Source organism: Streptacidiphilus albus JL83 (assembly GCF_000744705.1).
Lineage (GTDB): Bacteria > Actinomycetota > Actinomycetes > Streptomycetales > Streptomycetaceae > Streptacidiphilus > Streptacidiphilus albus.
Map to the genome: position 1 here is coordinate 3898679 of NZ_JQML01000001.1, position 56305 is coordinate 3954983.

The window sequence follows — 56305 nt, forward strand, 5'->3', positions numbered from 1 at the left end:
TGCGGGTCCTGGACGACTGGCTGCGCCCCTGCCCGGTGGGGGTGACCGGGGAGCTCTATGTCGGCGGCGGCAGCCTCGCCCACGGCTACTGGGGCCGACCGGGCCTGACCGCGGGGCGGTTCGTGGCCGATCCCTTCGGGTCCGGACCCGGCGGCCGGCTGTACCGGACCGGCGACCTGGCCCGGCGGCTGCCGGACGGCGCACTGGAGTACCTGGGCCGGGCGGACCACCAGGTGAAGCTCCGTGGGTTCCGGATCGAGCTCGGCGAGATCGAGAGCGCGCTCGGCGCGCATCCGCAGGTGGAGGCCTGCGTGGTGACCGTCCACGAGGACCGGCTGGTCGCCTATGTGACCGGCCGCGCCCCCGAGGACATGCGGGAGTTCCTGGAGCCCTCGCTGCCCGGCTACATGATCCCGGCCAGTGTCACCGTGCTGGAGTCGCTGCCGGTCACCGTCAACGGCAAGACCGACCGGGCCGCGCTGCCGGCGCCGGCGCCGCAGCAGCGGCGGGCGGACGACCGGGTGGTGGCCCCGCGCACCGCCGTCGAACAGGCCCTGGCCGCAGGCTTCTCCCAGGTCCTGGGGGTGCCCGGGATCGGGGTCGGCGACAACTTCTTCCACCTCGGCGGTGACTCGATCCGGGCCGTGCAACTGGTCGCGGCGCTGCGGGACGAGGGCTGGACGGTGTCGCTGCGGGACGTCTTCAACGCCCCCACCGTCGCCGGCCTGGCCGCCCTGGCCCAGCCGCTGCGGCCGGGGGCCGGCCCGGGGCAGGAGCTCGCCGCGCAGGCCTTCTCACTGCTGGAGGCCGAGGACCGGGCCGCCCTGCCGCCCGGCGTCGAGGACGCCTACCCGATGGCGTCCATGCAGCTCAGCATGGTGTTCCATATGGAGATCGCCGGGGTGACCTCCAGCTACCACAACGTCAACAGCTACCGGATCGACGCCCGCCTGGACCAGGAGGCCTTCACCCGGGCCGTCGCCGAGGCCGTCCGACGGCACCCGGTGCTGCGGACCGGACTGGACATCTCCGGCTTCAGCGAACCCCTGCAACTGGTGTACGCCGAGGTTCCGGCGCCGGTCGAGTTCGAGGACCTCAGCCGGCACGACGCCGAGGGCCAGGACGACGCGGTGCGGGCGGTCTTCGAACGCCATCGCCGTTCGCCGTTCGACCTGCTGGAGCCGCCGCTGTTCCGGATCACCGTGCAGCGGCTGGACCAGGAGGCCTTCCAGCTGACCGTCTCGGAGCACCACGCCATCCTCGACGGCTGGAGCTTCACCTCGCTGCTGTCCGAACTGCTGGACCGGCACGCCGAGCTCTCGGCGGACCCGGCCGGCGGTGCGGCCCCGGCGCCGGAGTCCACCTTCCGGGAGTTCGTGGCGGCCGAGCGGGAGGCGGCGGCCGACCTGGAGTCCCTGGCCTACTGGCGGGACCGGCTGGCCGGGGTACGCGGAGGGCTGTGGTCGGGCTCCGGTGACCCGCACGACGTGCCGGTCACCCATGACCGGGTGCTCCCGGAGGCGCCGGAGCAGCTGCGGCTGGTCGCCGCCGCCGCGGGCGTGCCGGTCAAGGCGGTGGCACTGGCCGCGCACGTCCGGGCCCTGCGACAGGTCACCGGCAGTCCCCGGATCACCACCGGTCTGGCCACCAACGGCCGGCTGGAACGGCGCGGCGGGGCCGAGGTCTACGGGCTGTTCGTCAACTCGGTCCCGCTGACCGCCGAACCGGACGGCTGCTCCCCACTGGACCTGGCGCGCCGGGTGCACCGGGCCGAGCTGGACATGATGCCGCACCGCAGGGTGCCGATCGCCCTGCTGGCACAGCTGATGGACGGCACCCGGCTCGACAGCCAGTTCGGCTATCTGAGCTTCCACGCGCTGGGTCGACTGAGCTCGGCACGGATCGTGGACGGAAAGATCGGCTGCGAGCCCACGCTGCGGCACGAGCCGAACAGCTTCCCCTTCACCGCCGCGCTGATCCAGGACTCGGCATCGCAGCGGGTGCTGCTGGCCGTGGACCACCAGCGCTCGCTGGTGCCCGACACGGTCGCCCTCGACTACATCACCGCCTACACCGCCGCCCTGGACGAGATGGCTGCGTCCGCAGGACACGGCAACACCGACGAAGAAAGGCTCCTCCCCTGATGGACGCGACATACGCCCCCCTGGCGACCGCCCCCGCGGCCGGACCGGACGACGGCACCACCCTGGACGAACTGGTCGCCCAGACCTGGTGCAAGGTCCTGGGGCTGGAGACGGTCGAGCCGCACCACGACTTCCACAGCTGCGGCGGCCACTCGCTGCACGCGCTGCGGATCGTGCATGTGCTCCGCCGCCGACTGGACGTCGAGATCGAGCTGCTGACCCTGCTCAACGCCCGTGACCTGGCCGACTTCACCGAGACCGTCCGGGCGAGCCTGGGCAGCGCCGCACCGAGTCGGCCCGCGCTGGTACGCAGCCCGGGCGGTGCCCGGTGACCGGGATCCGGCCCGGGACCGCCGGGGACTGGCTGCTGATCCCGGCTCCGCAGCGGGGCCCGGCGTTCCAGCTGTTCTGCTTCCCGCACGCCGGGGGCGACGCCACGGCCTACACCCCGCTGGCCCATGCCCTGGCCCCGCTGGCCGAGGTCCGGGCGCTGCGGATGCCGGCCCGCGGCGGACGGCACCTGGACCCCATGCCGAGCAGCTTCGACGCCCTGGTACGGACCGTCGCGGCCGAGGTGCGCAGGTACCGTGGCGGACGCTTCGGCTTCTACGGGCAGAGCCTGGGGGCGCTGCTGGCCTTCGAGGTGGCCCGGGCACTGCCGCCGGGGGAGCGCCCGGAGCTGGTGGTCGTGGCCGCGTCCGAACCGCCCCAGCTGTGGGCCGGCGGGATCCCCGAGGAGCGCGACGCGGACTCGCTGCTCCGCCACGCCGGCCTGGGCGAACTGATCGCCGCGGAACCGGAGTTGCGGCAACTGGCGCTGGCCGCCGTGCAGAGGGACCTGGACCTGCGCCGCACCTACCGCTACCGCTCCCGGCCGCCGGTCGAGTGCGACCTGTACGCGGTGGCCGGGGACGCCGACCCGATGGTCGGCGCGGCGCAGCTGGACGGCTGGGCCGAGCTGACCACCGGCCGCTTCGGCCGGTCCATCGTCCCCGGCGGCCATCTGCTGGCCACCGTGGCCCAGCCGGGTCCGGTGGAGCTGCTCGCATCCGTCATCGGGCGTGCCCCCGAACCACTCGTCAGGGAGCTCCAGTGCTCAACGCCGTGACCGATCTCAGCGATCCCGCCCTGTGGGCCCGCCCGGACCTGCCGGAGATCATCGACGATCTGCGCGGCGAGGGCCCGGTCCAGCTCACCTCGACGGCCGAGGACGGCCCGGTCTGGTCGGTGATCTCCTACCGGGAAGCCGTCCAGGTGCTCCGGAGCCCGGTGGTCTTCAGCTCGGAGCAGGGCTCGCTGCTGGGCAGCGGGGAGGGGCTGACCCCCGCCGGGGTGGGCAAGATGATGGCCCTGTGCGACCCGCCCCGCCACCGCGAACTGCGGGCCCCGGCCACCGCGGCCTTCTCGCCGGGCCGGTCCCGCGCGGCCGCCCCGGGCATCCTGGAGATGGCCCGCGGGCTCTTCGACCGGGCGCTGACCGAAGCACGGGTCGATCTGGTGGACGTGGTCTCGGCACTGCCGCTGGCGGTGATGTGCGACCTGCTCGACGTTCCCGAAGCGGACCGCGACATGGTGGTCCGGGTCTGCGACCAGGCCTTCCTGGGCGACACCGCGGAGCAGCGCCGGGCCGGGCACCAGCAGCTGATCCCTTATCTGCTGCACCAGGTGATGCGGCGGCGGCTCGACCCGGGTGACGACCTGATCAGCACCATGGCCACGCACCGGATCGGCGGGCGGCTGCTGCCGATCGAGGACGTGGTGCTCAACCTCGACAACATCGTGGTCGGCGGGGTGCAGACGGTCCGGCACGCCTCGGCGATGGGACTGCTGACGCTGGCCCAGCGGCCCGACCTGTGGCGGCTGGTGCAGAGCGGATCGGTCGACATGGACAGCGTGGTCGACGAACTGCTGCGGTGGACCTCGGTCGGGCTGCACACCCTGCGTACCGCCACCGAGGACGTGGAGCTCGGCGGCCGCACCATCCGGCGCGGAGAACGAGTCGTCGTCTGGACCTGGCCGGCCAATCACGACCCCGAGGCGTTCACGCAGCCGCACGAGATCATCTTCGACCGGTCGCCGAACCGGCACCTCGCACTGGGTCTCGGGGCGCACTACTGCATAGGGGCGCCGCTGGCCAAGGCCGAACTCGGCGCCGTCTTCTCGGCCGCCGTCGAACGGCTGGCCTCGATCGAGCCGATCGGCGCCCCCCAGTACAACCGCTCGCTGATCAACTTCGGCCTGGAGCGCCTCCCGGCGCTGCTGACCGCCCGCTGAACAGAGCCCGTCCCGCTTCGTCCCACTCCCGCTCGCCACCGGAAAGGCCCCACCACCATGACGAACCCGTTCGAGGACGAGAACGCCGAGTACCAGGTCCTGGTCAACGAGGAGAACCAGCACTCGCTCTGGCCCACCTGGATCGAGGCCCCGACCGGATGGTCCGCCGCCTTCGGCACCGCCGGCCGCCAGGACTGCCTCGACTACATCGAGGCCAACTGGACCGACATCAGGCCGGCCAGCCTGCTCGGCGCCCTCGCCCGGTAGCCGGAGCAACGACCCGGAGTTCCCGCGGTGTCCCGCGCGCCGCGCGGAAACCCCCATGACGTTGGATGAAGGAAGACTCGTGATCCCGGTTTCGTTTGCACAGCAACGCCTCTGGCTGGTCGACCAGATCGAGGGCCCCAGCCCGCTCTACAACCTCCCTGTCGCCCTGCGACTGCACGGCTCGCTGGACCTGCCCGCCCTGCGCACCGCTCTGGCGGACGTCATGGGCCGGCACGAGGCCCTGCGCACGGTCTTCCCCGAACTTGCCGGGGTGCCGGTGCAGCAGGTGCTCCCGGTGGCGGAGGCGCCGCTGCGCTTCGAGGCGGTCCACTGCGGTCCGGGAGAGTACCCGGCGCTGCGCGACGCCGCCGCAGCCAGCCCGTTCGACCTGCGGCGCGAGCCGCCGATGCGGGCGACCGTGTTCCTGCTGGGCCCGGACGAGGCCGTGCTGCTGGTGGTGCTGCACCACATCGCCGGCGACGGCTGGTCGCTGGCACCGCTGCTGCGGGACCTGGGGACCGCCTATACGGCGCGCACCGCGGGCGGGGCCCCCGATTGGGAGCCGCTGCCGGTCCAGTACGCGGACTATGCGCTCTGGCAGCGCCGGATGCTCGGCGGCGAAGAGGATCCGCAGAGCCTTCACCACCGTCAACTCTCCTACTGGAAGCAGAAGTTGGCTGGTCTGCCGGAGGAGCTGGAACTGCCCTTCGACCGCCCCAGGCACTCGGCCTCCGGCGACGGCGCGGAAGCCCGTGACTTCCGCCTGGACGCCGAGTTGCACGCACGGCTCCGCAGCTTCGCGGTCCAGCACCGGGTCACCATGTTCACCGTGCTCCAGGCCGGGCTCGCGGCACTGCTGTCCCGGCTCGGGGCCGGCACGGACATCCCGCTGGGGACGGGGGTGGCCGGCCGGACCGACGAGGCCTTGGACGACCTGGTCGGGTTCTTCGTCAACACGCTGGTGCTGCGCACCGACACCTCCGGCGACCCGTCGTTCGCGGAGCTGGTCGGACGGGTCCGCAGGACCCATCTGGAGGCCCTGTCCCATCAGGACATCCCCTTCGACCGGCTGGTGGAGGAGGTCAATCCGGCGCGTTCGCTGGCACGGCACCCGCTGTTCCAGGTGATGCTGGTGATGCAGAACAACGACGGCGCCGAGTTGGAGCTCCCCGGTCTGGTCTGCTCGGCCGAGCCGATCGGCCTGCGAGTGGCCAAGTTCGACCTGACCATGGGTCTCCAGGAGTCCTTCGGGGCCGACGGCGAGCCGGCCGGGATCGAGGGCTCGGTCGAGTACGCGACCGCCCTGTTCGACAACGCCACCGTCGACCTGCTCACCGAGCGGCTGGTGCGGCTGCTGTCCGCCGCGGTCGCCGATCCCCAGGCCCCCATCGGACGGCTGGACGTGCTCGGCGCGGACGAGCGGCACCAGGCGCTGTACGGCTGGAACGACACCACGGCCCCGGTCACCAACGGCTCGCTGCCGCAGCTGTTCGAGCGGCAGGTGGCGCTGACCCCGGACGCGGTGGCGCTGGCCTCCGACGAGGAGCAGCTCAGCTACGCGGAGCTGGACGTCCGGGTGAACGCGCTGGCGCAGCACCTGCTCCGGCTCGGCGTCGGCCCGGAGACCCCGGTGGCGATGCTGATGGACCGCTCGGTCGACCTGGTGGTGGCCACCCTGGCGATCATCAGGGCCGGGGGGTTCTATGTGCCGCTGCACACCAGCTTCCCACCGGACCGGATGGCCTGGGTGATCGCCGACACCCGCGCCGCCGTGATCATCACCGACCGGGCCGAGGTCGGCTTCCCGCACGACGCCCGCGTGGTCCGGGTGGCGGACGCCGAGACGGAGCAGACGGGCGCCCCCTCGGACCCGGCCACCGTCGACCCGGCCCCCTTCGCCCCGGCCCCCTTCGCTCCGGTCCACCCGGACCAGCTGGCCTATGTGATGTTCACCTCGGGCTCCACCGGGGTGCCCAAGGGCGTGGCCGTCCGGCACCGCGACGTGGTCGACCTGACCGCCGACCGGCAGTGGCGCGGCGGGGCGCACGAACGGGTGCTGCTGCACTCGCCGCACGCCTTCGACGCCTCCACCTACGAGCTGTGGGTACCGCTGCTGTCCGGCGGGACGGTCGTGGTGGCGGCCCCGGGCGGACTGGACGACTGGACGCTGACCAAGGCGATCGAGCGGCACCAGGTCACCGCCCTGTTCATCACCAAGGCGCTGTTCGACCTGTTCGCGGAGGAGAATCCGGAGGTCTTCGCGGGGCTGCGCCAGGTGTGCACCGGCGGTGAGGCCGCCTCGGCGGCGATGATGCGCCGGGTACTCGACGCGGTCCCCGGCCTCAGGCTGGCGCACGTCTACGGCCCGACCGAGGCGACCACCTTCGCGACGCTCCAGGAGCTGTCCCAGGACGACCTCGCCGGGGTGCGGGTGCCGATCGGCAGTCCACTGGACAACATGCAGACCTATGTCCTGGACGGCAACCTGCTCCCGGTCCCGCCCGGGGTTCCCGGGGAGCTCTACATCGCCGGCGCGGGCCTGGCCCGCGGGTACTGGAACCGGCCCGGGCTGACCGCCGAGCGGTTCGTGGCCTGCCCGTACGCCGCCGGCGGCCGCATGTACCGGACCGGCGACCTGGTGCGCCGACGCGCGGACGGCGCGCTGGAGTTCGTCGGCCGGGTCGACGCCCAGGTGAAGCTGCGCGGCTTCCGGATCGAACTCGGCGAGATCGAGGCGGTGCTCGCCCAGCACGAGGGCGTCGGACAGGTGGTCGTGCTGGCCCGGGAGGACCAGCCCGGGGACATGCGGCTGGTCGCCTACTGCACTCCCGCCGCCGCGGCCCCCGACCTGGCGGCGGAGCTCAGTGCCTTCGCGACGCGGTCGCTGCCCGGCTACATGGTGCCCTCGGCCGTGGTGGTCCTGGACACGCTGCCGATGAACGCCAACGGCAAGATCGACCGCAAGGCGCTGCCCGCCCCGGTCTACGGGGCCCGTACCCCGAGCGTCCCGAGCACCCCGCAGCAGACCCGGCTGTGCGAACTCTTCGCCGACGTACTCGGGTTGGACTCGGTCGGGATCCACGACAACTTCTTCACCCTGGGCGGCCACTCGCTGCTGGCCACCAGGCTGATCAGCGCGGTCCGCACCGAGCTCGGCCACGAGTTGGGCATCAGGACGCTGTTCGACCTGCCCACCGTCGCCGAGTTGGCGCAGCACATCGAGCAGGAGCGGACACAGGCACGCGACGCCCTGGTCCCGGTACCGCGGGGCGAGCGGCTGCCGCTGTCCTTCGCCCAGCGGCGGCTCTGGTTCCTCAGCCGGCTGAACGGCCCGAGCAGCACCTACAACGCCCCCCTGGTGCTGCGGCTGAACGGCCTGCTGGACCACGACGCCCTCCAGCTGGCCGTCCAGGACCTGGTCACGCGACACGAGAGCCTGCGCACGCTGTTCCCCTCGGTCGAGGGCGAGCCGGTCCAGCGGATCCTGGAGCCGGCCGCGGCCGAACCCAGCTTCGTCCGGCACCAGGTCCAGCAGGCCGAGTTGGACGAGCTGGTCGCCCGCGCGTGCGGATACGCCTTCGACCTCGCGGTCGACCTCCCGCTGCGGGTTTCGGTCCTGTCCACCGGCGCCGACCAGCACGTCCTGGTGCTGCTGCTGCACCACATCGTCTGCGACGGCTGGTCGATGGCCCCGCTGCGCCGCGACCTGGCCACGGCCTACGCCGCCCGGATGGCCGGAGCCGCCCCGGACTGGGCGGAGCTTCCGGTCCAGTACGCGGACTACGCCGTCTGGCAGCGGGAGCAGCTGGGCACCGAGGACGACCCGTCCAGCGTCATCGCCCAGCAGTCGCGCTACTGGCGCGCGGCGCTGTCCGGCCTCCCCGACGAGCTGGCCCTTCCGCACGACCGCTCCCGCGCCGAGCCGGCCGGGCAGGGCGGCGAGACCCTGGGCTTCAGCATCGGTGCGGACGTCCACGCGCGGGTGTCCGCCCTCGGCCGCCGGACCGGCACCACCGCCTTCATGGTGCTGCAGGCCGCCTTGGCCGCGCTGCTCACCCGGCTGGGCGCGGGCGAGGACATCCCCATCGGCGCCCCGGTCGCCGGGCGCACCGACGACTCCCTGAACGACCTGGTCGGCTTCTTCGTCAACACCCTCGTGCTGCGGACCGACACCTCGGGCAACCCCACGTTCCGGACCCTGCTCGACCGGGTGCGCGAGACCGACCTGGCCGCCTACCAGCACCAGGACCTGCCGTTCGAGCGGCTGGTGGAGTTGGTCAACCCGGCCCGCTCGACCACCCGTCACCCGCTGTTCCAGGTCATGCTGGTGCTGCAGAACGCCGCGGACTCGCAACAGCCGCTGCCCGGCCTCCAGGTCGGCGAGTTCGAGGGGCTGCGCACGCAGACCGCCAAGTTCGACCTGTCCTTCGCGCTGCGCGAGCTGCTCGGCCCGGACGGGCAGCCGGCCGGAATGGAAGGCGAACTCCAGTTCGCCACCGACCTGTTCGACCCGGAGACGGCCGAACTGCTCACGATGCGCTTCCAGCGGCTGCTCGCGGTCGTCACCGAGCAGCCCGACCTGCCGGTCACCGGCGTCGACGTGCTCACCGAGGCGGAGCAGTGGCAGCTGCTGGCCTGGAACGACACCGGGCGGGCCGTCCCCCCGGCCACCCTGACCGCCATGGTCCAGGCGCAGGCGCTGCGCACCCCGGAGGCCACCGCGGCGCTCTTCGAAGGCGCCACCCTCAGCTACGCCGAACTGGACGCCGCCGCCGACCGGCTGGCCCGGCGGCTGGTGCGGCTGGGCGCGGAGCCGGAGCGGGCCGTGGCCGTGGCGCTGCCGCGTGGCCTGAACACCGCAGTGGCCTTCCTGGCGGTGCTCAAGTCCGGCGCGACGTACTTCCCGATCGACCCGGCCTACCCCGAGGATCGGCTCGGCTACCTGCTCGCGGACGCCCAGCCGGTGCTGCTGCTGACCGAGCGCTCGGTGGCGGCGGCCCTGCCGCAGTCGGCCTCCCGGCCGGTGCTGCTGCTCGATGATCCGGCGCCGGAGGAGGACCCGCGGCCGCTCCCGGCTGCCGCGCCGGCCCGCCCCGAGCATCCGGCGTACCTCATCTACACCTCGGGCTCCACCGGGCGGCCCAAGGGGGTCGTGGTCACCCACACCGGAGCGGCCGCCCTGCTGGGGGTGACCGTCGAGCGCTTCGAGGTCGAGCCCGGGGACCGGTTCCTCCAGTTCGCCTCGACCGGCTTCGACGCCTCCATCTGGGAGATGGCCATCTCGCTGGTGTCCGGCGCCACCCTGGTGCTGGCGCCCGCCGAACGGCTCGCCCCGGCGCGCCGCTGGCCGAACTGCTCGCCGAGACCCGGGTCAGCCATGTGCACCTGCCGCCCGCCGCCCTGGCCGTGCTGCCCGAGGGCGGGCTGCCGGACCTGAGAGTGGTCACCGTCGGCGGATCGCCCTGCTCGCCGGCGCTGGTCCGGGACTGGTCCGCCGGCCGGCTGATGATCAACGCGTACGGTCCCACCGAGTCCACCGTGTGCGCCACCCTCACCGGACCGCTGTCCGGGAGCACCACCCCGACCATCGGCAGTCCGGTCCGGGACACTCAGGTCCATGTCCTGGACTCCGGGCTGCGGCCAGTGCCGCCGGGCGTGACCGGAGAGCTGTACCTGGCCGGCGCGGGTCTGGCCCGCGGCTACCACAACCGCCCCGCGCTGACCGCGGAACGGTTCGTGGCGAACCCCTTCGGCGGTCCCGGCGCGCGGATGTACCGGACCGGCGACCTGGCCCGCCGGGGCAAGGACGGCGGTCTGACCTTCCAGGGACGCGCCGACAGCCAGGTGAAGATCCGCGGTTTCCGGGTGGAACCCGGCGAGATCGAGGCCGCGTTGACCGAGCTGCCGCAGGTCGCGCAGGCCGCCGTGGTGGTCCGGGAGGACACGCCGGGGGATCGGCGGCTGGTCGGCTACGTCGTTCCGGCCGGGAGCGCCGGCAGCGCCGGGAGCGCCGAAATGGAGGCGGCAGCGCTGCGCTCGGCACTGGCCGCCACCCTGCCCGGCCATATGGTGCCCGCGGCCTTCGTGCTGCTGGACGCGCTCCCGCTCACCATCAACGGCAAGCTCGACCTGCGGGCCCTGCCCGCGCCGGAGTACGGCCGGTCGGCCGGCCGGCAGCCGCGGTCGCCGCGCGAGCAACTGCTCTGCGAGGTGTTCGCCGAGGTCCTGGGCCTGGCCCGGGTCGGCATCGACGAAAGCTTCTTCACCCTCGGCGGACACTCGCTGCTGGCCCCGCAGCTGGTGTGGCTGATCAACCAGCGCCTCGGCGTCTCGCTGCCGCTGAGCGTCGTCTTCGACCGCGACACCGTGGCAGCGCTCGACCCCATGCTGGACGCCTTCGCGGGCGTCGAGGCGGCACCTGTCGGCGCCGACGACTTCGCCGCGGACGCGGTACTCGACCGGGCGATCACCGCCGAGGGCCGCCCGGCGCCGGCCCTGGGCGCCGAAACGGGCGGACCCACCGGGATCCTGCTCACCGGAGCCACCGGCTTCCTGGGCTCCTTCCTCCTGCGGGAACTGCTGGACCGCACCACCGCCGAGGTGTTCTGCCTGGTCAGGGCCTCCGGGCTGGAGGCGGCCGAGCAGCGGATCCAGCAGAGCCTGGACGGCTACGGCCTGTGGGAGGAGCGGCTGCGCGACCGGATCCGGCCGGTGCCCGGCGACCTGGCCCAGCCGCTGCTCGGGCTCACCCCCGACCGCTTCGACCGGCTCGCCAAGCAGGTCCAGGTGATCTACCACAACGGCGCCAGGGTCAACATCATGGAGTCCTACGCCCAGTTGCGGGCCGCCAACGCGGTCGGCGTCCAGGAGGTGCTCCGGCTGGCGGTGCTGCACCAGCTGAAGCCGGTGCACTACGTCTCCACCCTGAGCACGGTCGTGGCCGGACCGGAGGACCCCGAGCTGCTCCCGGAGGAGTGGGAGAGCGACCCGCAGCTGCTGGGCGCCAGCGGCTACGTCCGCAGCAAGTGGGTCGCCGAAAGGATCATCCGGCTCGCCCACGAGCGCGGGATCCCCACCGCGATCTACCGGACCGCGCGGATCAGCGGGGACTCCCGCACCGGGGCGGTGGCCGACCGGGACGCCTTCTGGCACTACGTCAGGGCCTGCGTCGAGATCGGGGCGCGCCCGCTCCCGGACCATCCGGACGACGACCTCCAGGAGAACCTGGTCCCGGTCGACTTCGTCGCCGGCGCCCTGGTCCGGCTGGCCGGCTCCCGGCCCGCCGACGGCCGGACGGTCAACCTGGCCGCCGCCGCCCCGGTCCGCCTGGGCGCCGTCCTGGAGCACGCCAGGACCCTCGGCTACCAGGTGGAGGACCTGCCCTACGAGCAGTGGCACCACCGGCTGGAGGCGGCGGCGCGGGCGGCAGGGGTCCCGCAGGACAGCTCGCTGCGGGCGGTGGCCCTGATGAACAGCGCCACCGCCGCCACCGGCCGGGGACGCCAGCCGCGCGACTTCGACCGCCGCAACCTGCTGCAGGGACTCGACGGCTCCGGGATCGAGGCCCCCGAGGTCGGCCCCGAGCTGCTGGACCGCTACTTCGCCTACTTCGTCGCCTCCGGGCAGCTCCCCCGGATCCCGATCGGCTCCGCCCCGCGGGCCGGCCGTGAAGGCCCCCGCCCGCAGCCGGCCGCCCCGGCACCAGAGCGCACCCCGACCCGGCAGGGAGACCCACAACCCCATGAACCCCGCAACGCCCGCCCGTAGCGCGCAACGCCAGCGCTACCTGATGTGCCGTCCCACCCACTTCGAGGTGACCTACTCGATCAACCCCTGGATGGATCCGGCGAAGCCGGTCGACCGCGACCTCGCCGTCACCCAGTGGGAGCAGCTCGCGGACCTCTACCGGCAGCTGGGACACCAGGTGGAGGAGATCACGCCGCTCCCCGGATACCCGGACATGGTCTACGCGGCGAACGGCGCCACCGTGGCCGACGGCAGGGTGCTCGGGGCCCGCTTCCGCAACCAGGAGCGGGCCGCCGAGGGGCCGGCCTACCTGGAGTGGTTCCGCGCCAACGGGTACACCGAGACCCACGACCCGGTCCAGGTGAACGAGGGCGAGGGCGACCTGCTGGTGGTCGGGGACCGGATCCTGGCCGGCACCGGATTCCGGAGCAGCCCCGAGAGCCACGCCGAGGCCCAGGAGTTCCTGGGCCGACCGGTGGTGGGGCTGCGGCTGGTGGACCCGTTCTTCTACCACCTCGACACCGCGCTGACCGTGCTGACCGACGACGAGGTCATGTACTACCCGGGGGCCTTCTCGCCCGGCAGCCGGGCGGTGCTGGAGCGGCTCTACCCGGACGCGATCCAGGTCTCCCGCGCCGACGCCGAGGTCTTCGGGCTGAACGCGGTCAGCGACGGCCTGCACGTGGTCCTGCCCGAGGCCGCCACCGCGGTGGCGACCAGGCTGCGGGAGCGGGGCTTCACCCCCATCGGCGTCGACCTGTCCGAACTCTTCAAGGGCGGCGGCAGCGTGAAGTGCTGCACCCTCCGGCTGCGGGACTAGCAGCCCCCAGTTCTTGGCATTGGCCCCCGTACCTGACGACCTCCGAACTCTGATGACCAGGGAGTACCACCATGTTGTTGAACCGCAATCAGCTTGAGAGCTACCGCAGGGACGGATTCCTGCTGGTGGAGTCGTTGTTGGAGCAGACCGAGGTGGACGCGCTGTGCTCGGCCTTCGTACGGGACTGCGCGGTGCCCGGTCCGCAGCGGATCGCCGAGGACGACGGCGCCGCGGTGCGCGCCGTCTACGCGTCGCACCAGCGCCAGCCGGAGTTCGCGGACCTGATCCGCGATCCGCGCCTGCTGCTGCCGGTGGAGCAACTGCTCGGCGCGGACAGCTACGTCTACCAGTTCAAGATCAACGCCAAGCCGGCCTTCGGCGGCGAGAAGTGGTCCTGGCACCAGGACTACACGGCCTGGCAGATCGCGGACAACCTGCCGGCGCCGCTCCAGGTGAACATCGGGGTCTTCCTCGACGACGTCACCGAGTTCAACGGACCCGTCATCTACCTGCCCGGATCGCACCGCGGCGGCCTGCTGAACGACCGGCGCGCCGAGCGGGCGAAGTCGGAGCAGCACCTGGACCCGGACGACATCGCGCTCACGCCGGAGCAGCTGGCCAGTCATGTCGCCCGGCGCGGCATGGTGAGCCCCAAGGGCCCCGCGGGATCGGTGGTCTTCTTCTCCTCCGAGGTCGTGCACGGCTCGGCCCCCAACATGTCCCCGATGGCCCGGCGGCTGCTCATCGCCACCTACAACGACGTCTCCAACCTGCCCAGTTGGCAGGGGGAGCCGCGCCCCGACTACGTGGTGTGCCGGGACACCGAGCCGCTGAGCCCGCTCGACGGCACCTTCCTGCGGCAGCGCGAGCTGGTGGGGGTCTGACCGGCGCGGATGCGGCAGCGGTCGGACCGAGGGCAGAGGGAAGAAGGGAATGAGGACATGGACCGGTCGGATCCGCACAGCGGCCACGACAACGGCAACGGCAGCGGCAACGGCACTCGGATGATCCGGTACGGCCTCCGCGGCCAGGCGGAGCGCCTCGACGAGGGGAGGCGGCAGGTGCCGGCGGCGGGACAGGTGGACCTGTGGCTGCTCCGCCAGCCGGACGCCCGGCGCGTCGGGGAGGAACTGGACCTGGCGCTGCTGGACGGAAAGGAGCGGCAGCGGGCGGGGGCCTGCCGGCGTCCGGAGGACGGGCGGCTCTATGCGATCGCGCACATCGCCCTGCGGCGGGTGCTCGGCTCCTACCTCGGGATCCATCCCGGCAGCATCGACTTCGTCCGCGAGCCCTGCCCCTGTTGCGACGGGCCGCACGGCCGCCCGGCGGTTGCGGCCGACCCGCCCGGGGTGCACTTCTCGCTGTCCCACGGGCGGGGAATGGTGCTGGTCGGCGTGGCACCCGTCCCGATCGGGGCCGATGTGGAGGCGGTGCCCGACCCGGAGACGGTCGAGACCTGCTCGGCGGCGCTGCACCCGCGGGAGCAGGAGGAGCTCCAGGCCCTGCCACCAGGTGCGCGCAGCGCGGCGTTCGCCCGGATCTGGACCCGCAAGGAGGCCTATCTGAAGGGCATCGGCACCGGGCTGGCCCGGGACCCGGCCGCCGACTTCCTGGGGGCCGACCCGGCGGCTCGGCCGCCCGGCTGGACGGTGCTGGACATCAGCTGCGGTCCGCGGCATGCCGCCGCCGCGGCGGTGCTGGGCGGCCCACCGTCGTCCGTCTCGGTCCGGTGGCTTTCGGCGGACGTGCTGCGGGCGCAGCCCGGTGTGCCCGCACTGCGCCCGCGGGGGCCCGGGAGTCACGCCATGCTGCTTACCGGCTCCGGAGCGCCGGCCTCGGAGCTGCTGTCGGCTTCGGCCTGCTGACGCTGCTCCGGGCGGGTCACCAGGTAGCCGGCGGCCAGGGCGAGCAGGACGGCGGCGCCGTACGCGAGGTCGCGGTAGGGCAGGAAGGCGATCAGCGCGGATCCGCTGGCGATGCCCACCGACTGCCCCAGGGTGATCAGGAAACCGTCGGCTCCGGCAACCCGGCCCATCAGCTCACCAGGGGTGTTCAGCTGGACCGCGGTCATCGAGCCGACGATCAGGAAGGGCAGCCCGAGTCCGAACACCAGGGCCGCCGCCACCACCACGACGTCGGAGGGGACCGCCATCGCCACCGCCGAGACGCTCAGCAGCGCCATGCCCATGGCGGTCAGCCGACCCGGCCCGAGCCGGTTGATGGCCGGGCCGGCCAGCAGCCCGCCGAGAATGCCGGTGACTCCCATGGCGGTGACGATCACCCCGGCCCAGGTCGGCGCGTGGTGCAGGCCGACGGTGGCGACGGCCAGCCCGAGGGTCTCGAAGAGCCCCATCACGAACAGGCCCAGCACCAGGGCGGTGGTCAACTGGCGCAGCACCGGGGTCCTGGCCAGGAAGCGGAACCCGGCGGTGGTCTCCGCGCGCCAGCTCTGCTCGGTGCGGGCCGGCTTCGGATCGTCGACCTTGATCAGGGCCCAGCAGACCAGCCCGGCCGCGAAGCTGGCGGCGTCCAGCACGGCCACCGCGCCACCGCCGTAGGCGGCCAGCAGGCCGAGCCCGATGGCCGGGGTGATCAGCCGCTGCCCCTGGGTCAGCGACTGGGACAGCCCGTTGGCCGAGCCGAGCTGCTCCTCCGGGACCATGGTGGGCAGCAGGGCGGACATGGCCGAGCTGGTGATGTCGCTGGAGAGGCCGTAGAGGAACATCACCGTGTAGATCAGCCAGACCTGCCCGGCGTGGTGGACCTGGGTGAGCGACAGCACCAGCAGGCAGGTGGCCGCGTTGGTCGCCATCAGCAGCGGTTTGCGGCGGACCCGGTCGACGACCACCCCGGTCAACGGGGAGAGCAGGGTTCCGGCGATCAGGCAGAGCATGCACAGGCCGGCTCTGGAGGTCGAACCCGTCAGCTCCTTGACCCAGACACCGGCGGCCAGCCAGAGCGCGTAGTCGCCGATGGTGCTGAGGGTGTTGCCGAGGAAGTACAGGCGCATCCGCGGTTGCGCGAGTAGGTCACCCATGGTTTGTCCTTCCAGGTCAGGGGCGAGGGGACGGTAGTCGAAGCGGCTGGGACGGGTCAGGACGGGTCGGGCAGGTGCAGGGTGGCCGTCGGGTGCAGGACGGCCGTCCAGCCGGCCAGTTCGGCCGTGGTGGCGATCGCCCGCTCGCAGACGGCCAGGCAGCCCAGGCGGGCCTGGTCGACGTCCGGTGCGATCAGGAACATCACACCGCGGGCACCGGCCCGGGACGTGTGGACCCGAATGTGCTCCAGTCCCTCCTGCTCCTCCCCGGACCGGGTGAGCGCAGAGGTGAGGATCCTCCGAGCCTCCTCTGACGTCCCATCAGAACAGCTCATGGAGAATGAGATTGCGTGCATGAATCGACTGTCGCGCATCACCGGGGGCCCAGTGAAGGCAATCCGGAGTCACTTAAATGACATGGCTCATACGTGCCAGCGGAGCCGGTCGAACGGATCCGGATCTTGACGGGTGATCGCCAGGACGGTAGGGAGGACGCCGGACGCCCGCAGCCGGCCGAGCAGTCGCCGAACGGCCGGGCAGGACGACGAGAGCAAGGGGGGAACGCTGAAATGCTGGGTGCACTTGGGCTGACCGACGAGGGTGAGGCCGTCTACCGGCTCATGATTGCCCAGCCCGACTGGACGGTCGCCCAGCTCGCCGAGGAACTGCACTGGGGCGTCGACTCGGTGCGGGCAGCCCTGGACCAACTGGCCGACCTGGAACTGCTCAGACCGTCCTGGACGGCAGACGGTCTGCCGCGCATGGCCAACCCCCAGGTGGCCTTCGAGGTCCTGCTGGCGCGCCGCCAGGCGGACCTGACCCGCCAGCTCCAGGAAGTGGAGGTCAGCCGGGCGGTCATCGCCGCGCTGACGGAGGAGTACGCCGCGTCGGACCTGGGCACCGAACGGGACGGCATCCAGCGGCTGCACAGCATGGAGGACATCAGAATCCTGTTCCAGGAGCTGGGCAGACAGACCCAGGAGGAGACGCTCTCGTTCGCCCCGGGGGGACCGCAGACCCCGGAGAACCGCGCCGCCAGCCGTCCGGTGACCGAGGCCCTGCTCGCGCGCGGGGTCAAGGTCAGGACCATCTACCTCAGCAGCGTCCGCAACGACCCGGGCAGCATCACCCATGCCGACTGGCTGGCCGAACAGGGAGCCCAGACCCGGACCAGACCGGCGCTCCCGATGCGGATGCAGATCGTGGACCGGAAAGTGGCCGTCGTCCCGCTCGATCCGGACGACAGCTCGAAGGGCGCGGCCGTGATCAGGGAGCAGGGGGTGCTCGCAGGGCTGTGCGCGTTGTTCGAGTACGTGTGGGAGGCGGCGGAGCCGTTCGGGGAGATCTCCTCCACGCCCAAGGGCGAGATCAGCAACCAGCAACGGGAACTGCTCAGGCTGCTGTCGAAGGGACTCACCGACGAGGCGGCGGCGCGCCAGCTCGGAGTGTCGCTGCGGACCGAGCGGCGCATGATCACCGATCTGATGGAGCAACTGGGTGCGCAGAGCAGGTTCCAGCTCGGCCAGCGGGTGATGGAGACAGGGGTGCTCTAGCCTTCTCCATCATTTCTCATCCTCATACGGCCGAAATCCGGGCCACCGCCACTGCTTCCTCACCGGCGCGCAGCCTCCCGCGGAGGCGTCCGGCCAGCCTGAAGGCGAGCCCGACCACGGCCTGGTGGTAACGGCCAGCAGTGGGTCGGTGAGCAGTTGCCGTACTTGCCGCTGACCGCCTTTGCAACAGCAGCCTCCTCCTCGCGGACCGGCCGCGCTGGGCTGCGCCGGGGAGAGGAGCGGGCGTGGGCGGATGCCGGCGGGTCAGCCGGCAGCCCGCTGCCACGCGTCGTCGTACATTTCCTGGGCGTTTGCCTCGTTGTAGTGCCCGAAGGCGTCTATCCCGCCGGGGCCGGTGAAGCCGATCAGCACGCCGACCACCGCCCACTGGTGATCGGGACCCACTTGCTGGAAGAGCGGCGAGCCGCTCGCACCAGCCCTGATGTCGCAGTTGTTCATCTGCCAGGTCTGTGCGGCGTAGCGGTAGTTCTGGATGGTTCGGTTGGCACACGTGGCCTGACGGTTCTGCGGCGTGTAGTAGCCGAGGGTCGCGACGCCGGAGATCGAGGTGAGGTTGAGAATGGGGAAAAATTTGTACACGCCGACGCTGGCCAGCGACCGCCCGGTACTGCCGCGTCCGACCACGGCGAAGGCGTAGTCCCATTGATGCCCTGGACGTGATGCTGTTGAGAAGTAGTACGTGTCCAGGACCTGGAAGCGACCGTTGGGGGCCCTTCCGCCGTCGTAGCCCGGGTAGTAGTAGATGCTGCCGCGGTCCGCGTCCTCGACGCAGTGCCGGGCGGTCTCGATGATTCCGAACCTGGCATTGGGGCTGGCCAGGGAGACCGCGGCGCAGTTCTTGTCCTGGCACCCCTGGGTGAAGTACAGCTTTCCGTAGCCGTCGTTTCCGGCGACTTGGGGTTCGGGCGCGGACGTCTGCACGGCGTCCGACTCGGCGGCGTGTCCGGCGGTCGATGTCGCCGGCGACCGCGCGTCCGAGGCGGCAGACGCCTTGCAGGCGCCAGGCGCGGCCTGGCCGGCCGAGGCGGCGTAGGCCGGGCCGCCGACGCACACTCCGGCGATCAGCAGCGCGGCGGCCAGCACCGGACAGGCAAGTCGTCGAACCCGTGCCGGCCTGACCCCGGCCTTGGCGCGGCCGAAGCGCGCCCTCCCGATGCCGGTGCCGAGGAGCGCGGTGAGGAAGGTACTCCTGGCCAGGGCGGCCAGGAAGCGGTACTGGACGGGCGAGCTGCGCATGTGCATGGGAAATCCCTCTCCCGTTGAGTGAAAAACCGTCAGTTGCTCCGGAATGGCAGGTACATCAGCCTGAGGTGCCCCCGTGATCTTGGATACTCGTCCTTGCACGGCGAGGGTGTGTCCTTGTCGGGTCTCGTGTGGGGTGAGGTAGCCCAAGGTGGGGTGTTTGCGTAGCCGGCGGCGGTTGCCGAAGGTCTCGATCACCCTGTTGCCCAATTCGGGTACAGCTCGCCTGATGGCGAAGGGTGTGGCGTCTGCAGCTGCTCACAGTCCTTCCCCGTCCGGAGCGCGCAGGCGTCCCCGTGCCACGAGGCGGTCGAGTCGTCGCTGCTCTGCGGCCGCCCAGCGGTCCACCCGTTCCGGGTCGAGGGGTGCGCCGTGTCCGACGTGGATCTTCGTGGGACGCAGGGCCAGCATCTCGCGCAGGCTGGCCAGATTGCCGAGGCGGTCGTCGTGGAAGGGCGGGTTGGCGGGTCGCCCCTTGACCAGGCCCAGGAGCGGGGTGGCCACGAGGTCTCCGGCCACCAGGTCGCCGTCGTCGGTCAGGACGGAGACGGAGCCGGGCGTGTGGCCCGGGGTGGGCATGATGCGTGCCTCGACGCCGAAGTCCGCCAGGTGCGTCTCGCCTCGGATGAGCACGTTCGGGTCGAACGGTTCGGTGGTTTCGCGCACCCGGGAGGTGCGGGCGAAGAGGTGCCCGAACAGCCCGATGGGCAGGTAGGGCTCGCTCACCCGGCCCGCTCGGTAGATGCCCAGGTCGGCGACGTGGCCGGCGATCGGTGCGCCGGTGAGTCGGCTGAGCTCCGCGGCGGAGCCGAAGTGGTCGACGTGGCCGTGGGTGACGACGATCAGGCTGACGTCCTTGGGGTCCACGCCGTGGGCGGCGACCTGGTCGTGGATCAGTCGGCCGCTGCCGGGCGTTCCGGCGTCGACGATGACCGGTCGTTTGCCGAGCAGCAGATAGGCGTTGACGACGTGGCGGCCGAGCACCGGTATGGCAATGACCTTGGTCGGTGGCATGGAGGGCTCCTTGACGGGTGCGGGATGGGCGCCGGCCAACGGGCGCCCCGGGCCGCCCGCCCGGCCGGGCACCGAGGAATCCCGGTGGTGGGGATCGCCGTGGCGGTGCCCGGGGCGGGTGCGGCGCGGTTCGAGCGCGAGGTCTACAGCTCGGTGCGGCCCGGGCCGCCTGCGTTGGCGCGGTTGCCGAGGAGGATCCCGACGTACCGGGAGAGATCGTTCCACGAGTGGAGGACGAGGTTGGTCGAGTGACCGTCGCTGTCGGCGGCACCGGCTCCGACGATCGTCACGGGCCGGGTCGTACTGTTGTTGCTGACGGACACCCCGTAGCCGGACATGGCCTCCCAGTTGTTTTCGAGGTTCTGCTCCTGCGTCGGGAGACCGCCCCGCGAGTCGGGCGTGCCCAGGGCCTGCGACATGATCCCGTAGACATTGCTGAACCGCGCTGCTTCCGACGTCACCTGGATCAGGAGCATGAGGGAGCGGGCGGCGGACTGTGCACTGGTGGCGAGGTTGCCGGATGTCGTGGTGGCGAGGCTGGCGACGGACGAGTAGATGTCGTTCATGGAGATCGGCATCGCACCACGGCCGCGTCCGGCTGCCGCGCTGAGGCCGTCGTAGTTGCTGGCGAACGGGAGCCTCTGGAACCCCCCGTGGAAGCCCTGGGCAAGAGCGCCGCCGGTGACCAGGTCGACGGCGGTGGGACTCAGGTCGTTGAAGTAGAGGGTCTGGTTGTTCGCGTTCGTGAAGGCGAGCACGTAGAGGTTCTGCGGATCGATCCACAGCGTCATGGGGAGGGGATGGGTGCTGCCGGTCGCATTGATATCGGCCCGGATGATGCCGCCTGCGTTGCTCTGGGCGATGTACGTGCCGCCGCGGAAAGCATGGCCGGCGGCACGGCGCAGGCTGTTGATGAAGGCGCTGTAGCCGGCGGCGGCGCTGTTGCCCGGCCTGTTGTCGAGCTCCATGTAGATGTGGGCGACCTGCCCGGGGCCGACATCCGCTGCGGCTGGTCCGGCCGTTCCGACCATGGTGGCCAGAAGCACTGCGAAGGAAATGACGACCACCTTCGCGGACCTGAGTCCGAAGAGTCTCACTGCTGTTCTCCCTCTTGCTCGGGGGCTTCGATTTCGGAGGGTCGTCGGGCCGGATTCGCCCGGGCTACGCCTCAAGGGACTTCGCGGCTTCGCGGATCACGTCGAGGACGAAGTCCGGGTGCGAGAGCATGGGGACGTGGCTGCTGTCGACGTCGTAGGTCTTCGCACCCATGCGCTCGGCGGCGAAGCGTTCCAGGTCGGGGTTGACGGTGCGGTCGTCGTTGGCGACGATGTACCAGCTCGGCTTGGTCTTCCAGGCGGTGCCGGGGACCTGCTGGTTGAACAGGTCCGCGTCCGGCACGGCCCCGGTCGCCAGAACGAGTTTCTGCTCCGCTTCGGGCAGGTCGCCGGCGAAGTCCTGAATGCCTGATGCCTTGAGCCACAGGCGCCCGTCGGCGACCTCGATGTGTTCGAAGACGGGTGTGGCGGGGAACTGTTCCTGCTGCTGCTGGGAGGTCTCGGTCTCGTCCGGGCTGAGCGCGGCGATGTAGACCAGTGCGCCGACACGGTCGTGGGTGCCCGCCTTGGTGATCAGGGTCCCGCCGTAGGAGTGCCCGACGAGCACGATCGGGCCCGGCACGTGGTTGAGCGTGAAGGTGACGCACGCTACGTCGCTCTCCAGCGAGTTGAGGCCGTGCTGCGAGGCGAACACCTCGTGCCCCTCAGCCTGGAGCGCGGGAATGAGCTTGTTGAAGCACGAGCCGTCGGCCCAGAGCCCGTGGACGAAGACGATGCTGGCCTTGCCTGCCATGAGATGCGCTCCTTTGTGGACAGTCAGTGGATGGGTTGCCCGCCGTACCACTGCGTACGGTGGGGAGGGAGGGCGGTCGATTCCGCTCGGGCGGCCTTCCGCCGAACGGCGCGACCACGTTGCGGTGGTTGCGAATCACGTGCGGGTGTGACCGGGGCCGGCGGCGTGAATCGACCGGCCGCGCTGTCTACGCCGCGGTTATCGCGGCGACGAACGAGCTGATGTGCGCGGCGACCTGGTCGGGTACCTCCAGCGGGGAGAGGTGGCCGGTGTCGTGCAGCTCGGTGAGGGTGGCGGTGGGGATCAGCGGCAGCAGGTGCTCCCGCAGGACCTGCGGCGGGTCGACCTGGTCGTGGCTGCCGGCCAGGACCAGCACGGGAACGCCGATGGTGCCGACGACGCCGGAGAAGTCCTCGACCAGGCCCTGGCGCGGCCAGGCCAGTCGGGCGCCCTCGGCCGGGCGCAGGCTGTCCTCGACGACCTGCTGCCGCAGCTCCTCGGGCAGAGCGCTGACGGTCAGCACCTGGTCGATGCTCTGTTCCACGCTCTCAGCGGTGTCGTAGGCATGCGACAGGACGTCCTGGAAGTGGCCGGTGATGCCCACCGGTGCGGGCGGCGCGGGTGCGACGAGCACGACGCCGCGCAGGCCGGAGGGCTGACGCGAGGCCAGGACCTGGGCTGTCTTGCCGCCCATGGAGTGGCCCACCACGACGTACTCGCTGCAGCCGAGCGCGTCGATGACGCTTTGCGCGTCGTCGGCGAGCTGCTCGATCCCGTAGGGGCCGGGGACCGCGGTGGACCGGCCCCACCCCCGGTGGTCGGTCGAGGCGAACGCCTGCCCGACATGTAGGTGTTCGATCACGGGCCGCCAGGTGCGGTGTGAGCCGCCCCAGTAGTGCAGGAAGACCAGGGCCGGTCCGCTGCCCTCACGTACGTGCCCGTACAGCCGACCGCCCTGGACCTCGAAGTAGCGCCCTATCGGCGTGTAACCAGTCATGTCGTTCTCCCGTCGGAATCCTGCGGCGGCGATTCGACGTCGCCACCGCGTCACGGCCCGCGTTCCGCCCGTCTCGGCCACGCCCCATCCTGCTGGGGTCCTCGTTGATCAACCACTGTCCCGATTGCCACCCTCCATAATTTTCGGGACAGCTTTCCCTCAAGCCGCACCATGCCTTGCGCCGACCGCACGGCCCTGGGCCAGCAAGGCGGAACGGCACCGGATGTGCGCCGATGCGGGAGCGTCGGATGGCTGGAGTACTACGGACGTAGGATTCCCGCCATGGCACCTCATCGCGTCGCGGTCCTGGCACTGCCCGCCGTGCTGCCCATCGACCTGGGCATCCCCACGCAGATCTTCAACCCCCGGCCCGGGACTCCCTACGAGATGACCGTCTGCGGCGCCACGCGCGGCAACGTGGTCACCAGCACCGGCTTCACCGTGGGTGTGAGCGCCGGACTGCCCGCGCTGGCGCGAGCGGACACCATCATCGTGCCGGGGTACTGGGACTACCGCCGTCCGCCCGCCCCCGAGGTCCTCGCGGCCCTCAAACTCGCCTACCGCCGCGGGGCGCGGATCGCCTCGATCTGCACGGGCGCGTTCACCCTGGCCGCCGCAGGACTTCTCAACGGCCGTACCGTGACGACGCACTGGGCCAGCGCCGACGACCTGGAGGACCTCCACCCGCAGGTGAGCGTGGACCGCAACGTCCTCTACATCGACGACGGACAGATACTGACCTCCGCCGGCGTGACCGCCGGGATCGACCTGTGCCTGTACCTCGTACGCAAGGACCTGGGCGCGGCAGCCGCCAACGAGATCGCCCGCGAACTGGTCGCCGCACCACACCGCGACGGCGGCCAGGCGCAGTACATCGCCCGGTCGCTGCCAGAGCCCACCGCGCACACCCTCTCGGCCACCCGCGACTGGGCCCTGCAGCATCTCGACGAGCCGCTCACCCTGGACATCCTCGCCCGTCACGCCCGCATCTCCACTCGCACGCTCGTGCGGATGTGGCGTCAGGAGACCGGCGCCACCCCGCACCAGTGGGTGCTGACCGCCCGCATCGACCACGCCCGTGAACTGCTCGAAGCCACCCCCCTGAGCGTTGAGCAGATCGCCGACCAGACGGGCCTGGGCAGCAGCACCAACCTGCGGGCACGCTTCCGCGACCACCTCGGCACCACCCCCACCGCGTACCGGCGCATGTTCCAACGCTCCGGCGCGGACGACTGACCAGCATCGCGCAGACGGATCACCGCAGGGCTGCACCGGTGCCGCTCCGGCCGGCGTTGGGCAGATCGGGTCATCGTCAGCGCAACCGGGGCTCGTGTCAGCCGCCGGACTTCGCCGCGGTGCTGCCGGCGGGTCGGTCCGCGCCCGTTGCCAGATGCGCCCGGACGAGCCACTGGGACTTCTCCAGGCCCCGCAGCTGGCCGATCAGCAGGTCCTCGGTCGCGGGCTCGTTCACGCCTGACACGGTGACAGCTTCGCGTGTGCCCTCGATGACACGCGTGTACGAGGCGTCGAGGGCGCTCAGGTGGATGCTGGTGTCGGCGCGGCCGATGCCGTAGTCGTCCCACGCCCGCTCGGCGACCAGCGCGCCGGCGGTTCCCTGCGCGACTCCGCCAAGGGTGGCGATCCGCTCGGCGACGTCATCGGTCATCACACGCACCGCGTCCGCCTGCGCGTCCAGCAGCTCGTGGACAGCGATGAAGTTGGGGCCGACCAGGTTCCAGTGGGCGTGCTTGAGAGTCAGGTACAGGTCGTTCAGAGCGTGCAGGCGCCCCTGCAGCAGCCCGACCGGGGTCGAGGCGTGACCCGGCGAAACGCCTTGGACGACGGATGCGGCAAGCTGTTGCGTGTTCATGGTCTCTCCTCGGATGAGGCGCCCTGGGCGGGTGGGCCAAGAGCCGGTCGGTCCGCCCGCAGGCGGTCCGCCGGTCCGGGGCGGATGTCGAGGATCAGCCTGCCCCGACGGTCTCCCCGGGTCATCAGCCGATTGACTGCGGTTTGACTGGCGGTCGCAGCAACCCGACTTCGTCGGCCGCAGACGCCCTCCTCACCACACGGGGCTGCCCCCGGCAGCCAGTGGCTCCAGGCCGTCCGCCCGCATCGGCAGTTCGGGTCGTCAGTTCTGCCTATGGATCTTCGTGTGCACCGCGGGAGAACCCTGGTTCGCTGGAGAACAAGGTTGAACGGGGCAGGCGGAAGAGGATGAGACTGATGGGAACTCCGGTACATCTCGGCGCGCGCTCACAGGTGCCCCGAGCGCGGAATCCCGGATCCGGATCGCCGGATCGCGGTATCGCAACCAATCCCGGCATGAGCCCATGACCATGACCCGGACCAACGATTGGGGACACGCGTCCGCGACCTGCTCTGCGGCCCCTGGCACGGGTGCTGAGCCGGGTTCCTCTCCCCCTGAACGCGGATTCTGCCTGTCCTGTGGCCACCCCCCAGAGCCGCCCGGGCCAACGGGACACGACCAGGGTCCGGCTGCCGTGCGCGCCCTCGTGGACGAGGTAGCGGCCCGGCTGCTCTTCCTGTATCCGGGCCTGCGGCGTGCCGCGCTGGAACTGGCGGCGGACGGTGAGGTAGGCACCGAGAATGCTGGGCGTCCCGCCGAGAACGTCACTGGTGTCCTGCGGAAGGACGCGACGCCACGCACGGACATCCGCCGTGGCCGCACCAGGCTCGCCTCGGCAGCCAGGACTCAGCTCGCGAACGCCCTCGCGGTGCTCCACGAGGACGGGGACGTGTCGGCTGCCTACCGCATGCTGCTGCGGGCAGCCGAGGGCGTGCACGACGAGGGCGGCGGACGGGTCGGCGCCGAGGAGATTCTCTGGAACCTCGTAGCGGCCTGCCAACTCAGTGCTCGGCCGGAGCACCGAAAGTCCTTGGAAAGCTATATCGACGACGCAGGAACACTGTTCACACCGAGCGTGCGCACTGCCGTGCGCGGCGTCCTGGACCCGGCTGCCGCGCCCGGCTGGCTGCGCCGACAGATCGAGTCGCTCGACAGTCAGGCCGCACCGGCTGAGATCGTGAGGATCGCCGGCGTGGCGGCCTTCGTCGGCAACCTGTCCGACAGTCGGCACGCCCTGCGCCGTGTCGCGTGCACCGACCCCGTCGGCCGCTTCGGCGTGCCGGGCGTACAGGCCAGCATCCTGCTCGCCTTTGAGGCGTACCAGACCGGACAGTGGGATGAAGCCGATCGACTCGCCAGCACCACTGCGGACCAGTGCGCCGCCGAGGGCTACCAGTTGCTTCGCCGACAGGCGCAGACCGTCCTGTCAGTCGTGGCGGCCGGCCGCGGTGACGCCACGACGGCCCGGGCCATCGCCGACGAGATCGCCCGGTGGGCGGCGCCGCGAGGACTCACCTCCCTGCTCGTCGGCGCCCAGTACGCCTGCGTCCTGGCGGCTCTCGCCCAGTCGGACTTCCCCGGGGCCTATCAGCAGGCTTCCAGGTTCACCCCGGCCGGGGACTTTGCCGCTGCCGAGCCGTTCGCCGCGTGGGCGCTGCTCGACTTCGTCGAAGCCGCGCTGCGCGCGGACCGACGCGAGGAAGCCGACGTGTATGCGCACGCCATCAGGCAGGCCAGCCTGACGGCGTCGTCTCCGCGCATGGCGCTGGTGTCCACCGCGGCCATGGCGATGACCGCGCCTGACGAAGACGCGTCGGCCCTGTTCGAGCTGGCGCTGGCCGGCGAGGACGCCGGGCGGTGCCCGTTCGACCGGGCCCGGGTACACCTGCTGGCGGGCGAGCGCCTACGGCGCATGCGGGCGGTGGGCCAGGCGCGCGTCCACCTCGCCGCCGCCCACGACGACTTCCGCCGACTGGGCGCGCCGACCTGGGCACAACGTGCCGCTACCGGGCTGCGTGCCGTCGGCCTGGTTCCACCGGGCACGGACCTCGGCGGCCAGCAGCTCCTGACGGCGAGAGAACTCAGGATCGCGCGACTCGCGGCTGCGGGCCTGAGCAACAAGGAGATCGGCGACCGCCTGTTCATGTCGCATCGAACCGTCGCCAGCCACCTGTACCGGATGTTCCCCAGACTGGGCATCACCTCCCGGGCGGCACTCGGTACGATCCTGCAACCCGCCCGGACTGAGGGCGAGTTCACCCTCGGACCATGAGCCTGGGAGCACTTCGGCTCCACCGGGCCGTCCCCCCAGGCCTCATCTGCCGGCCGCAACGCCGTTCCACCTGCGAAAACCCTCAAGACCGGAGAGAATACGCTCATGCCGATGATCGACGTGTACGCCCCCGTAGGCACGTTCAACGACAAGCACGCCCTCGCCCAGCAGCTCGCTCAGACGATCATGCGATGGGAGAAGGTACCTGCCATCCCCTTCTTCACTGACAACACCGCCGCGTACGTCCACGAGCTGGCACCGGACTCATTCTCGACCGCCGGTGGCGACAGCACCCACGTACGCGTTCAGGTGACCACCAACGCCGGCGCACTCGACCGTGAGCAGCAGCTCGGGCTCGTCAAGGACTTCACCACCCTGCTCGCCGAAGCAGCGGGCGATCCGACCCTTGCGGATCGCACCTGGGTCCAGTTGACCGAGGCCGTCCCCGGGGGATGGGGTATCGCCGGCCACGCCTACACCAACGAGGAGATCGTCCAGCACGTCCGGAGACTGCTCGGCAAGGACTGAGCCCGGCTCTTTCGGCGACCTCGGATCCGCCCGGTACCCACCCATGATCCACATCCTGGTCACACCCGGCGGTGCCCCCGGTTCACCTGCGACAATCCCCGGTAAGGGCTACCAACCGGGGGTGGGGGGCGATGTCGGGGACACCGGGCGGGTTCGCGGTCGAGCTGCGGGAGCAGCGTAAGCGGGCAGGGTTGACTCAGCAGGAGTTGGCGGATGCGGCCGGGGTGAGTCTGCGGACGGTCAGCGACCTCGAACGGGGCGTGGCCACCACCCCGCAGCGGGAGACGGTCCGGCTGCTGGGCAGCGCGTTGTCCCTGCTCGGCGTCGAGCGGGCGCGCTTCGAGACCGCGGCGCGGGGGCGCCCGCTGGAGGTCGTGTCCGCAGCGGCCGCCCCGCCGGTGCGGTCCCTGCCGCGTGACGTGGCCTCGTTCACCGGGCGGCAGCGGGAGCTCGGCCTGCTGACAAGCGGCGCTGTCACAGCGGGCGGTGTGGTGGGCATTCACGCGATCGGCGGGATGGCCGGAGTCGGCAAGACCACTCTCGCGGTCCATGCCGCGCACCGGCTGGCCGCCGACTTCCCGGACGGGCAGCTCTTCATCGACCTGCACGGCTACGACCCGCAGGCCGAGCCCGTCAGCGCCCTGGACGCCCTGGGCCGGCTGCTGCCCCTGCTCGGGGTGTCGGCCCATGCCGTTCCGGCCGGCGAGGTCGAGCGCTCCGCGCTGCTGCGCGACCGGCTCGCCGGCACCCGCACCCTGATGGTGGTCGACAACGCCGCCGACACCGCGCAGGTGCGTCCGCTGCTGCCCGGAACCAGCAGCTGCCTGGTCATCGTCACCAGCCGGCGGCGCCTGCCCGGACTGGACGACGCCACCCTCATCGACCTGAACGCGCTGTCGATCGAGGACGCCGTCGCGCTGCTGCGCCGTGTCGCAGGCCCCGGCCGCATCCACGCGTCGGAAGAACACCTGGCCGAGCAGATCGCCGATCTGTGCGGCCGCATCCCCCTGGCCCTGCGCATCACCGCCACCCGCCTCAAGCACCGGAGCGCCCTCACCCTGGACGACCTCGCCCAGCAACTGCGCGACGACCACCACAGACTCGACGCCCTGGCCGACGGGGACCGCAGCCTCACCGCGACCTTCGAAGGCTCCTACCGCAGGCTCGAACCCGGCCTGCAGCGCCTCTTCCGGCTCCTGGGCCTCATACCCGGACAGGACTTCGACCCCTATGCTGCCGCGAACCTACTGCAGAGCGACCACCGTACCGCCGCCCGCATGCTCGACACCCTCCTCGACCACAACCTCCTGATCCAGCACACCTCCGGCCGATACCGCTTCCACGACCTCGTGCGCGACTACGCCCGGACGCTCACAACCGCCGACAACAGCGAGGCCGCAACAGCCCTCGGCCACCTCTTCGACTACTACGAGCACACAGCCCGCACGCTCAGCGACACCCCCGGCGACAGCTTCATCGTCAGCGACCGCCGATTGGACACGCCAGAACCCTTCGCAGCGCCCCAGTTCACGGCTCGCACCGAACGCCTCGCCTGGCTGCGCACCGAACGCGACAACATCACCGCCGCCGCCGCCCGCGCGAGTACCCGTGGACAACTGATGCGCGCTGTCAACCTCGTCGAGGCGCTGAGCTTCATCCTCCACGCCGACAGCGCCTGGGCCGACGGCATACGGCTGTTCCGGTCCGCCGCCGAGGCCGTCAAAGACCTCGACGCCCCCGTCATGGAAGCCGACCTCCTCGCCCGCCTGGGCCGGTTCCTCTTCCTGAACGGGGATTACAGGGCCGCAGCGACCGTGCACCTGAAAGCCCTGCGGCTCTACGAGGATGCCGGTGAGCGGCGCTGCCAGGCGGTACAGCTGCGTGCGCTGTGCTGGGCGCACACGAACCTGGCCGAGCTTCCCGCGGCGACCGGCTTCGGAACGCGCGCGCTGGAGATCCTCCGTGAAGTCGACGATCTCCCGGGGCAGGCCAGTGCCCTGCTGGCTCTCGCGTTGGCAAGTGAAGGGGTCAACCTCTCGGCCAGCATCGCCCACCTCAAGGAATCCCTGACCATCCATGAGTCTCTTGGCCGACACTCGTGGAAAGTGCCCACTCTGAACCTCCTCGCCGCAGCGGAGACGACCATGGGCAGGTTCCCCGAGGCACTCGCCCATCTCGAGCAGGCCCTGCCCTTGGCCAGGAGCATCGACTCGCTCCGCCTCGAAGGGATGGTGCTGCGCAATTGGGCCCACTGCAGCCTCGCAGTCGGCGACCAGCACGGTGCCGCCGACCTGGCCGAGGCCTCGCTCGCCTCGTTCCTCAGGTACGGGGACGAGATCGGCGCGGCGCACGGCCGCTTGACCGTCGGGGTGGTCAGGCAGGCCGCCGGGCGGCACGCCGAGGCCATTGAGATCATCGAGGCCGGCCTCGCGGCATTCCGCAAGGCCGAACGGCCCGAGTCGATCGGGGAGGCCGTCATCGCCCTCGCCCGCTCCCACCGCTGTCTGGGCCACACGACGGCAGCCGAGGAGCTGTGCCGCGAGGCACTCGGACTGCACGAGCGGAGCGGACTGCACAGCGGCCACGCCCTGGCGCTGGTCGAAGCAGGTGCCCTGGCCGCGCAGACCGGGAGCCATGACCAGGCATTGGCCTACTACGCCCAGGCCCTGGAGATCACCCGCCGACTCGGCACCCTGCCGTGCACGGCCGCGGCCTTGGCTGGCCAGGCGGACTGCCTCTGGTCCCAAGGCCGCCGCGCCGCCGCCCTCGACGCCCTGCGCGAAGCCGTCGGGATCTACCAGCGGATCGGCGCCGGCGCAGCACCCGAGGCCGCCGCCCGCCTCGCCGCGCGGGAACGCGAACATGCGGCGCAATAGGCAGGCCCACCGAATCGCCGGCTGCACCGCAGTGCGCCCGGCTCCCCCGTCACGCCGCGCCGGCGACTCGAAAAGCCCCAACCAGGTCCCGGACCGCGTCAGCTGGTGCCGTGTACGGCCTCCAGGATGACCTTGGTGACGACATCGGGGTTGCTGACCATGGACAGGTGCGGGGCCTTGACCTCGGTGATGTGGGCACCCGCGGCCTGGGCCATGGCGAGCTGCTCGGCCGGCGGGATGGCGTTGTCCGCGGTGCCGACGACCGCCCACGAGGGGATGGTCTTCCACGCCGGGACACCCGACGCCTCGGTGAGAGCCGCGGTGGTCAGCGGCCGCTGGACGGCGCCCAGCTGAGCTGCTTCCTTGGCGGGTAGGCCGTTGGCCATGCAACTGGCGAACGCGCTCTGCTTGATGTACGCGTCCTCCGCGCCCGCCGGGGCGCCCGGGTAGGGCACCAGGGTGAGGTTGGCGTCGTCGGTGACGCAGGATCCCGGAACGGTGGTCACCAGCTGCCCGATGGTCTGTCCCTCGTTGGGGGCGAACGCGTCGATGTAGACCAGAGCCTTGACGTTCGCGTCGCCGGTTGCGGCGTTGGTGATGACGGCGCCCCCGTAGGAGTGACCGACGAGGATGATGGGGCCGGAGATGGTGTCGAGGAAGTCCCGGATCGAGGTGGAGTCGGTGGACAGCCCCTCCAGCGGGTTCGCTGGGGAGTAGACGGTGTACCCGTCGGCCTGCAGCCGGCTGATCACCGCCGACCAGCTCGAACTGTCGCCCCATGCACCGTGGACGAGGACGATGCTGGGCTTGACGGCGGTGTTCGCGGCGGCAACGGCCGCCGTGGGGCTGCTAGTTCCGGCGAACGCGGTCTGGCTGGCCGGAACAGCGATCGCGGCAGCGGCCAGGGCGACGGCTATGGCCGTCACCCGCAGCTTCGGCCGAGTCGTCGACATGATGCGCATCAGTTGTCTCCTTGTCGTGTGCTGCTCTGCGAACCGCCCGGATTGGGCGGCGCAGGGGTGTGCTAGCCGGCGTTGACGGCGACGACCTCCGCCGCCTTCTTGATCAGCTGCGCCGTCTCGTCGGGGTGAGAGACCATGACGACGTGGCTGGAGGTGACCTCCGCGGTGACCGCGTCCATGCGCCGGGCGAACAGGCGCTGAGCGTCCGCCGGGATGGCCTGGTCCTCGGTGGCGACCAGGTACCAGGAGGGCAGGTGCGTCCAGGCCGGGTCGCCCATCACGTCGCCGAAGGTGGACGCGGCCAGCGGCTGCTGGGCGGCGTGCATGACCCTGGCCCTGACCGGGTCGACGTCGGCGGCGAAGTGGTTGACGTAGTCGTCCTCTGGCAGCCAGCCCAGGCCCTGCTTGTCGATGAACTGGTTTGCCACAGCCGGGGGCACAGGGCCCTGCGACAGCAGTCCGCCCAGGGACTCGCCCTGGTCGATCGCGAACGCGGCGACGTAGACCAGAGCCGCCGCATTCGGGGCGTCGGCGCCCAGCGCCGTGATGATCTGCCCCCCGTAGGAGTGGCCCACGACGACCGTCGGGCCGTCCTGCAACTCCAGAACCTGCCGCAGCCGAGCGACGTCGGCAGCCAGCGCGGTCATCGGGAACTGCGGCGCCGTCACGTGGTAGCCGTCGGCCTGCAGACGCTCGACGACACCGCTCCAGCAGGAACCGTCCGCCCACGCGCCGTGGACGAGGACGATGTTGGGTCGAACACTCATCTCCGTAAGTCCTCCCTGGTAGGAACCTTGTGATCCCCATGCTCGGGTGCTCCGCCACTGCAGCGGAATCCGCAGAATGACTGCGCTCGTCCGGCGAAGCGGGTGCAGTCAGACAGCTGATTCCTCTTGCTGCGCGCGGCGGCCGGAGGACTACTGAGCGCGCCTTGGGCACGCGAGGGGCTTGTCGCGCATGAGCTGCGGATCGCCCTGAAGACAGCGCATGGAACGAGCAACCACGAGATCGGCAACGCCCTGTTCGTCTCTCAATGGACTGTCGACAACCACTCGTACCGCGTGGTCCCCAGGCTGGGGACCACCGCCGTCTCACAACTCGCACAGGCGCTTGCACCCGTTCGACTCCTCCTGGCCCGCGCTCCTGACCAGGCCTCGAGCCGACGTTGCGCGGAGTTCTCCTCGGCTCGGCCTGATCCGGCAGCAGCGCCGGACAGCGCACAGGGTTCTCCCCGCCGTCGGTGGCCTCGTGGTGGCCTCGCACCGTGCCGCTCCGCCAGCCGCGCGGATCAGGTAGCCGACGACACAGGTGTCGGCATGGACGACGATCCACGTGCGGAAGTCCAGACAACCCGCAGTGAGATGACCGATGCGGGGCAGCCACCGTCCAGGCCACGCTGACGGTCATGGGAAATACAGGCCGGCAACAACCCACCGGTAGACCGAACTTCCCCCGAACTCCCTGTACACCCTGAGGACGTGACCATGCCTTGATCACCACTACCGACAGCGTCCTCGGCCAGCTGAGAACCCTGGCACTCGTCAGCAGCACTGAGCCTGCTCCCCGCGACGGCCGTCCCTGGCGTCGTGGCCAGCGAAGAACAGGTGTTCGTCGAGAACGTAGGCACCCCTGCCGGGATAGTCATGTTCCTCTCGCAGTCGCTCCATGGATCAACGAGACAGCCCATGCCATGCAACTGGGCGTCGCCAAAGCGTAGATCGGGTGCCCAGGCCCCATGCCGGCGCCCGCCGCGCCGTCGGAGCCGCTGAGCAGGCCAAACCGGACAACGCAGTCGGCCACGGACATCGCCCCCTCGACAGCGGCACGGCGCCCAACCGGTCCGGTACATCCACGTGTGAAAGGAATCCAGTCGTGAACAACAGTCGTCTTGTTCCCTCGCTCGATCTCTGGCAGTGGCAGTCCCGCGCCGCGTGCAGGGGCATGGCCTCCGAGAGCTTCTTCTCACCGACCGGCGAACGCGGCCCCGCCCGGCGACGGCGCGAGGAACACGCCCTCAGGATCTGCCGAAGCTGCGCCGTGGTAGACCAGTGCGCCGCCTTCGCCGACAGAACCGGGCAGCCCTACGGTGTGTGGGGCGGCCAGACCGCGCGCCAGCGGGCGATAGCACCTCGCGTCGCGGATGCCACATGAGTGCCTCCGCACCGACCACGTCGGCGTCGACTTCACAGCCCTGGACCTGCATCCCCTTGACGACCACGGCGCAGCGCGCACCCGGCGGCCTCGTCCTGCACGTAAGCGGAGAACTTGACCTCGACTCCGCTCCGACCCTCGAATCCGCCGCCACCGCCCACCTCGGCGCCCTGCCCTCGGTACTCACCCTCGACCTGAGCCGAATCGCCTTCATCGACTGCGCGGGACTCGCCGCCCTGCTGAGGATCAGTGTCCACGCCTCATACTCGCGCACCGCCCTGCTCCTGGGCCCGATCAGCCCATCCGTGGCCCGCCTCATCGCCCTGACCGGGGATCCCTTCCACACCTGACGGAGCCGTCCGACAGCCCCCGCGCCCCGCCGGGGAGTGGCAAGCATCCCGGCGCGAACCGAGCCCTCCTCGAAATCCTCCTCAGGCAAACACTGGGGCGGAGGACCATTTTGAAGGCACTGGCACAAACCGCCCCGGGTCACAGCATCCACACCGCGCTTCGACTCCGTGCACCCGCGCGTCACCGGCCGCCGAGTCCTGCGACGCCGACCTCATCCGCGTCACCACCACAGACAGCGACGTCCTGGCCGAGCACCCGCGCTGCTGGGCCCGCCACCAGACCCTGACCCACCCCGACCAGCAGGCCGCCGACCATAAGGTGAGCCGCGTCCTCTGCACCCGACCGACGATTCTGGATGGTCCGCTCCGTACCTGCGAAGTGACCCGGTACAGCAGCCCGCGGCAGCGCTTGTGGCTGGAGTCCACCCGGATACCCGCGATGCTCCACAGCGACCTGCCCGCTCCAGAGACTGCAGCGGGGGAGCCCGAGGCCACGCGTACAAAATCCGTACCGCACTCCCCGTGGGGCAACGGCCACGCCCAACTCCGTTGCCCGCCGCACATCAAGACTTCTGGCCAATGGACACCAACGGCGATACGCAGCAGGGCGTTCACCAGCATGTAGCATCCGCCGCCTGTAATATTTGACGATAAGTCACCATTATCCGCCAGTCACGCAGCGTCACGTGGGCGAAATCCAGGCGCGCCGCAGGCTCCGCGGCAAAGCCGCAGGTCAGCCAGTCGCCCCGATAGACAGCAGCACCTCCGCCCAACAGATGCTCAGTACGAGTCCGTCGCCTTCAAGGGCGGCCTGACCAGCAACTACGCGCGTCAGAGGCGGGGGCGCGTCCAACCCCCGCCGATGAAGAATGAGCACCGCTCTTCGGGAGCTGGTGTCACACGACTTCTACCAGCGCTTATGTACGCACAGAACGGATATGCCGGACACTCTAGAATGCCCGGCATATCCGTTCTGTTATGAAATTTTGCCCGGCTTTGTGCCCCAGGCAAGGCACTCCGCAGAACCGAAACGATGCGCCGCCCGCCGGCGACTGGGGGGCGCTCGTCATCCGAACCACCGTGCAACTGGACAGCCGGTGATTCAGGGGAATGGTCTCAAGACCGCAACCCACGCGCCCTCCCAGCTGTGGATGTCAGCCTGCTGGGCCGCAATTGTCGCGGCACCTGCTCCGCCCAAGCTGGCACCGCATGGCACAACTTGACACCCACTCCTGTCAGCAGACCTGTCCACAAGATCGGTCGGCCTCCACTTCACCCATACTTCCGGCTTAGCACCAGCTGACTAAGCGTCAAGAGTCCGCATAAAGATCAGTACCCGCCCTGACAGATCGTCAGGAGTGGATCTAAAGATCAGTAGAAGGCTGTGATATTCGACGGCTACAGATCAGCACCACAATCACCCCTCCGAAACCAGCAGTAAGTGCGATTAAGTGCGATACCGAAGATGAACTGGGCCACCGACAAGGATTCTATACCAACAAATACGGCTACCATCCAAATGAAAAGTACACTCAGGCACTAGTTTCGAGAAAGGATGTCCCCACGGCGCCGCCATTGCAGGAAAAGAAAACCGATACTTATGAACCCGACACAGGCGCCGAGAGCACGGAAGCGATCAAGCCAGCCCTGAAATCGCATGACGGCACTAAAAAGAACTATCTCCACTGATAGCACAGTAAAATATAATGCCTCTATAGCCGTTGAACCTTCCAGCCACCGCCGCCCATTCGTAGTACTACCACTAATACGCTAGTACCATCAAGCTCGTCGCCTGCAGCAAGCCAGCCCCCTCGATAGCTGCCGGGAACTCCTTCTTCATTGACGGGTCACGTAGGAGCCACTGTTCAACCGCTAACACCGACCAAAGGATCAGGCGATGCGCTTGAACAACAGGAAGAAGAAGAGCAGCGTGGATATCAATGCAACTATAACGAAGGCAGGAATCCTGACATCCACCTTAGGATTCCCGGCCGCATCCGTACCGCCACCCCCCCTAAGGAGAAGTGACAGCCCAAGGATGCTCACCACCATCGCAGTCCCAACTATAAGGAGCCCTCTCACTGGGGGTGGGTCGGACGCAGACAGGAGAATCAGCTGAATGGATCTCACTCAGGCACCTCGGATAGAGCCATCGAAACGATCGGATAAGGCATGCGCACCAGTGGTCCCTATGGACTGCTCACAGCACACGATAGCCGTCTACCTTAGGGCAGTACAGCCCTGCCCCGTCTTCAGGTTGTAGGTACATGACCCGCCACCCGTGAAAAGGAGGCCAGAGCCAGCCCCTACGCTCATCCCAAAATTTCCCCCATCGCCCGGAGGTGACGAAACGTCAAGAGACCGCCTAAAGATCAGTAGTGCGCGCATTCGGAAGCAACGTATTCCTCAGCGGGTGCTGCGGCAACGGAACAGCTTCCCCAAAGGCCCAGCCGACTGATGCCATGGAGAGCCTGCGAGTGCTACTGCGGGGGCGACCGGGAGTGTAGAAATAACGGATCCGTATCACTATCCATGGTAATAGAGAGCAGACCTCGACCAATTTGACTACGCCTTCTCAGCCCTGTCCAACCTGCACTGGTTGCAATTCTTGAGATGCCGGAGGCGTAGGACTTCAAGCTGGTCCCTTTGTGACTGCATGCGCATCCTTGCCTCGGTGGACGCGCCATATGATGCAGCGCTCAGGAGGACGACAGAAGAGCCATCCACCTTCTCTAGCACCGGTGCAATAGTGGCAGGTGCCATGCCATCGCCAGGTCCGACTGAGACCTTGGACACATCGCACCAGAAAATGTACTTCGACAGTCCTACCGCGCGCTGCAGAACGCCTTTATCGTCGGCAAAAACACCCGCCCTAGCCCCCAGTACCGCAATTGCTGCGCCAAAGACGAAAATGAATGCATAGAAGGCGCGCGCAGCCCACGACCCACTGGAGAGATCAACCAGCCCCACAAGAGAGAAAACGCCGCCACCCATGACAACGGTCAGCCTCTGCCAGATGCTGAAAAACCTTACCTGATTCAAGTCCAAGCTCCCTGTCACCACCGGGGCCCCTGAGTTGCAGGACCCCGGAAGTTGGCCTACCAGCCGTCTACCTCAGCTATTCAGCTGGGAAAGCGAGTTGATGCCCCGACGGCAGAAGGGTGCCCCTGGCCTGCGATGATCTGGACTGTCTAGTACTACAGCCGGTGGTTTTACGGTGAGTGAGCGCGGGCGGTTCGGGTGCGGTAGTGGCTGTGGCGGGCGCGGGTTTGGTGGCGGGTGCGCCAGCGGTGCCAGTGCATGGTCAGCCAGGTGCGGGCGGTGCGCACTGGTGCCTGGACGATGCGGTCGTACAGGCGGCGGATCTCGTTCACGGTCGGGGGTCGACTGTCGGTGGACGGTGCGGTATTAGCCGGCTCCGGACGTCGGCCAGGAAGGCCATGGCGAGCATGCATACGGTGGTGTGCCGGTACCACGAGCACCATTTGCGTACCTCGTGCTCATCGAGTCCGACCTGGCCCTTGGCCACCTGGAAGGACTCCTCGACCATCCAGCGCTGCCCGGCGGCGGTCACCAGTGCGGACAGGGTGGTGCCGGTGTCGGCGTGGCACAGGAAGTAGGCGACCTCGCGGACCAGTTCGCCGGTCTTCTTGTTCACCTTGTTCGGAACGGTGGAACGCCGGATCAACAGGTGGCGCTCCAACTCCAGATCAGTGTGGGCGAGTTGGACGATGGCCCAGTCGTAGTCGCGCGGGCCCTTGGCGCCGTCGGCGCACGAACGGCGCTCGAAGACGTCCTCGGGCACGGCCGCGTACAGTTCGCGGGCCTGGCGGGTGCGCCCGTCGGGCAGTGGCAGCGCCTCGTCCTTGGGGATGGCCAGCACGTAGCGGATGCGCTGTTCCTCCAGCCAGGCACGCAGGGCGCGGGCCTGGCCGTAGACCTCGTCGGCCAGGAAGTAGGAGAACGGGACCCCTGCCCGCACGGCGCGTTCCACCATCCGCCGGGCCAGTTCCGGCTTGGTGGCCACTTGCGTGGCGCGCTCGGGCGGGATGCCCTGCTCGGCACTGCGCCGTTCATGTTCGGCGGTGGTTCCAGCCCATGTCCTCCCGAGGTAGAGCTCGCGGTCGATCAGTGTCCGACCCCGGCTGGATCCGTAGGACAGGTGGACGCTGACCTGGGCGTTCTCGATCCGGCCTGCGGTTCCGGTGTACTGCCGCTGCACCCCGGCGCTCTTGGTGCCCTTCTTGATGTCACCAGTCTCGTCCGCGATGAGTACCGCATCCGGGGCGGTCAGGGCGGCGACGGCATAGTCCCGGACCCGGTCGCGCAGTTCGTCCGCGTCCCACGCCGCCTTGGCCAGGAAGCCCTGCAGCCGGTCGGGGTTGGGGTGACCGGCGAACTCGGCCAGCTGCCACAGGTTCTTGCGCGGCACCTCAGCCAGCAGCCCGCGCATCATCGCCCGCAGGTTCTCCCGCGAGGCCGGGCGGGCGAACACATCGTCCACCGAGGCACACAGCGCCTCCAACTCACCCTCCATGGAACGGACATCAGCCTCGCTCAACTCGCCCGTCGGCACCGCACCTGGCGGCAGCATCACTCCCACGAATGGAGTAACGAGCCAGCCGCCATCACGTCACGTGAACAACCGGCTGTAGTACTAGATCAAGTTCATCGTTCGGAAGAGGCACCCTCCGGGTGAAAGCTACCAGCTGGGACAGTCGGCTCGCGGTGCGGGCCGACGGCAGGAACCTGATCGGCCACGCCGGGGTGGTGCTGCTGCGCAAACTCGCCGACCGCCTCCACCTGGCCACCGCGCTCGGTGCGGCACTGCCCACGGGCACCGGCCCGCGATGGCGGGACCGCGGTGTCGCCCTGGTGCAGTTGGCCTGCGCGATCGCGCTCGGCGCGACGAATCTCCTGGAAGCCGGGCGCCTGCAGCACCACTGGCTGCCCTGTTCGACCGACCGGTCTCCGACAGCACCCTGCGTCGCACACTGGAGGCGATCGACGCCCCGACCGCGGCCCGGATCGAACGTGCTCGCGCCACCGTCCGCCGCCTGGTGCGGACCCGGCTGTCCCTTCGCCCCGGCGGCTTCCCCCGGATCGCCGTCGCCGGCCGGAAGCTGATCGGCTGGTACGTGCTGGACCTGGACGCCACCATCGTGACGTGCACCAGCCGCAAGGACGGGGCGGCCGGCACGTACAAGGGCTCCTTCGGGCACCTGCCGCTGGGCGCCTGGCTGGCCAACACCCACGAGTGCGTCGCGATGCTGCTGCGTCCGGGCAACGCCGCCCCCAACGACGTCGGCGACCACCAGCAGGTCCTGGCCGCCGCGCTGCGCCAGCTCCCGTTGCCACCATGGTCCAAGCTCCTGGTCAGGATCGACGGCGCGGCCTTCTCCCACGGCGTCCTGAACCATCTGGCGGCGTTGACCACCACCCGGCGGCGGGTCCGCCTCATCACCGGCTGGGCGATCAACGACACCGACGAACAGGCGATCGCGCTGCTGCCCGAGCGCGTGTGGACGGCCGCCGTGCGCCAGGACGGCCAACTTCACGAGACCAAAGGCCAGGACGGGGCGAGGGTCACCTACCAGGTCGCCGAGCTGACCGGGGTGCGCGACCTGGCGGGCCGGCCCGAGGGACTGCGGCTGATCGTGCGCCGGGTCAAGCCCTCGCGGCGCGACGCGAAGAAGCTCACCGCGTTCGAGCACCGGACCGGCTGGCGCTACCAGATCGTCGCCACCAACATCCCCGCCCACCAGGGCCTGTCCAGTGTCCCCGGCTCCGGACAGGCATGGTTCTGCGACGCCCTCCACCGCGACCACGCAGAGGTGGAAGACCGCGTGAAGGCGATCAAGCGGATCGGACTCGGGCTGCTGCCATCGAAGTCCTGGCAGGTCAACGAGGCCTGGGTGCCGGCCGCCACCATCGCGGCCGACCTCGACGCCTGGACGCGGCTTCTCCTGCTGCACGACGCCCCGGAACCGGCCAGGGCCGAGCCGGCCACGATCCGCTCCAAGCTTTACCACCTCCCGGCCCGCCTCACCGCTCACGCCCGCCGCCGGGTCCTCCACCTGGACCGGTCATGGCCATGGGCGCACGTGTTCACCACCGCCTGGCAGCGGGCCACCGACCTCCCGGCCCTCACCTGAGAGCCGGCCACCCCGACGAGGACAAGGAAGGAGGAGACCAGTAGCACACCGGGCCGTGGAACCCGGCGCACACCGCAGCGTCACGCGACGGACCCCGCCTCGAACGGCAGAGGACAAACCGGGCAGCCAGCCGGACCGGCCCCTGCGATCAGACCGCTGAACCGCAACCCACGCGTCCCCCCAGCTGCGAATTTCAGCCTGCTGGGCCGTAATTGTCGCGGCACCTGGTCCGCCCAAGCTGGCACCGTATGGCACAACTTGCCACCCACTCCTGTCAGCCGACCTGTCCACAAGATCGGTCGGCCTCCAGTCGCGATCACCCCTCAGTTGGGTCACCATCCGCTCACCAGTCGAGCCATACATGCCACAATGAAACCTTCATGGTTTAATAGCGACATGCTGTATGCGACTCCGACACTCGACACCGACGATCTCCGGGTCCTTGAGGAAATCGGGGAGATGCGTGTTGCGCTGCGCCATCAGCTCGCGGTGCGACCGCGCTGGGACCGGCCGCTGCGGCGGCACATGACAGCGCGGGCCGTAGCAGGATCGAACACGATCGAGGGCTACGCGGCGACCGTCGACGACGTCGAAGCGATGATGAGCGGCGAAGAACCGCTGGACGCCTCGGAAGTGGTGCGCGAGGAGATCGCCGGTTACCAATTGGCGCTGACATACGTTCAGGCACTAGCCGATGCACCCGGGTTCACCTTCCAGACGGAAGGGCTGAACGCCCTGCACTTCATGATGCAGTCGAAGCACCTGGCCAAGCGTCCGGGCCGGTGGCGCAGCCGTGAGGTGTGGATCAACGAGCCTGGCAGGCCCGACGTCCGCGCCTACACCGCCCCGGATCCGGAGCAGGTGCCAGCGCTCATGGAAGAACTAGTCACGTGGCTCAACGAGGGCGACCTGGACGCACCGGTGCACGTGCGTGCCTCAATGGCGCACCTGAACCTTGTGAAGATCCATCCGTGGCATGACGGCAACGGCCGAATGTCCCGCGCACTGTCCACACTGGTCTTCGCGCGCGAGCAACTGATGCCCCCAGAGTTCTCATCCATCGAGGAGTGGCTCGGCTACCCGAGTAACACGGTGCGCTACTACGACGTCCTCGCCGAGGTCGGCGGGCCGGTGTACTCACCGGAGCGGGACGCACACCCGTGGATCCGATTCTGCCTACGCGCTCACCATCAACAGGCGCAGTACGCAGAGCATTTGATGCACCGCCAGAATCAGGGTTGGTCGGCCCTCTTCGATGCCCTCCGCAGCACCGGCATCGACGGAGAACTGGCCGAGCGCTACCTCTACGCACTTCTCCCCGCCTTCCTGGGGCACCGCGTCCGTCGAGCCCTCTACCAGGCCGACGCCGAACTCGGAGAGGCCAGCGCAATGCGAGACATTCGGCAATTGCGCGATGCCGGGTGGCTGATCCAGCACGGCAAGGCCAGGGGGACGTTCTATACCGGCGGAGAACGGATGAACCCCGTACGAGACCTGGTCGCACAGCACATTGGACCGCTGCGTGATCCGTATGCCGTGAGGTAATCCCGCTGGCGAGTTATGGGCCACCACTGTGCCGGACACTGCGGTCACCGTAACTGTCTGGCCACAGAGGCTGCACTCCGACCACCCATGTCTGCCGGAGGTGTGCGAGCCCAAGGAAACGGTGTCCGTCCGGGTCACCCGGCACCTGCGCACGCCGCTCCGTTCTCAACGTCGTCGGGATGGACGATCACGTCCGCGACCCCTGAAGCCTGCATCAGGGATCTGACCGCAGGTGCTCGGCAAGCGCTTGCATCCATTGCAGCACGCCCTGACCTGGGATTATGTGCATCGACGCCAGCAACGCGTCCAACGTCCGACGATGGAGAATGAGCAAGGCTCTTCGGGAGTTGGTGTCACACGGCTTCTACCAGCGCTTATGTACGCACAGAACGGACATGCCGGGCAGTCTAGACTGCCCGGCATGTCCGTTCTGTCATGAAATTTTGTCCTGGTTTGTGCCCCAGGCAGGATTCGAACCTGCGACACCGGCTTTAGGAGAGCCGATTTATCATCCATTTCCCACCTTTCTGACCTTGGCCTTTGGCTTCCGACCTGCCGGAAAAGTGATCATCTGGGCGATATTTGGGTGATCATCTTCCGAACGCCACTTCAGCAGGTCCACGCGGCCCCACAGCGACTCCCAGCCGAGGTTCCGCATCGCGCGCTCGTAGATCTCCTCCAGGCCCGCCAGGCGCTCGATCCGCATCTCCACCGTCGGGTGCTGGTACACGGCCTTGATTCCGGGCCGCTTGTGGCCGGCCTGCTCGTAGGCCAGCGGTGCCTTGACCCCGATCTGCTCCTGGAAGGTGTCGTGGGTATGCCGCAGCAGGTCCATCGTCAGCCCCGGCATGATCGGCGCCCACGGCTCCACGCCGGCGGTGCCCGGGCGCCGCAGCGAGCCCGGCCGCCCGTTCACGGCCGGCCTCAGTACCTTGGACCAGTTGCCCCGGCGCCAGAACGTCCCGCTGTCCGTGGCGTATAGGTGGGTGTACTTCGCGGGCCCCTCGTCTGTGGCCGGCTGCATCGGCGGGAGATCGTCCCGGTGGGCACGGATCAGCTGGGCGAGGAACGGCGGCAGGTCGACGTCGCGGACGCTCCACGCGTTCTTCGGCGGCTCCAGCTGCAGCACGGTGCCGATCCTCTTGCCGTCCTCGTCCCGGTCGTCGTACTCGACGAGCTCGCCGAAGTCGGGGTCGATGTGCAGCACCTGGCACGTCCACTCGCCCCTGCCGAACGCCTCGCGCCGGATCCCCAGGGCGGTCTCACGGTGCAGGGCATTGCTCTCGCCCCAGCGCAGGCCGACGAAGCCAACCGTCAGGACGTGCAGCCCGCGCGTCGGGCCGAGGCGCTGCGCCAGCTGCAGCACCGCCTCAGGCGTGGCGGCCCGCTTGGCCTTCGCGCTGGTGGCCGAAGCCGTCTTCTTCGCCTTCGCCGCGGAGTTGCCCGTCGAGACGGAACGGCGCCGACCGTAGAGCGGGTTGACGGTGAGGTGCTTCGCGTCGACCGCGGCCGTGAGGATCGTGGACATCAGGCTGACTGAGTGGTCGATCTCGGTCTCGTGCGCCGGGTGGGCGTTGGCCCAGGCCTCGACGTCGAACCAGCTGAAGGCGATGAGCGGAGTGTGCTCCCACTTCGGCAGGATGACTGTCTCCAGCATCCGCCAGCGCGTCGTGACGGTGTTGCCGCGCGGATTGCGAGCCTTCATGAACTCCCGGGCGAATACGCCGAAGTGCTTTCTGGCCAGCTCGGGATCAATCCAACGGCCCGCCCGGATCGCGGCTTCCTGTTCCTCGCCCCACGCCTCGGCCGTTTTCTTCGTGGCGAATCCCGGCTCGCTCCCCCATGTGCCGTCGGGGCGTTTGTATCGGGCACGCCAGGAGACCTTTCCTTTACTGCCCTTGGCCTCACTGATGCGCTTGTCTGCGTATGCCACGTGGCGTCCTCCTGACGCCTCCGGCAGGCGGGGCCTGACCCAATGCCGCGAAGCTTAAGTTGATCAAGGAGTGGTTCGCCGGGGAGCTGCCCGGTGCGCTGCTCAACGTCCCGTCAGTCGTGCGGCTAGGGTTGCCGCATGGTTCAGGGGTCCGTCGAATCGGATGGTCCGGTCGCGCGACCGGACCAGGTGTCGTTGGGAGTCTTGGTTGCGGCGGTGCCGCGATTCAAGGTCGATGAGGCCGCAGCGGTGTGCGGGGTGGCCGAGCAGCGTCGAGGGGGCAAACTCCCTCCGCACGTGACCGCCTATCTGACGATGGCGCTGTGCCTGTTCTCTGACGACGCGGCCGAGGAGGTCGCGCAGAAGGTCACCGGATCGCTGTCGCAGTTCGGCGTGTGGGACGCCGCGTGGGAACCGCCGACGTCGTCGGGGATCACCCAGGCGCGCAAGCGGCTGGGCCGGGATGTGCTGCGCGAGACGTTCTACCGGGTGGCAGAGCCGGTGGCCACCAGTGAGACCCGGGGCGCGTGGCTGCGCGGATGGCGCCTGATGGCCATCGACGGTTTCGACCTCGACCTTCCCGACTCGGCCGAGAACGCAGCCGAGTTCGGTTACGCCGGCAACGACCAGTCCCGCTCCGCGTTCCCCAAGGCCCGGGTGGTGGCCGTCGTCGAGTGTGGTTCGCACGCCTTCGTCGACGCCGAGGTCGGCCCGTGGAACCGCAGCGAGAAGGCGATGGCGGCGTCGCTACTGCCCTCGATCTCCACTGACTGGCTGCTGCTGGCCGATCGGGGCTTCTACAGCTTCGCCGCGTTCAGCGCCGCTGCCCAGACCGGGGCGGCGCTGTGCTGGCGGGCACCGACGCAGCTGTCGCTGCCGGTCCTGAAGGTCCTGTCCGATGGTACGTATCTGTCGGCCCTGGTTGATCCGCGCCTGCGCGGCCGGCAGCGGGAGGAACTGCTGCAGGAGGCGAAATCCGGTGCGAAGCCGGACCCGGCCGCCGCCCACGTGGTGCGGATCGTGGAGTACGACGTCCCCGACCGCGACGGCGGGGAGCTGATCTGTCTGATCACTACGGTCACCGAGCCGGAGGACGCGACCGCCGCTGAACTGGCGGCTGCCTATCACCAGCGGTGGGAGGAGGAAGCCGCGAACGGCCAGCTGAAGACGGTTCTGCGCGGCCCTGGGAAGGTACTTCGGTCCAAGAGCCCGGACCTGGTCCACCAGGAGATCTGGGCCTACCTGCTGGTCCACTACGCGATCAACTCCCTGATCTGCCAAGCCGCGACCGGTGCCGACATCGACCCGGACCGGATCAGCTTCCTCAGGACCCTCAACATCGTCCGCCGCACCGCCACCGGGACGGCGGCCTTTCCCCCCTGAACGCTGGGAAGCGGTCAAGGCGGATGTTCTCGCCACGCTTGCCGCGCGCCGAAACTGCAACCCAGCGCGCCGCCACCGCTCCTACCCACGTGTGGTCAAGCGCGCCCGCCACAACTCCTACCGGGTGAAGAGGACTTCGGATGCAGGCACCCGACACGCGGGGCCACCGAGCCTGAAGTTCGCCTCACTCGGGACCGCACCGCCCGCCACTCCAAGATCAACTTAAGCTTCGTGGCATTGGGGCCTGACCCGGGCCCCGCCGTGCCGAGAGTTGCTGCTATCCGACAGCAACACCCAGTGCCACCAGGAGCGATGGATCGCGCTGGAGCCGCTCGGCCATGATCGAGGCATCCGCTTCCGTGAATGTCTCTCGGTCGAGCAGAACTACTTCAGCGTCTTCCTGCTCCTTGTGTACATAGACGCAACCGCCGTAGGGGATACCCGCAGCGCGTACCACCTGGATGGTCCTCATGGACCCCCCTCACCCGGAGAAGTGACCCCCCTCTCAGGTATGGGCAAGATAAGCACACAAGTGGGCGCGCGCGAAGGAGAAGCACACAACTTCTCCTAATATCGACTTACTGATTTGATGGCTCTTCTTCGGCGAAGATCTCTCGCGCAGCGATCTGCAACTGCGCCCACTTCCGCAGGACAGCCCGCTTGCGCTCTGCTGGCACGTGCTCCCACCCCTTGCTCTTGAAGATCAGGACGGCCTCGACGTCCGCCTCACCGGCGGCCAGGTCGACGACGTCCGTGTCCACCGTGCTGCCCCGCCGCAGCGCCTCGACGGCGCGCGGCGACATCCCGGCCGTGAGCTCCTCGAACGCTGCCGACGCGGAACGCGGAGGATTGGGCGGAGAGTCGCCAGTCAGCATGATCGGCTCGCGGCCGTCGAGGATGCGCTCGATCGACTCTGGCGTCCACCCGAAGTAGCTGGCGACCAGACGATGCATCGGGCTGATCTTCGACCATTGCGCCGTCGGCCGTTCGAGCTTCTGCACGGAGGACTTGCCGATATTGAGAGCCTCGGCGAGCTCTTCCTGCGAGAGGCTCGCGAGCCTGCGCGCGTGGGCGATGCGCCGCGCGAGCCCTGCCCAGTCTCCATCCATGCGCTCATGATGCCTCAACTCGACCCAACCATGGGGCCCGGATTCGGCCTTTTGACCTGCCATTAAGGGGCGCGGTGGTTGGGCAGCACGCCCCCACTGCGCGCCTCGCATGCACATGACTTTCAAAACAAGCCTCGGAGCGTACTCGCAACGTAGTCTAAACACTTGCACTGCGAGCCTCACGCGTGCTTCTCTTCTCCCGTGACACCGAACGGCACAGCAATCCGGCACTTCCGCCAGGCTCGCGGTATGAGCCTGCGGCGCATGGCCCAGCTCGCACGGCGTGACAGGGGCTTTCTGTCCGAGGTCGAGCGCGGACTGTGTGGAGCGAGCGACGAGACGCTGCGCCGTATCGCGGTCGCCCTGGACCTACCTGTCGCTGCGATCAACAGAGAGGAGATGTCATGAACTCGAAGGTCAAGGCCTCCACAGCTCCGCCTATCGAGCTCTCGGCCGAGGAGAAGCTGCGGCTCTACAGCGCCGAGGAGGTGGTCGAACTGAAAATGGTTCGCTGCTCCGCCCGATGGCTGAAAGAGCAGGCGTACAAGCGTGCGATTCCGTCGACGCGAAGCGCCGGAAAGCTCTTCTTTCGGCTCGACCACATCGTGCAGATCTCCATCGCCGGTGACCAGAGCCCGGCAACGCGCGGCCGACGCGCGGCCTAACCAACGACTGCGGGCCGCCCCGGATGCCACCGGGACGACCCATGCCACTACCCACTCACAGATACAGGAGAGGAGTAGGCCGTGACGATCCCGGATCCTACCTCTGACCAGCCCGAACCCACCCCCCGTACCGTCCGCGCCGCCGCAGCGTCGGTGGCCCTGTTCCTGGCCGCGCACCCCGAGTTCGAGGGAACCCCGCTGAACTGGTGCATCACCACGGACGGGGAGGTGGACCTGGGGGTGGAGCACCGGCATCCCGAGAGCGCCCGCCTGGTCCTGGGGATCGCGGCCGGACTCCACGCCCGGGTCGCCCGCCATTTCTTCACGACGCACGGCGACGGCATCCGGCTGGAGTCGCTCTCCACCTGGGACGCCGAGTACGCCGGCGCCGTGTGGCACGTGTGCGGCTACCAGCCGGTCACCCCTTACGACGAGTTCATCGCGCAGCACGACGCGGACCCACAGAACTGGACGGTCCGGGAGCGCGAGGCCTTCGCCCGGCTGTCGGGCGGCGCGCTGGTGGTGGCGTCGTGACGGTTACCGCGAGGAGCTCGGTCGGCGGCACGGCTGTGCGGCTGGAGGTCACCGACCTCGCCGCCACGGTCCTGGACCGGATCGCCGACGCCTACGGCCAGGACCCCGTCGCCGTCGGCGCGATGCTCATGGACCTGGCCGCAGCCCGCCAGCACCTGGCCGACCTCCAGCTCAGCGACCACAGCCCCGACTGGGCGCTGCGGAACGTCGACCGGATCACTCAGTCGTACCGCGAGGAGCTCGCCGAAGAGACCGGACCGGTCGGGATCGAGCTCACCCCGGACGACGCGACCGGCCTGGCCGCCGCCCTCACCGCCTCCGTCCTGCCGCTGCTCCCCGCCGCTGCCTGACCGCCCGCCGGCGGCCCCCCGGAGTCACCCGGGGGCCCGTCCACCGATCGAAGGGACGACCGCCATGTTCGGCAGCAAGACCCGCAAGATCCGTGACCGCGACCAGCTCATCGACGGGATCCGCGCGCAGCGGGACACCGCCCGGGCCGACCAGGGCATCGCCGAGTTCAACCTCCGCCGCGCCCTGCAGCGTATCGAGCTCCTGGAGGCCGACACCGCGTCGCTGGAGTCCCAGCTCGCCAACGCGCGGATCCTCAACGAGCGGCTGAACAAGCAGATCCGGTGCCTGCCCGCCGCTCCTGGGCGCGCGGCGTGAACGGCCTGAACCCCGACGTCCTCGGCGCCGGCGTCGCCCTGGCCGTGTTCTGCGCCGTCGCCGTCGCGGTCCGGTTCGCGCCCCGCCGCTTCACCGAGCCCGGGCAGCGGCGCCCGATCCGGATCCGCCGCTACCAAGCCGGCATCCGGCCCTGCGCCAACTGCCGTGCGGACACCGGCGCGACGCTGCACCGCTCCGGCTCCTACACCTGCATGACCTGCCTGACCACCTACACCCCGAAGGACACCTGACTGATGAGTACGAACCTGAACAGGGCACAGCTGGCTGCCGCCATCGCCGAGCGGACCGGCGACGGGAAGGCCTCCGCCGAGCGAGCGATCGAGGCGCTCGTCGACATCGTGGGCGGCAGCCTCGGGAAGGGCGCCAGCGTCGCGATCCTCGGGTTCGGCGTGTTCGAGCCCGTGTACAAGCCGGGGCGCGCCGGCCGGAACCCCGCCACCGGCGAGAGCCTGAGTATCCCGGCGAAGACGGTCGCGAAGTTCCGCCCGTCGGCCGCGCTGAACGCCCGGGCCAACGGCGGCCAGGCCGCCACCGGAACCCCGAGAGGCGGTGCCCGGTGAGCCGCCGGGGAGCACACCGCCGCCCGACGACCGCGCAGCAGCTCGCCGCCGCTACTGGCGACCTCGCGCAGCTGCGGGTCGAGCTGGCCGGCGAGCGCGAGCTGCGCCGCCTGGCCGACGGCCTGATGGGCCGCCTGGTCGAGGACCGCGAGCTCGCACTGGAGCACGCACGCCGGATGCAGCAGCAGGCCGTCCAGGACCGCGAGTACCTCCACCAGTCGCGCCGCCTGGTGGCGGACCTGCGGCGCCAGGCCGCGCAGCCGCATCCGACCGGCGCCGCCGAGCGCACCCAGCCGATCCCCGTCGTCGTGCCGCTCGGCTCGCCGCACTGGCAGCACTCCCAGGACATCGCCGACCTGACGGCCGCCGCCCACGCGACGCCGTCCTGGGCCCGCACCGCCTGAACCACCCCGCGCTACCGGGGCGCTGGAAGAGCACCACCGAGCACCAGGTACGCCACCAGCGCCCCACCCCCGTCCACACACCACCGCACGGAAGAAGGGCTCATGAAGAACGTGCACTACGAGCGGCACCGCGGGGGGTGGCGTGTCATCTGGACCGACGACGACAGCCGTCGCCGCCAGGCCAGCGGGTTCGACACCCGGGCCGAGGCCGAGGCGCACCTCGCCAGCCTCAGCACGCCGACGAGCACCCTGGTGTACCGGGCGATGGACGACAACGTCCCGCTCGGCCTCTACACCACCGTCCAGGCCGCGCAGGACCACGCCGACCACGAGGCTCCGCACGACGCGGGCCTGTGGCTGTGGCTGGCCAGCGAGACCGGCCTCGACGTCGAGCAGGTCACGGTCACCGCCTGGTCCTGGGAGGCGTCGACGGCCGACGACGAGCCCGTCGGCGACGACGAGCCGCTCGTGCTCTACGCGACGGTCGGCGGCGAGCAGTACGGCACCGGCTACACCGTCCTGCCGCTGTCCCTGCACAGCCGGTTCGACCCCGAGGCGGAGGGCTGATGGCCGCCGTCGACCCGCACGACCCGGGCCCGGTCCCGCCCGGCCACGGCTGCTGCCCCGGCACCGTCGGCGCCCTGTGCCCGGACTGCCGACGTGCCGCGCGCCTCGCCGACATCCGGGCCCGGGTCGACGCCGAGACGTCGCCCTCATCGATGCCGCACACCTGGGCCGCGATGCTCCGCGACCTGATCACCGAGGTCGACCGCCTCACCTCGGCCGCCGGCGGCACCCGCACCGCGACGCTCCTGGAATCCGCCGTACTGCTGCAGGGCACCGGCCACGACCAGGCCGCCGAGCTGCTCCTCGCCCAGGCCCTCCTGGACGACGTCGCGCCCGGCAGCCCCGCGCTACGCCCGGAGATCCACGGCCGCATCATGGCCGGCCTCGCCCAGTGGCAGCGCGGCGAATCCCCGACCGTCGTCCTGGCCGACCCGGACCATCCGGGCGGCGACACCCTGCTCCTCGTCGGCGCCCGCACCGACGACCCGGGCCCTGAACCGGACGGCGCCGGGTGACGCAGGACTGGCTGGCCCGCGCGGCCTGCCGCGGCCACGACACCGAACTGTGGTTCGCGAGCCCGTACTCGACGGCGACCCGGGCGGCCCTGGCGATCTGCCTGGGCTGCCCGGTCGTCCGCGAGTGCCTCGCCGACGCCATGGCCATCGAGGCCAGAGCCCCCGGCGGACGCTGGGGAACCGCCGGCGCGCGCACGGCCGAGATGCGCCAGGCCCTCGCCGACGGCACCGGCCACGGCGCCCAGAACAGCCTGCCCGGCTGCCGCTGCGCCCCCTGCCGGGACTACCGCATCACCCGCGACCTCTACCACCGACTGCTCACCGAAGCGGCCGGTCCGTGCCCCGGCTCCTGATCTGGGGCCCGGAGCACTGGGGCGGAGGCCACACCCGCCCCTGCATCACCTGCGGCCGGCCCGCGCTCCTGATCAACAGCCAGCGGCAGCCGCAGCACAAGGTCTGCGCCGAGGCCGTCGCTGATGCGGCCTCAGAGCAGGCCGCCACCCGCTACCACGAGAAGAGAGACCGATGACTCACCGACACGACGTCCAGCGCGACATCATCACCCGCACCCTGGAGGAACTGATCCCCCGCTCGGTGCCCGCCCGCCTCACGGTGAAGGTCACCGAGACCTTCGACGCGCCGGGCGGCCACCCCCGCCAGAACACATGGGAGGGCAGCGTCCACGGCCTGGCCGAACGCATCGCCACCGCCCTGTACGGGCGTCGCCCCGAGACTGGCAGTCCGCTGGAGCAGGCCGAGGCCGCCAAGCAGAACCGCGACCTGGCCGGCGAGCTCGGCGCGCTCATGGGCGGCGCCGCGGCTCTGCAGCAGCAGCCCTGGTACCCGGCGCGGCCGGGCGACGTCGTCCACATCGCCTACGAGGCCGTCCACGACCTCCCGGGCTCCGGCTCGACCTACCTGGTGCAGCAGAACCCCGACGAGCCCGCCTTCCTGGCGCTGGTCGCGGTAGCCGTGAGCGACACCGACGGCGGTGTCTGGGCCACGGACGGCGACCCGGACCCGCTGTTCGAGATGTGGATGGAGGCCGGAGGCCACCGCATCACCGTGGTCCGCGACGGCCTGACCGTCCACAACGGGCCCGCCAGCAGAGGCCGCTGACCGCATGAGCCGATTACCCCGCGCACCGCCCGCGCGCCCCGCACAGCCCCGTACCGGCTCCCGAGAGATGAGAGCACGTGACCGACATCCCCGATGCCGAACCCCGCGTCCAGAGCGTCCGCAACGCCTGGGTCAACGCACTGCGCGCCGAGGTGCTGCGCCTGGACCGGGCGGACCTGGCCAAGGTCGCGACCGTCGGCACCTGGATCGCGTCCTACGCCGACGCCGACGGCGGCAACGCGTGGCCCTCGCGCGAGACCCTGGCCACACTCGCCGGCTGCACCACCGAGTCCGTCACCCGCGCGATCCGGGTCATGGTCGGCGTCGGGATCCTCAGCACCCGCCGCCGGCCCAACAGCACCGCCGTACACCAGCTGCTGATGCCCCTCGGGCCGCTCGACTGGGCACCGCACCTCGACGAGTACGGCAAGACCCGCCAACGCGCCCATCACGCCAAGAAGAAGACGAAGGACGCGGCCACCGCCGAGGCCGCCGCAGCCCGGACCGCGTCCGTGGACGCTATCCGGAACACCGTCCATGGACGCGGTCCGGATAGCGTCCATGGCGGGGTTTCCGAAACCTCCGAACAGGCCCCGGACAGCGTCCATGGACGCCCCCGGACCGCGTCCATGGACGCTATTCGGACCGCGTCCATGGACGCCCCTACCAGTACCTATCTACCTACGGTAGATACCCCATCCGCCGACACGACCTGGTTTGGCCCTAGACCTCAGCCACCGGTCGCGCGCGCGAGCCCGCCGCGCACCCTCGCCGCCGCACCGCCGCCGGCCGCCGACATCCCGGCCGACCGCACCGAGCCGCCGCCCGGACCACCCGTCCAGGCCGCGTTCCTCATCAGCGTCACCGGAGGCCGACAGAGCCCGCCCGACACCCCGGCCGCCGACATCCCCCTCGGCGCCGGCCTGGCCGAGGCCCGCCGCGTCCGCTCCACCCTCACACCACCCCGCGCCCGCCGCGCCGACACCGCCTAGGAGCATGATCATGACCGAACGCCGAGACGCCATCGCCAACGCCCACCACTGGGCGCTCCTCGCCGACGACTACCTCACCGCCGCCCGCGACGAGCGGGCCGCCGCCGGAGCCCTCGCCAGCACATTCCGCGCCGGACGCCGCCGCGAACACCACCTCGACCACGCCTACAACCTCGCCGGACACGCCGCCGACGCCCGCGACCAGGCCCTCATGTGGGCCACCGTCGCCCCGCTGCTCGGTGACGGCACCTGCGGCCACACCATCCCCGCCAGCAACTCGCCCTCCGGCCGCGAGAAGCCGTGCATCCGGTCCTTCGGCCACGCCTCGGCCTACCACGCCGATGCAGACGGCCGCCTGTGGCGCCCCGCAGACCAGACCGTCACCACGGCCCAGGAGCCGCAGTGACGTTCAGCCGACACGGCCTGGGCTCCTGCAGCCGCTGCAAGCAGGCCGTCCGCTGGTCTCTCACCGAGGCCGGCCGCCGGCAGCCGCTCAACCCGGAGCCCGATCCGAAGGGAAGCGTCGTAGCCCGCCTGGGCGACCGGGCCACCTGGCTCAGCCGCGTCCCCACCGCCGACCTGCCCCAAGCCCCGTTCGAACGCCGCTTCATGCCGCACGCCGCCACCTGCGCCGCAACTCAACCCGTCCAGCAGGAACTCCCGCTCCCCGTCGAGCGCCCGCTGCCCGCCGGCGTCGCCTCGCTCACCGCACACCGCCGCAACCGGAGCCCACGATGACCAACCGACCCACCACCCGCACCCAGCGGCTCCTGCGCCTGGTCACCACCGCCCAGACACGCCCCCTCACAGCAGCCGAAAGCCTCACCCTCGGCAGGGTCATCAACTGGACGACCACCGAGCTCAACCGGACCCGCACCGCCAACGACACCGCCAGAGACGCACTGCTCGACCTGCTCGGCATCGTCGACCAGTGGGAGCGCGGCCACTCGACCGAGCTCGGCAGAACCGCCGTGTGCGAGATCATCAGCCGCACCGCGCACAAGGGACTCAACATCTCCGTCGAGCCGACTGCCACAACTACCGCACCAGCCTGCAGCAGCGGCACCGAAGGCCGCTCCGGCACGCCCTTCACCGCCCAGCAGGCAGCCGCCATCAACGCCGCCGGCCTGCCAACCCGCACCCTGCTCACCATGGACATCGCCAGCTTCATCTTCAACAACCTCTGCGGCGACCAGGGCGGCAACGCCCCCAGCGACGGCATCAACGTCACCTGCATCAAGCTCAGAGGCCACGACTGGCACGACCAGCCCACCGAGCTCGACGACGACCCCTGGCACACCGACGGACACGGCCGCACCTGGCGCAATAGCGAGGCAGAGGCACAGGACGCCTCCGAGCAGGGAGAGCCCGAAGCGGGCCACACAGACCGCCTGCAGACCCTCGCAGCAGCCCTCCGGCTGCTCACCGCCCACGACCTGGCTGCAATTCTCGCCTCGGGCGCCTTCATCGGCGGCGGAACCGTCACCGCCGAGGACATCGACCGGATCACAACGAACACCTGCGGGAACAACCCGCCCCACGACGCTCAGATCAGGTGCGTGTGGCCATCCGGACACCGCAACGAGCACTCCGACTACGAGGGACGTGTGTGGTGACGATCCCGACCTCCGGCCAGCGCCGCATCAACGCCAAGCGCGCCCGCCAAGCCGCCTACTGGGACGCACGCCGCACCGTCAAAGTCCTGGTCGGCGGCGAACTCATCCCGTACCTCGACCGCATCGTGCAGCTGCTCGGCGACGGCGCCCAGCTCCACCACAGCACACCCCGAGTCCACAGCTGGGTCACCGACCTCGACGTCCACATCCCCGGAGCACCACCCGACGCCCACCGCGCCGAACCGCACTTCCGCAACGTCTGGACCGGCGAGCGCTACGGCGCCGAGCTCGCCAGCATCGACTGGTTCGACGCCACCGGCCGAAGCCTGGCCACACCGGCCCAGCCACCACCCGCCAGCTGCTCACCGCGCTGCTCACCGGAATCCACGCTCGCCGGCCACACCTACGACGCCGACTGCGTCCTGGCGGCGGCCGACGGCTGGATCGTCGACCTGCAGCGCGGCAACTGCACCCCCTACCAACGCGCAGGCCTCAAACGACCGAAGAAGAGGAACAAGAAATGATCATTCCCGTGCGAGTCGCCGCCGATATGCCCCTGTCGACCGTCGGCGGCGTTCGCCAGCTCGCGGAGGGCCACCCGCTCTGCGACCAGGACTGCCCCGTGTGCGACGAACTGCTCGGCAGCAAGCCGATGACCCTGGTGTACGTCGGAACGCAGCCGGAGTACCGCCAGGCCACCGGATACGTCACCGGCACGGCTGTGGCCGTACACGCCGCCTGTGCGGGCCTCGACGCCGACAACCTGACGTTGTCGTGAGCGCGCGCCAGACGATCCAGAAGATCCTCGCCGAAGCCGCCGGCGGAAACTCGCGCGACATCGAACATCTCCTCAACGACTTCGAGGATCAAGTCCTCGCCGAACACGGCCGCTTGAAGCCCTGGACGCAGCCACACGAGATCGACGCCTACCTGAAACGCGTCCTCTGCGCCCCGCACTACGACCAGTACCGACGGCACTGGCGCGACGCCAGCCCGATGTAGCCCGCAACCACGTCAACGGGCCCAGCCAGGACCGCTATCCCGGCCGGGCCCCACCAGGAGACCAACCTCCATGGCTCACCCGCAGAATAGCGCCGCACCGTGGTACGTCACCGCCGCAATCCGCTACGGACGACCCACCGCGCTCCTCGTCGCACTCCTGATGTGCGCACCCGGCGAAATCCACCTCGCAGCCCTCGCAGGCTGGTCGAGCACCTGGTCCTACGGCGCACCCGCCACCATGTCGCTCTACGCACTCATCGGCGCGATCATCGCCGACCAGCTGCCCGCCGGCGACCCGAAACGGTCCTCCGCGCGCCTCGGCGCCGGCCTCGCACTGCTGCTCGCGATGAGTGCCCAGGTCGTCGACCACCTCATCAGCGCCCACTACCTGCCCGCCCGATCTATCGCGCTGATCGCGGTCGTCTCCGCTGTTCCGCCGCTGGCTGCGTGGCACATCATCAGCATCGCCGCCCGGCCAGCAGCTGATGCAACAGCAGGTGTTGCAGTGCAACAGCCACTATCGCAGCAGGTCAACCGCACTCCGAAGCACTGGGCCGTCGCCAAGCAGGCCTTCGCGCAGAAGGACCGCGCGCTTGCGAGCATCTATGCAGCAGCGGACTACGAGGGCATCTCGGTATCCACCATCCGCAGCCGGGTAGCACGGGGCGGACTCACCCGGCACGGCACCGACCATCGGGGCCGCGTCCTCGTCGACATTGCCGAACTCACCCCCAACCCAAGGATCTGACCGCCATGAGCGAACCCATCGTGCTGGCCCGCACAGTCCAGACCTGCCGCTCCCACCCATCCCAGTGGGACGCCTGGAGCGCCGATGGCCAGTATCTCTACCTGCGCTACCGCGGGGGACGAGGCACCGTCGACGCCTACGACAACGCTGACAGCGACACCTGGACCACGCCCCCTGACGGTGCGGTCGCGCGATTCGGCGAGGGCTGGGACCAGCGCAGTTACGACGGGGACATCAGCCTGGAGGAGTTCTGCGAGCGCGCCGGGCTCATCCTCGCTGCGAACGCGGAGAACTGACGATAGGCAGCCGAGGGGCCAGCGGAATCGCTGGCCCCTCGGCCATGCCCAGCCGAACCCTAGCCAGACCAGACCTCGGCAGATCCTTCATCATCTAGATGATGTAGATCTAGACTGCTTCCAAGGAAGGAGTGACATGCCGAAACGGTTCTGCCTCAACCCTGACTGCAAGGTCCTGTTCGACGCCACCACCGGCCGCAGTCGCTGCCCGGCCTGCCAGGCCGAACTCGACACCCGCATGAACTCCCGCCCCAAGGCCAACACCACCGACCGCGGCCTCGGCTGGCAGCACCAGCAGCGCGCCCGCGAGTCCGTCAGTCAAGACATGGCCTGCCACATCTGCGGCGGACGTGCCACAGAATCCGACCCCATGACCGCCGACCACCAGACACCGCGGGCACAGGGCGGCGGCGACAGCCCGCTGCTCCCCGCGCACCGGTCCTGCAACAGCCGGCGCGGCGGCCGGCAGCGCAGACGAGGCCGATAGACATCGCTGGGGCTCC

General features: G+C 70.0%; 58 protein-coding genes and 2 pseudogenes (1 of these 60 only partly in view). 44 read left to right on the forward strand and 16 right to left on the reverse strand.

The window, feature by feature from the left end; translation table 11 throughout:
• The 10 genes and pseudogenes from BS75_RS16775 to BS75_RS16815 all read left to right on the forward strand — a co-directional run.
• A protein-coding gene (locus BS75_RS16775; protein ID WP_042439485.1) for a non-ribosomal peptide synthetase crosses the window boundary here: on the forward strand, positions 1-2144 show its final stretch. 2362 nt of this gene lie to the left of the window's left edge; only the last 2144 of its 4506 coding nucleotides appear in the window; the start codon falls outside the window, past its left edge; it ends in the stop codon at positions 2142-2144.
• Positions 2144-2476, forward strand: a complete 333-nt coding sequence (locus BS75_RS16780) for a phosphopantetheine-binding protein (RefSeq protein WP_034088815.1) — start codon at positions 2144-2146, stop codon at positions 2474-2476. The genes BS75_RS16775 and BS75_RS16780 overlap by 1 nt, the downstream gene beginning before the upstream one ends.
• Entirely contained in the window at positions 2473-3252 is a 780-nt protein-coding gene (locus BS75_RS16785) for a thioesterase II family protein (protein WP_231607797.1), read from the forward strand. The genes BS75_RS16780 and BS75_RS16785 overlap by 4 nt, the downstream gene beginning before the upstream one ends.
• Complete coding sequence (locus BS75_RS16790; RefSeq protein WP_034088816.1) at positions 3237-4418, forward strand: cytochrome P450; 1182 nt, start codon at positions 3237-3239, stop codon at positions 4416-4418. The genes BS75_RS16785 and BS75_RS16790 overlap by 16 nt, the downstream gene beginning before the upstream one ends.
• Before the next feature lie 57 nt (positions 4419-4475).
• Positions 4476-4685, forward strand: coding sequence for an MbtH family protein (locus BS75_RS16795; RefSeq protein WP_034088817.1), 210 nt, complete (start codon positions 4476-4478; stop codon positions 4683-4685).
• Between the two features lie 55 nt (positions 4686-4740).
• A pseudogene (locus BS75_RS52430) lies at positions 4741-9306 on the forward strand (amino acid adenylation domain-containing protein); the annotation flags it as partial.
• 126 nt (positions 9307-9432) lie between these two features.
• Positions 9433-12452, forward strand: a pseudogene (locus BS75_RS52435) (amino acid adenylation domain-containing protein); the annotation flags it as partial.
• The gene (ddaH, locus tag BS75_RS16805; RefSeq protein ID WP_034088818.1) at positions 12427-13251 is read left to right on the forward strand and encodes a dimethylargininase; all 825 of its coding nucleotides are present in this window, start codon (positions 12427-12429) and stop codon (positions 13249-13251) included. The pseudogene BS75_RS52435 and the gene ddaH, both read left to right, overlap by 26 nt.
• 77 nt (positions 13252-13328) lie before the next feature.
• On the forward strand, positions 13329-14135 hold the full coding sequence (locus tag BS75_RS16810) for a phytanoyl-CoA dioxygenase family protein (RefSeq protein ID WP_197091946.1): 807 nt from the start codon (positions 13329-13331) through the stop codon (positions 14133-14135).
• 57 nt (positions 14136-14192) lie between these two features.
• Complete coding sequence (locus tag BS75_RS16815; RefSeq protein ID WP_063771549.1) at positions 14193-15116, forward strand: 4'-phosphopantetheinyl transferase family protein; 924 nt, start codon at positions 14193-14195, stop codon at positions 15114-15116.
• On the opposite strand, the gene BS75_RS16820 is transcribed toward BS75_RS16815, so the two are convergent.
• Positions 15050-16288 (reverse strand): MFS transporter, encoded by a 1239-nt coding sequence (locus BS75_RS16820; protein WP_034088819.1) that lies wholly within the window; start codon positions 16286-16288, stop codon positions 15050-15052. The genes BS75_RS16815 and BS75_RS16820 overlap by 67 nt on opposite strands.
• Positions 16289-16344: 56 nt before the next feature.
• Complete coding sequence (locus BS75_RS48270) at positions 16345-16491, reverse strand: hypothetical protein (protein WP_156164261.1); 147 nt, start codon at positions 16489-16491, stop codon at positions 16345-16347.
• A 366-nt stretch (positions 16492-16857) separates the two neighbouring features.
• Between BS75_RS48270 and BS75_RS16825 the strand changes: the two genes are divergently transcribed.
• Complete coding sequence (locus tag BS75_RS16825; RefSeq protein WP_034088820.1) at positions 16858-17841, forward strand: LuxR C-terminal-related transcriptional regulator; 984 nt, start codon at positions 16858-16860, stop codon at positions 17839-17841.
• 264 nt (positions 17842-18105) lie between these two features.
• Here the strand turns inward: BS75_RS16825 and BS75_RS16830 are convergent, their stop codons facing one another.
• The 5 genes from BS75_RS16830 to BS75_RS16850 form a co-directional block, all read right to left on the reverse strand.
• Complete coding sequence (locus BS75_RS16830; RefSeq protein WP_034088821.1) at positions 18106-19104, reverse strand: trypsin-like serine peptidase; 999 nt, start codon at positions 19102-19104, stop codon at positions 18106-18108.
• A gap of 258 nt (positions 19105-19362) precedes the next feature.
• On the reverse strand, positions 19363-20118 hold the full coding sequence (locus BS75_RS16835; protein WP_034088822.1) for an MBL fold metallo-hydrolase: 756 nt from the start codon (positions 20116-20118) through the stop codon (positions 19363-19365).
• Between the two features lie 143 nt (positions 20119-20261).
• The gene (locus tag BS75_RS16840) at positions 20262-21215 is read right to left on the reverse strand and encodes a ribosome-inactivating family protein (RefSeq protein ID WP_034088823.1); all 954 of its coding nucleotides are present in this window, start codon (positions 21213-21215) and stop codon (positions 20262-20264) included.
• Positions 21216-21279: 64 nt separating this feature from the next.
• Positions 21280-21966: an alpha/beta fold hydrolase gene (locus BS75_RS16845; protein ID WP_034088824.1), complete on the reverse strand. Its 687-nt coding sequence runs from the start codon at positions 21964-21966 to the stop codon at positions 21280-21282.
• Between the two features lie 187 nt (positions 21967-22153).
• Positions 22154-22963 (reverse strand): alpha/beta fold hydrolase, encoded by an 810-nt coding sequence (locus BS75_RS16850; RefSeq protein ID WP_042439487.1) that lies wholly within the window; start codon positions 22961-22963, stop codon positions 22154-22156.
• A gap of 282 nt (positions 22964-23245) precedes the next feature.
• On the opposite strand from BS75_RS16850, the gene BS75_RS16855 reads away from it, so the two are divergent.
• The gene (locus BS75_RS16855; protein WP_081982386.1) at positions 23246-24199 is read left to right on the forward strand and encodes a GlxA family transcriptional regulator; all 954 of its coding nucleotides are present in this window, start codon (positions 23246-23248) and stop codon (positions 24197-24199) included.
• A gap of 97 nt (positions 24200-24296) precedes the next feature.
• Here the strand turns inward: BS75_RS16855 and BS75_RS16860 are convergent, their stop codons facing one another.
• Positions 24297-24833 carry a Dps family protein gene (locus tag BS75_RS16860; RefSeq protein WP_042439489.1) on the reverse strand — a complete coding sequence of 179 codons (537 nt, stop codon included), beginning with the start codon at positions 24831-24833 and terminating at the stop codon, positions 24297-24299.
• Positions 24834-25467: 634 nt separating this feature from the next.
• On the opposite strand from BS75_RS16860, the gene BS75_RS16865 reads away from it, so the two are divergent.
• From BS75_RS16865 to BS75_RS44385, 3 genes are all read left to right on the forward strand, one after another.
• Complete coding sequence (locus BS75_RS16865) at positions 25468-27105, forward strand: helix-turn-helix transcriptional regulator (protein ID WP_052069484.1); 1638 nt, start codon at positions 25468-25470, stop codon at positions 27103-27105.
• 105 nt (positions 27106-27210) lie between these two features.
• The gene (locus tag BS75_RS16870; RefSeq protein WP_042439492.1) at positions 27211-27633 is read left to right on the forward strand and encodes a tautomerase family protein; all 423 of its coding nucleotides are present in this window, start codon (positions 27211-27213) and stop codon (positions 27631-27633) included.
• A 131-nt stretch (positions 27634-27764) separates the two neighbouring features.
• Positions 27765-30509 carry an ATP-binding protein gene (locus BS75_RS44385; RefSeq protein WP_081982388.1) on the forward strand — a complete coding sequence of 915 codons (2745 nt, stop codon included), beginning with the start codon at positions 27765-27767 and terminating at the stop codon, positions 30507-30509.
• A 98-nt stretch (positions 30510-30607) separates the two neighbouring features.
• Here the strand turns inward: BS75_RS44385 and BS75_RS16880 are convergent, their stop codons facing one another.
• Together BS75_RS16880 and BS75_RS16885 are read right to left on the reverse strand one after the other, a co-directional pair.
• Entirely contained in the window at positions 30608-31471 is an 864-nt protein-coding gene (locus BS75_RS16880; protein ID WP_231607798.1) for an alpha/beta fold hydrolase, read from the reverse strand.
• A 62-nt stretch (positions 31472-31533) separates the two neighbouring features.
• Positions 31534-32238: an alpha/beta fold hydrolase gene (locus BS75_RS16885; protein WP_034088825.1), complete on the reverse strand. Its 705-nt coding sequence runs from the start codon at positions 32236-32238 to the stop codon at positions 31534-31536.
• Positions 32239-32364: 126 nt separating this feature from the next.
• Between BS75_RS16885 and BS75_RS52210 the strand changes: the two genes are divergently transcribed.
• The 3 genes from BS75_RS52210 (at position 32365) to BS75_RS16890 (ending at position 33972) form a co-directional block, all read left to right on the forward strand.
• On the forward strand, positions 32365-32871 hold the full coding sequence (locus tag BS75_RS52210; protein ID WP_081982389.1) for a LuxR C-terminal-related transcriptional regulator: 507 nt from the start codon (positions 32365-32367) through the stop codon (positions 32869-32871).
• Between the two features lie 265 nt (positions 32872-33136).
• On the forward strand, positions 33137-33622 hold the full coding sequence (locus BS75_RS51490) for a WhiB family transcriptional regulator (protein ID WP_081982390.1): 486 nt from the start codon (positions 33137-33139) through the stop codon (positions 33620-33622).
• Entirely contained in the window at positions 33619-33972 is a 354-nt protein-coding gene (locus tag BS75_RS16890) for an STAS domain-containing protein (RefSeq protein ID WP_081982391.1), read from the forward strand. Before BS75_RS51490 ends, BS75_RS16890 begins: the two co-directional genes overlap by 4 nt.
• A 1890-nt stretch (positions 33973-35862) precedes the next feature.
• On the opposite strand, the gene BS75_RS48275 is transcribed toward BS75_RS16890, so the two are convergent.
• The 3 genes from BS75_RS48275 to BS75_RS16895 all read right to left on the reverse strand — a co-directional run bounded on the left by BS75_RS48275 (position 35863) and on the right by BS75_RS16895 (position 38566).
• Entirely contained in the window at positions 35863-36024 is a 162-nt protein-coding gene (locus BS75_RS48275; RefSeq protein ID WP_156164263.1) for a hypothetical protein, read from the reverse strand.
• A gap of 513 nt (positions 36025-36537) precedes the next feature.
• Positions 36538-37020 (reverse strand): hypothetical protein, encoded by a 483-nt coding sequence (locus tag BS75_RS48280; RefSeq protein WP_152646075.1) that lies wholly within the window; start codon positions 37018-37020, stop codon positions 36538-36540.
• Between the two features lie 322 nt (positions 37021-37342).
• Positions 37343-38566, reverse strand: a complete 1224-nt coding sequence (locus tag BS75_RS16895; protein ID WP_081982015.1) for an IS701 family transposase — start codon at positions 38564-38566, stop codon at positions 37343-37345.
• A 256-nt stretch (positions 38567-38822) separates the two neighbouring features.
• On the opposite strand from BS75_RS16895, the gene BS75_RS16900 reads away from it, so the two are divergent.
• Positions 38823-40127, forward strand: coding sequence for an IS1380 family transposase (locus tag BS75_RS16900; RefSeq protein ID WP_231607799.1), 1305 nt, complete (start codon positions 38823-38825; stop codon positions 40125-40127).
• 396 nt (positions 40128-40523) lie between these two features.
• A complete protein-coding gene (locus BS75_RS16905; RefSeq protein WP_034088826.1) occupies positions 40524-41672 on the forward strand; it encodes a Fic family protein in 1149 nt (382 codons plus the stop codon).
• 508 nt (positions 41673-42180) lie between these two features.
• Here BS75_RS16905 and BS75_RS16910 read toward each other — a convergent pair.
• Positions 42181-43605, reverse strand: a complete 1425-nt coding sequence (locus tag BS75_RS16910) for a site-specific integrase (RefSeq protein ID WP_231607800.1) — start codon at positions 43603-43605, stop codon at positions 42181-42183.
• 138 nt (positions 43606-43743) lie between these two features.
• Here BS75_RS16910 and BS75_RS16915 point away from each other — a divergent pair, with 138 nt between their 5' ends.
• Positions 43744-44988 (forward strand): IS4 family transposase, encoded by a 1245-nt coding sequence (locus BS75_RS16915; protein ID WP_034088031.1) that lies wholly within the window; start codon positions 43744-43746, stop codon positions 44986-44988.
• Between the two features lie 277 nt (positions 44989-45265).
• Here the strand turns inward: BS75_RS16915 and BS75_RS16920 are convergent, their stop codons facing one another.
• Both BS75_RS16920 and BS75_RS16925 read right to left on the reverse strand, forming a co-directional pair.
• The gene (locus tag BS75_RS16920; protein WP_034088827.1) at positions 45266-45460 is read right to left on the reverse strand and encodes a hypothetical protein; all 195 of its coding nucleotides are present in this window, start codon (positions 45458-45460) and stop codon (positions 45266-45268) included.
• 106 nt (positions 45461-45566) lie between these two features.
• Positions 45567-46097, reverse strand: coding sequence for a helix-turn-helix domain-containing protein (locus BS75_RS16925; RefSeq protein WP_034088828.1), 531 nt, complete (start codon positions 46095-46097; stop codon positions 45567-45569).
• Between the two features lie 201 nt (positions 46098-46298).
• Here BS75_RS16925 and BS75_RS52215 point away from each other — a divergent pair, with 201 nt between their 5' ends.
• The 23 genes from BS75_RS52215 to BS75_RS49340 all read left to right on the forward strand — a co-directional run bounded on the left by BS75_RS52215 (position 46299) and on the right by BS75_RS49340 (position 56289).
• Positions 46299-46505, forward strand: coding sequence for a helix-turn-helix domain-containing protein (locus tag BS75_RS52215; RefSeq protein ID WP_369405919.1), 207 nt, complete (start codon positions 46299-46301; stop codon positions 46503-46505).
• A complete protein-coding gene (locus BS75_RS16935) occupies positions 46502-46762 on the forward strand; it encodes a hypothetical protein (RefSeq protein ID WP_034088829.1) in 261 nt (86 codons plus the stop codon). Before BS75_RS52215 ends, BS75_RS16935 begins: the two co-directional genes overlap by 4 nt.
• A gap of 81 nt (positions 46763-46843) precedes the next feature.
• The gene (locus BS75_RS16940; protein WP_034088830.1) at positions 46844-47296 is read left to right on the forward strand and encodes a hypothetical protein; all 453 of its coding nucleotides are present in this window, start codon (positions 46844-46846) and stop codon (positions 47294-47296) included.
• Positions 47293-47646, forward strand: a complete 354-nt coding sequence (locus BS75_RS16945; RefSeq protein ID WP_152646245.1) for a hypothetical protein — start codon at positions 47293-47295, stop codon at positions 47644-47646. Before BS75_RS16940 ends, BS75_RS16945 begins: the two co-directional genes overlap by 4 nt.
• A gap of 64 nt (positions 47647-47710) precedes the next feature.
• A complete protein-coding gene (locus tag BS75_RS16950; protein WP_034088832.1) occupies positions 47711-47962 on the forward strand; it encodes a hypothetical protein in 252 nt (83 codons plus the stop codon).
• On the forward strand, positions 47959-48213 hold the full coding sequence (locus tag BS75_RS16955; RefSeq protein WP_152646244.1) for a hypothetical protein: 255 nt from the start codon (positions 47959-47961) through the stop codon (positions 48211-48213). The genes BS75_RS16950 and BS75_RS16955 overlap by 4 nt, the downstream gene beginning before the upstream one ends.
• A gap of 3 nt (positions 48214-48216) precedes the next feature.
• Complete coding sequence (locus tag BS75_RS16960) at positions 48217-48543, forward strand: HU family DNA-binding protein (RefSeq protein WP_052069486.1); 327 nt, start codon at positions 48217-48219, stop codon at positions 48541-48543.
• Positions 48540-48947, forward strand: a complete 408-nt coding sequence (locus tag BS75_RS16965) for a hypothetical protein (protein WP_034088834.1) — start codon at positions 48540-48542, stop codon at positions 48945-48947. The genes BS75_RS16960 and BS75_RS16965 overlap by 4 nt, the downstream gene beginning before the upstream one ends.
• 102 nt (positions 48948-49049) lie before the next feature.
• The gene (locus BS75_RS16970) at positions 49050-49514 is read left to right on the forward strand and encodes a hypothetical protein (protein WP_034088835.1); all 465 of its coding nucleotides are present in this window, start codon (positions 49050-49052) and stop codon (positions 49512-49514) included.
• Positions 49514-50029: a hypothetical protein gene (locus BS75_RS16975; RefSeq protein ID WP_034088836.1), complete on the forward strand. Its 516-nt coding sequence runs from the start codon at positions 49514-49516 to the stop codon at positions 50027-50029. Before BS75_RS16970 ends, BS75_RS16975 begins: the two co-directional genes overlap by 1 nt.
• The gene (locus tag BS75_RS16980; RefSeq protein WP_034088837.1) at positions 50026-50382 is read left to right on the forward strand and encodes a WhiB family transcriptional regulator; all 357 of its coding nucleotides are present in this window, start codon (positions 50026-50028) and stop codon (positions 50380-50382) included. The genes BS75_RS16975 and BS75_RS16980 overlap by 4 nt, the downstream gene beginning before the upstream one ends.
• Positions 50367-50558, forward strand: a complete 192-nt coding sequence (locus tag BS75_RS16985) for a hypothetical protein (protein ID WP_034088838.1) — start codon at positions 50367-50369, stop codon at positions 50556-50558. Before BS75_RS16980 ends, BS75_RS16985 begins: the two co-directional genes overlap by 16 nt.
• Complete coding sequence (locus BS75_RS16990; RefSeq protein ID WP_034088839.1) at positions 50555-51148, forward strand: hypothetical protein; 594 nt, start codon at positions 50555-50557, stop codon at positions 51146-51148. Before BS75_RS16985 ends, BS75_RS16990 begins: the two co-directional genes overlap by 4 nt.
• Positions 51149-51225: 77 nt before the next feature.
• The gene (locus BS75_RS16995; protein ID WP_034088840.1) at positions 51226-52140 is read left to right on the forward strand and encodes a helix-turn-helix domain-containing protein; all 915 of its coding nucleotides are present in this window, start codon (positions 51226-51228) and stop codon (positions 52138-52140) included.
• A 10-nt stretch (positions 52141-52150) separates the two neighbouring features.
• Positions 52151-52546 (forward strand): hypothetical protein, encoded by a 396-nt coding sequence (locus tag BS75_RS48285; protein WP_042440481.1) that lies wholly within the window; start codon positions 52151-52153, stop codon positions 52544-52546.
• Positions 52543-52878, forward strand: coding sequence for a hypothetical protein (locus BS75_RS48290; RefSeq protein ID WP_052069487.1), 336 nt, complete (start codon positions 52543-52545; stop codon positions 52876-52878). The genes BS75_RS48285 and BS75_RS48290 overlap by 4 nt, the downstream gene beginning before the upstream one ends.
• A complete protein-coding gene (locus BS75_RS48295; protein WP_034088842.1) occupies positions 52875-53756 on the forward strand; it encodes a hypothetical protein in 882 nt (293 codons plus the stop codon). Before BS75_RS48290 ends, BS75_RS48295 begins: the two co-directional genes overlap by 4 nt.
• Positions 53753-54280 carry a hypothetical protein gene (locus BS75_RS17015; RefSeq protein ID WP_042440472.1) on the forward strand — a complete coding sequence of 176 codons (528 nt, stop codon included), beginning with the start codon at positions 53753-53755 and terminating at the stop codon, positions 54278-54280. Before BS75_RS48295 ends, BS75_RS17015 begins: the two co-directional genes overlap by 4 nt.
• Positions 54277-54534 carry a hypothetical protein gene (locus BS75_RS17020; RefSeq protein WP_034088844.1) on the forward strand — a complete coding sequence of 86 codons (258 nt, stop codon included), beginning with the start codon at positions 54277-54279 and terminating at the stop codon, positions 54532-54534. Before BS75_RS17015 ends, BS75_RS17020 begins: the two co-directional genes overlap by 4 nt.
• A complete protein-coding gene (locus BS75_RS17025; RefSeq protein ID WP_034088845.1) occupies positions 54531-54758 on the forward strand; it encodes a hypothetical protein in 228 nt (75 codons plus the stop codon). The genes BS75_RS17020 and BS75_RS17025 overlap by 4 nt, the downstream gene beginning before the upstream one ends.
• A 70-nt stretch (positions 54759-54828) precedes the next feature.
• On the forward strand, positions 54829-55506 hold the full coding sequence (locus BS75_RS44390; protein ID WP_052069488.1) for a hypothetical protein: 678 nt from the start codon (positions 54829-54831) through the stop codon (positions 55504-55506).
• Positions 55507-55511: 5 nt separating this feature from the next.
• Positions 55512-55802 (forward strand): hypothetical protein, encoded by a 291-nt coding sequence (locus BS75_RS17035; protein WP_034088846.1) that lies wholly within the window; start codon positions 55512-55514, stop codon positions 55800-55802.
• 136 nt (positions 55803-55938) lie between these two features.
• Positions 55939-56289 (forward strand): HNH endonuclease, encoded by a 351-nt coding sequence (locus BS75_RS49340; protein WP_034088847.1) that lies wholly within the window; start codon positions 55939-55941, stop codon positions 56287-56289.
• The last annotated feature ends 16 nt before the right edge of the window (positions 56290-56305 follow it).

Excerpts from the sequence above, each read along its gene's own strand:
- BS75_RS16780 (WP_034088815.1), top strand. The coding sequence starts at position 2,144 with ATGGACGCGACATACGCCCCCCTGGCGACCGCCCCCGCGGCCGGACCG.
- BS75_RS16795 (WP_034088817.1), top strand. The coding sequence starts at position 4,476 with ATGACGAACCCGTTCGAGGACGAGAACGCCGAGTACCAGGTCCTGGTC.
- ddaH (WP_034088818.1), top strand. The coding sequence starts at position 12,427 with ATGAACCCCGCAACGCCCGCCCGTAGCGCGCAACGCCAGCGCTACCTG.
- BS75_RS16815 (WP_063771549.1), top strand. The coding sequence starts at position 14,193 with ATGGACCGGTCGGATCCGCACAGCGGCCACGACAACGGCAACGGCAGC.
- BS75_RS16820 (WP_034088819.1), bottom strand. The coding sequence starts at position 16,288 with ATGGGTGACCTACTCGCGCAACCGCGGATGCGCCTGTACTTCCTCGGC.
- BS75_RS48270 (WP_156164261.1), bottom strand. The coding sequence starts at position 16,491 with ATGTTCCTGATCGCACCGGACGTCGACCAGGCCCGCCTGGGCTGCCTG.
- BS75_RS16825 (WP_034088820.1), top strand. The coding sequence starts at position 16,858 with ATGCTGGGTGCACTTGGGCTGACCGACGAGGGTGAGGCCGTCTACCGG.
- BS75_RS16830 (WP_034088821.1), bottom strand. The coding sequence starts at position 19,104 with ATGCACATGCGCAGCTCGCCCGTCCAGTACCGCTTCCTGGCCGCCCTG.
- BS75_RS16835 (WP_034088822.1), bottom strand. The coding sequence starts at position 20,118 with ATGCCACCGACCAAGGTCATTGCCATACCGGTGCTCGGCCGCCACGTC.
- BS75_RS16845 (WP_034088824.1), bottom strand. The coding sequence starts at position 21,966 with ATGGCAGGCAAGGCCAGCATCGTCTTCGTCCACGGGCTCTGGGCCGAC.
- BS75_RS16850 (WP_042439487.1), bottom strand. The coding sequence starts at position 22,963 with ATGACTGGTTACACGCCGATAGGGCGCTACTTCGAGGTCCAGGGCGGT.
- BS75_RS16855 (WP_081982386.1), top strand. The coding sequence starts at position 23,246 with ATGGCACCTCATCGCGTCGCGGTCCTGGCACTGCCCGCCGTGCTGCCC.
- BS75_RS16860 (WP_042439489.1), bottom strand. The coding sequence starts at position 24,833 with ATGAACACGCAACAGCTTGCCGCATCCGTCGTCCAAGGCGTTTCGCCG.
- BS75_RS16870 (WP_042439492.1), top strand. The coding sequence starts at position 27,211 with ATGCCGATGATCGACGTGTACGCCCCCGTAGGCACGTTCAACGACAAG.
- BS75_RS44385 (WP_081982388.1), top strand. The coding sequence starts at position 27,765 with ATGTCGGGGACACCGGGCGGGTTCGCGGTCGAGCTGCGGGAGCAGCGT.
- BS75_RS16880 (WP_231607798.1), bottom strand. The coding sequence starts at position 31,471 with ATGCGCATCATGTCGACGACTCGGCCGAAGCTGCGGGTGACGGCCATA.
- BS75_RS16885 (WP_034088825.1), bottom strand. The coding sequence starts at position 32,238 with ATGAGTGTTCGACCCAACATCGTCCTCGTCCACGGCGCGTGGGCGGAC.
- BS75_RS51490 (WP_081982390.1), top strand. The coding sequence starts at position 33,137 with ATGGATCAACGAGACAGCCCATGCCATGCAACTGGGCGTCGCCAAAGC.
- BS75_RS16890 (WP_081982391.1), top strand. The coding sequence starts at position 33,619 with ATGAGTGCCTCCGCACCGACCACGTCGGCGTCGACTTCACAGCCCTGG.
- BS75_RS48275 (WP_156164263.1), bottom strand. The coding sequence starts at position 36,024 with ATGGTGGTGAGCATCCTTGGGCTGTCACTTCTCCTTAGGGGGGGTGGC.
- BS75_RS16895 (WP_081982015.1), bottom strand. The coding sequence starts at position 38,566 with ATGCTGCCGCCAGGTGCGGTGCCGACGGGCGAGTTGAGCGAGGCTGAT.
- BS75_RS16900 (WP_231607799.1), top strand. The coding sequence starts at position 38,823 with ATGGCGGGACCGCGGTGTCGCCCTGGTGCAGTTGGCCTGCGCGATCGC.
- BS75_RS16905 (WP_034088826.1), top strand. The coding sequence starts at position 40,524 with ATGCTGTATGCGACTCCGACACTCGACACCGACGATCTCCGGGTCCTT.
- BS75_RS16915 (WP_034088031.1), top strand. The coding sequence starts at position 43,744 with ATGGTTCAGGGGTCCGTCGAATCGGATGGTCCGGTCGCGCGACCGGAC.
- BS75_RS16920 (WP_034088827.1), bottom strand. The coding sequence starts at position 45,460 with ATGAGGACCATCCAGGTGGTACGCGCTGCGGGTATCCCCTACGGCGGT.
- BS75_RS16925 (WP_034088828.1), bottom strand. The coding sequence starts at position 46,097 with ATGGATGGAGACTGGGCAGGGCTCGCGCGGCGCATCGCCCACGCGCGC.
- BS75_RS16935 (WP_034088829.1), top strand. The coding sequence starts at position 46,502 with ATGAACTCGAAGGTCAAGGCCTCCACAGCTCCGCCTATCGAGCTCTCG.
- BS75_RS16950 (WP_034088832.1), top strand. The coding sequence starts at position 47,711 with ATGTTCGGCAGCAAGACCCGCAAGATCCGTGACCGCGACCAGCTCATC.
- BS75_RS16960 (WP_052069486.1), top strand. The coding sequence starts at position 48,217 with ATGAGTACGAACCTGAACAGGGCACAGCTGGCTGCCGCCATCGCCGAG.
- BS75_RS16970 (WP_034088835.1), top strand. The coding sequence starts at position 49,050 with ATGAAGAACGTGCACTACGAGCGGCACCGCGGGGGGTGGCGTGTCATC.
- BS75_RS16975 (WP_034088836.1), top strand. The coding sequence starts at position 49,514 with ATGGCCGCCGTCGACCCGCACGACCCGGGCCCGGTCCCGCCCGGCCAC.
- BS75_RS16990 (WP_034088839.1), top strand. The coding sequence starts at position 50,555 with ATGACTCACCGACACGACGTCCAGCGCGACATCATCACCCGCACCCTG.
- BS75_RS48285 (WP_042440481.1), top strand. The coding sequence starts at position 52,151 with ATGACCGAACGCCGAGACGCCATCGCCAACGCCCACCACTGGGCGCTC.
- BS75_RS48295 (WP_034088842.1), top strand. The coding sequence starts at position 52,875 with ATGACCAACCGACCCACCACCCGCACCCAGCGGCTCCTGCGCCTGGTC.
- BS75_RS17020 (WP_034088844.1), top strand. The coding sequence starts at position 54,277 with ATGATCATTCCCGTGCGAGTCGCCGCCGATATGCCCCTGTCGACCGTC.
- BS75_RS44390 (WP_052069488.1), top strand. The coding sequence starts at position 54,829 with ATGGCTCACCCGCAGAATAGCGCCGCACCGTGGTACGTCACCGCCGCA.
- BS75_RS17035 (WP_034088846.1), top strand. The coding sequence starts at position 55,512 with ATGAGCGAACCCATCGTGCTGGCCCGCACAGTCCAGACCTGCCGCTCC.
- BS75_RS49340 (WP_034088847.1), top strand. The coding sequence starts at position 55,939 with ATGCCGAAACGGTTCTGCCTCAACCCTGACTGCAAGGTCCTGTTCGAC.